General features: G+C 60.8%; 53 protein-coding genes and 1 pseudogene (2 of these 54 running past the window's edge). 33 read left to right on the top strand and 21 right to left on the bottom strand.

The features are described 5' to 3' along the window. Positions 1–660, bottom strand: partial view of a UDP-2,3-diacylglucosamine diphosphatase gene (lpxH, locus tag BW43_RS06380; RefSeq protein WP_032889799.1) — the 5' portion only. 90 nt of this gene lie to the left of the window's left edge; 660 of the gene's 750 nt are visible here — the first part of the coding sequence; its start codon is at positions 658–660; its stop codon lies beyond the left edge, outside the window. After that, on the bottom strand, positions 657–1160 hold the full coding sequence (locus BW43_RS06385) for a peptidylprolyl isomerase (protein WP_032889796.1): 504 nt from the start codon (positions 1158–1160) through the stop codon (positions 657–659). The genes lpxH and BW43_RS06385 overlap by 4 nt, the downstream gene beginning before the upstream one ends. Before the next feature lie 259 nt (positions 1161–1419). On the opposite strand from BW43_RS06385, the gene BW43_RS06390 reads away from it, so the two are divergent. Beyond that, positions 1420–3120, top strand: coding sequence for a glutamine--tRNA ligase/YqeY domain fusion protein (locus BW43_RS06390; protein WP_032889794.1), 1701 nt, complete (start codon positions 1420–1422; stop codon positions 3118–3120). A 20-nt stretch (positions 3121–3140) separates the two neighbouring features. Then, positions 3141–4529 carry a cysteine--tRNA ligase gene (gene cysS, locus BW43_RS06395; RefSeq protein ID WP_032889792.1) on the top strand — a complete coding sequence of 463 codons (1389 nt, stop codon included), beginning with the start codon at positions 3141–3143 and terminating at the stop codon, positions 4527–4529. A 271-nt stretch (positions 4530–4800) separates the two neighbouring features. Here the strand turns inward: cysS and BW43_RS06400 are convergent, their stop codons facing one another. After that, positions 4801–5499, bottom strand: coding sequence for a peptidase E (locus BW43_RS06400; RefSeq protein ID WP_032889789.1), 699 nt, complete (start codon positions 5497–5499; stop codon positions 4801–4803). Between the two features lie 18 nt (positions 5500–5517). Then, complete coding sequence (locus BW43_RS06405) at positions 5518–6078, bottom strand: dihydrofolate reductase family protein (RefSeq protein WP_032889787.1); 561 nt, start codon at positions 6076–6078, stop codon at positions 5518–5520. 313 nt (positions 6079–6391) lie between these two features. Here BW43_RS06405 and BW43_RS06410 point away from each other — a divergent pair, with 313 nt between their 5' ends. Further along, positions 6392–7174 (top strand): SDR family oxidoreductase, encoded by a 783-nt coding sequence (locus BW43_RS06410; protein ID WP_032889786.1) that lies wholly within the window; start codon positions 6392–6394, stop codon positions 7172–7174. Here BW43_RS06410 and BW43_RS06415 read toward each other — a convergent pair. Further along, complete coding sequence (locus BW43_RS06415) at positions 7171–7500, bottom strand: helix-turn-helix domain-containing protein (RefSeq protein WP_032889784.1); 330 nt, start codon at positions 7498–7500, stop codon at positions 7171–7173. The genes BW43_RS06410 and BW43_RS06415 overlap by 4 nt on opposite strands. Before the next feature lie 180 nt (positions 7501–7680). Then, positions 7681–7858, bottom strand: a pseudogene (locus BW43_RS28550) (monovalent cation/H(+) antiporter subunit G). Positions 7859–8087: 229 nt separating this feature from the next. Here BW43_RS28550 and BW43_RS06420 point away from each other — a divergent pair. Further along, positions 8088–11021, top strand: coding sequence for a M64 family metallopeptidase (locus BW43_RS06420; protein ID WP_032889782.1), 2934 nt, complete (start codon positions 8088–8090; stop codon positions 11019–11021). A 129-nt stretch (positions 11022–11150) separates the two neighbouring features. Here the strand turns inward: BW43_RS06420 and BW43_RS06425 are convergent, their stop codons facing one another. From BW43_RS06425 to BW43_RS06455, 7 genes are all read right to left on the bottom strand, one after another. Beyond that, entirely contained in the window at positions 11151–11504 is a 354-nt protein-coding gene (locus tag BW43_RS06425; RefSeq protein WP_032889780.1) for a Na+/H+ antiporter subunit G, read from the bottom strand. Beyond that, positions 11501–11779 carry a K+/H+ antiporter subunit F gene (locus tag BW43_RS06430; RefSeq protein WP_005789171.1) on the bottom strand — a complete coding sequence of 93 codons (279 nt, stop codon included), beginning with the start codon at positions 11777–11779 and terminating at the stop codon, positions 11501–11503. Before BW43_RS06430 ends, BW43_RS06425 begins: the two co-directional genes overlap by 4 nt. Further along, entirely contained in the window at positions 11776–12264 is a 489-nt protein-coding gene (locus BW43_RS06435; RefSeq protein ID WP_032889779.1) for a Na+/H+ antiporter subunit E, read from the bottom strand. The genes BW43_RS06430 and BW43_RS06435 overlap by 4 nt, the downstream gene beginning before the upstream one ends. Beyond that, complete coding sequence (locus BW43_RS06440) at positions 12261–13943, bottom strand: monovalent cation/H+ antiporter subunit D (protein ID WP_032889777.1); 1683 nt, start codon at positions 13941–13943, stop codon at positions 12261–12263. The genes BW43_RS06435 and BW43_RS06440 overlap by 4 nt, the downstream gene beginning before the upstream one ends. Next, complete coding sequence (locus tag BW43_RS06445; RefSeq protein WP_003192163.1) at positions 13940–14284, bottom strand: Na+/H+ antiporter subunit C; 345 nt, start codon at positions 14282–14284, stop codon at positions 13940–13942. The genes BW43_RS06440 and BW43_RS06445 overlap by 4 nt, the downstream gene beginning before the upstream one ends. Then, a complete protein-coding gene (locus BW43_RS06450; protein ID WP_032889775.1) occupies positions 14284–17205 on the bottom strand; it encodes a monovalent cation/H+ antiporter subunit A in 2922 nt (973 codons plus the stop codon). The genes BW43_RS06445 and BW43_RS06450 overlap by 1 nt, the downstream gene beginning before the upstream one ends. Positions 17206–17398: 193 nt before the next feature. Beyond that, positions 17399–18328, bottom strand: coding sequence for a DMT family transporter (locus BW43_RS06455; protein WP_032889773.1), 930 nt, complete (start codon positions 18326–18328; stop codon positions 17399–17401). 93 nt (positions 18329–18421) lie between these two features. Here BW43_RS06455 and BW43_RS06460 point away from each other — a divergent pair, with 93 nt between their 5' ends. From BW43_RS06460 to BW43_RS06515, 12 genes are all read left to right on the top strand, one after another. Then, entirely contained in the window at positions 18422–18985 is a 564-nt protein-coding gene (locus tag BW43_RS06460; protein ID WP_032889772.1) for a helix-turn-helix domain-containing protein, read from the top strand. Between the two features lie 141 nt (positions 18986–19126). Further along, entirely contained in the window at positions 19127–19483 is a 357-nt protein-coding gene (locus tag BW43_RS06465) for a hypothetical protein (RefSeq protein ID WP_032889770.1), read from the top strand. A 174-nt stretch (positions 19484–19657) separates the two neighbouring features. Further along, entirely contained in the window at positions 19658–20854 is a 1197-nt protein-coding gene (locus BW43_RS06470; RefSeq protein ID WP_032889769.1) for an SfnB family sulfur acquisition oxidoreductase, read from the top strand. 12 nt (positions 20855–20866) lie between these two features. Then, positions 20867–21193, top strand: coding sequence for an acyl-CoA dehydrogenase (locus BW43_RS06475; RefSeq protein ID WP_032889767.1), 327 nt, complete (start codon positions 20867–20869; stop codon positions 21191–21193). Then, positions 21193–22626, top strand: coding sequence for an LLM class flavin-dependent oxidoreductase (locus BW43_RS06480; RefSeq protein WP_032889765.1), 1434 nt, complete (start codon positions 21193–21195; stop codon positions 22624–22626). The genes BW43_RS06475 and BW43_RS06480 overlap by 1 nt, the downstream gene beginning before the upstream one ends. 126 nt (positions 22627–22752) lie before the next feature. Continuing rightward, positions 22753–23601 (top strand): AMP-binding protein, encoded by an 849-nt coding sequence (locus BW43_RS06485; RefSeq protein WP_032889764.1) that lies wholly within the window; start codon positions 22753–22755, stop codon positions 23599–23601. Continuing rightward, a complete protein-coding gene (locus BW43_RS06490; RefSeq protein WP_032889762.1) occupies positions 23598–24368 on the top strand; it encodes an ABC transporter ATP-binding protein in 771 nt (256 codons plus the stop codon). The genes BW43_RS06485 and BW43_RS06490 overlap by 4 nt, the downstream gene beginning before the upstream one ends. Then, a complete protein-coding gene (locus BW43_RS06495; RefSeq protein ID WP_032889760.1) occupies positions 24368–25249 on the top strand; it encodes a branched-chain amino acid ABC transporter permease in 882 nt (293 codons plus the stop codon). Before BW43_RS06490 ends, BW43_RS06495 begins: the two co-directional genes overlap by 1 nt. Before the next feature lie 4 nt (positions 25250–25253). Then, positions 25254–26303 carry a branched-chain amino acid ABC transporter permease gene (locus tag BW43_RS06500; RefSeq protein ID WP_032889758.1) on the top strand — a complete coding sequence of 350 codons (1050 nt, stop codon included), beginning with the start codon at positions 25254–25256 and terminating at the stop codon, positions 26301–26303. A 19-nt stretch (positions 26304–26322) separates the two neighbouring features. Next, the gene (locus BW43_RS06505) at positions 26323–27663 is read left to right on the top strand and encodes an ABC transporter substrate-binding protein (protein ID WP_032889756.1); all 1341 of its coding nucleotides are present in this window, start codon (positions 26323–26325) and stop codon (positions 27661–27663) included. A gap of 3 nt (positions 27664–27666) precedes the next feature. Further along, positions 27667–28434: an ABC transporter ATP-binding protein gene (locus tag BW43_RS06510; protein WP_032889754.1), complete on the top strand. Its 768-nt coding sequence runs from the start codon at positions 27667–27669 to the stop codon at positions 28432–28434. Positions 28435–28446: 12 nt separating this feature from the next. Then, on the top strand, positions 28447–29841 hold the full coding sequence (locus BW43_RS06515) for an FAD/NAD(P)-binding protein (protein WP_032889751.1): 1395 nt from the start codon (positions 28447–28449) through the stop codon (positions 29839–29841). Between the two features lie 323 nt (positions 29842–30164). Here the strand turns inward: BW43_RS06515 and BW43_RS06520 are convergent, their stop codons facing one another. The 4 genes from BW43_RS06520 to BW43_RS06535 are packed head-to-tail and all read right to left on the bottom strand — an operon-like array spanning position 30165 to position 34758. Further along, positions 30165–31409: an efflux RND transporter periplasmic adaptor subunit gene (locus BW43_RS06520; protein ID WP_032889750.1), complete on the bottom strand. Its 1245-nt coding sequence runs from the start codon at positions 31407–31409 to the stop codon at positions 30165–30167. Next, positions 31399–32862, bottom strand: a complete 1464-nt coding sequence (locus BW43_RS06525; RefSeq protein ID WP_032889747.1) for a TolC family protein — start codon at positions 32860–32862, stop codon at positions 31399–31401. The genes BW43_RS06520 and BW43_RS06525 overlap by 11 nt, the downstream gene beginning before the upstream one ends. After that, complete coding sequence (locus tag BW43_RS06530) at positions 32855–34054, bottom strand: ABC transporter permease (protein WP_032889744.1); 1200 nt, start codon at positions 34052–34054, stop codon at positions 32855–32857. The genes BW43_RS06525 and BW43_RS06530 overlap by 8 nt, the downstream gene beginning before the upstream one ends. Continuing rightward, positions 34051–34758, bottom strand: coding sequence for an ABC transporter ATP-binding protein (locus BW43_RS06535; RefSeq protein WP_032889741.1), 708 nt, complete (start codon positions 34756–34758; stop codon positions 34051–34053). Before BW43_RS06535 ends, BW43_RS06530 begins: the two co-directional genes overlap by 4 nt. 359 nt (positions 34759–35117) lie before the next feature. On the opposite strand from BW43_RS06535, the gene BW43_RS06540 reads away from it, so the two are divergent. Further along, complete coding sequence (locus BW43_RS06540) at positions 35118–35876, top strand: TetR/AcrR family transcriptional regulator (protein ID WP_032889739.1); 759 nt, start codon at positions 35118–35120, stop codon at positions 35874–35876. A gap of 167 nt (positions 35877–36043) precedes the next feature. On the opposite strand, the gene BW43_RS06545 is transcribed toward BW43_RS06540, so the two are convergent. Beyond that, positions 36044–37105 (bottom strand): FUSC family protein, encoded by a 1062-nt coding sequence (locus BW43_RS06545; RefSeq protein WP_032890043.1) that lies wholly within the window; start codon positions 37103–37105, stop codon positions 36044–36046. Between the two features lie 23 nt (positions 37106–37128). Further along, the gene (locus tag BW43_RS06550) at positions 37129–38745 is read right to left on the bottom strand and encodes an NADP-dependent glyceraldehyde-3-phosphate dehydrogenase (RefSeq protein ID WP_032889737.1); all 1617 of its coding nucleotides are present in this window, start codon (positions 38743–38745) and stop codon (positions 37129–37131) included. 138 nt (positions 38746–38883) lie between these two features. Between BW43_RS06550 and BW43_RS06555 the strand changes: the two genes are divergently transcribed. From BW43_RS06555 to BW43_RS06565, 3 genes are all read left to right on the top strand, one after another. Further along, positions 38884–39768 (top strand): Dyp-type peroxidase, encoded by an 885-nt coding sequence (locus BW43_RS06555; RefSeq protein ID WP_032889734.1) that lies wholly within the window; start codon positions 38884–38886, stop codon positions 39766–39768. A 65-nt stretch (positions 39769–39833) separates the two neighbouring features. After that, entirely contained in the window at positions 39834–41198 is a 1365-nt protein-coding gene (locus BW43_RS06560) for an MFS transporter (RefSeq protein ID WP_032889731.1), read from the top strand. Positions 41199–41268: 70 nt separating this feature from the next. Next, positions 41269–42390, top strand: coding sequence for an MFS transporter (locus tag BW43_RS06565; RefSeq protein ID WP_032889729.1), 1122 nt, complete (start codon positions 41269–41271; stop codon positions 42388–42390). A gap of 1 nt (position 42391) precedes the next feature. On the opposite strand, the gene BW43_RS06570 is transcribed toward BW43_RS06565, so the two are convergent. Continuing rightward, the gene (locus BW43_RS06570; RefSeq protein ID WP_032889726.1) at positions 42392–42913 is read right to left on the bottom strand and encodes a DUF3087 family protein; all 522 of its coding nucleotides are present in this window, start codon (positions 42911–42913) and stop codon (positions 42392–42394) included. A 133-nt stretch (positions 42914–43046) separates the two neighbouring features. Here BW43_RS06570 and BW43_RS06575 point away from each other — a divergent pair, with 133 nt between their 5' ends. Together BW43_RS06575 and BW43_RS06580 are read left to right on the top strand one after the other, a co-directional pair. Next, positions 43047–43226 carry a hypothetical protein gene (locus tag BW43_RS06575; RefSeq protein ID WP_032889724.1) on the top strand — a complete coding sequence of 60 codons (180 nt, stop codon included), beginning with the start codon at positions 43047–43049 and terminating at the stop codon, positions 43224–43226. A gap of 12 nt (positions 43227–43238) precedes the next feature. Next, positions 43239–43439, top strand: coding sequence for a DUF6021 family protein (locus BW43_RS06580; RefSeq protein ID WP_032889722.1), 201 nt, complete (start codon positions 43239–43241; stop codon positions 43437–43439). Positions 43440–43484: 45 nt separating this feature from the next. Here the strand turns inward: BW43_RS06580 and BW43_RS06585 are convergent, their stop codons facing one another. Continuing rightward, entirely contained in the window at positions 43485–43721 is a 237-nt protein-coding gene (locus BW43_RS06585; protein WP_032889720.1) for a DUF6555 family protein, read from the bottom strand. Between the two features lie 120 nt (positions 43722–43841). Between BW43_RS06585 and BW43_RS06590 the strand changes: the two genes are divergently transcribed. The 11 genes from BW43_RS06590 to tssK all read left to right on the top strand — a co-directional run. After that, complete coding sequence (locus BW43_RS06590; RefSeq protein WP_032889718.1) at positions 43842–44666, top strand: arylamine N-acetyltransferase; 825 nt, start codon at positions 43842–43844, stop codon at positions 44664–44666. Between the two features lie 249 nt (positions 44667–44915). After that, a complete protein-coding gene (gene tssA / locus BW43_RS06595) occupies positions 44916–45953 on the top strand; it encodes a type VI secretion system protein TssA (protein WP_256226762.1) in 1038 nt (345 codons plus the stop codon). Between the two features lie 38 nt (positions 45954–45991). Beyond that, positions 45992–46492, top strand: a complete 501-nt coding sequence (tssB, locus tag BW43_RS06600) for a type VI secretion system contractile sheath small subunit (protein ID WP_032889715.1) — start codon at positions 45992–45994, stop codon at positions 46490–46492. Positions 46493–46571: 79 nt separating this feature from the next. Further along, on the top strand, positions 46572–48071 hold the full coding sequence (gene tssC, locus BW43_RS06605) for a type VI secretion system contractile sheath large subunit (RefSeq protein WP_032889713.1): 1500 nt from the start codon (positions 46572–46574) through the stop codon (positions 48069–48071). Positions 48072–48101: 30 nt separating this feature from the next. Continuing rightward, positions 48102–48584, top strand: a complete 483-nt coding sequence (locus tag BW43_RS06610) for a type VI secretion system tube protein Hcp (RefSeq protein WP_032889711.1) — start codon at positions 48102–48104, stop codon at positions 48582–48584. 63 nt (positions 48585–48647) lie between these two features. Next, positions 48648–49166, top strand: a complete 519-nt coding sequence (gene tssE / locus BW43_RS06615; protein ID WP_032889708.1) for a type VI secretion system baseplate subunit TssE — start codon at positions 48648–48650, stop codon at positions 49164–49166. Next, positions 49163–51040, top strand: coding sequence for a type VI secretion system baseplate subunit TssF (gene tssF / locus BW43_RS06620; RefSeq protein WP_032889706.1), 1878 nt, complete (start codon positions 49163–49165; stop codon positions 51038–51040). Before tssE ends, tssF begins: the two co-directional genes overlap by 4 nt. Continuing rightward, complete coding sequence (gene tssG, locus BW43_RS06625; protein WP_032889704.1) at positions 51025–52044, top strand: type VI secretion system baseplate subunit TssG; 1020 nt, start codon at positions 51025–51027, stop codon at positions 52042–52044. Before tssF ends, tssG begins: the two co-directional genes overlap by 16 nt. Further along, the gene (gene tssH, locus BW43_RS06630) at positions 52037–54676 is read left to right on the top strand and encodes a type VI secretion system ATPase TssH (RefSeq protein WP_032889702.1); all 2640 of its coding nucleotides are present in this window, start codon (positions 52037–52039) and stop codon (positions 54674–54676) included. Before tssG ends, tssH begins: the two co-directional genes overlap by 8 nt. Positions 54677–54681: 5 nt before the next feature. Further along, positions 54682–56643: a type VI secretion system Vgr family protein gene (locus BW43_RS06635; RefSeq protein WP_032889700.1), complete on the top strand. Its 1962-nt coding sequence runs from the start codon at positions 54682–54684 to the stop codon at positions 56641–56643. 51 nt (positions 56644–56694) lie between these two features. Then, positions 56695–57428: the 5' portion of a type VI secretion system baseplate subunit TssK gene (tssK, locus tag BW43_RS06640; protein ID WP_032889699.1), read on the top strand. Its footprint extends 613 nt past the window's final position; the window shows 734 of its 1347 coding nt (coding positions 1–734); it begins with the start codon at positions 56695–56697; its stop codon lies beyond the right edge, outside the window.

Genomic DNA, 57428 nt, shown 5'->3' with positions numbered 1-57428 from the left:
CTTGTCCCAATCCCCCAGCACAATGCGCTTGGCCGCCTGCTCGCCAATCTGCAGTTTGTGGATCGCCGGGCGGTGGGTATGGCCGTGGACCAGGGTGCGCACGCCGAACTGCTGCATCACCCGCGGCACTTCCTCGGGGGTTACATCGACAATGTCGTTGGCCTTCATGCGCGTCTGCGCCCGGCTCTCACTGCGCAGCTTGCGCGCCAGCTTGTGGCGGGTGCGCAAGGGCAAGTGACGCAGGATAAACAGCACAATCGGGTTACGCAGGATGCGCCGCAGCTTCATATAACCCACGTCGCGGGTGCAGAGGCTGTCGCCGTGCATCAACAGCACGGGTTCGCCATACAACTGCACGACACTCGGGTCCTTGAGCAAGGTCGCGCCTGCTGCTTTGCAGAACGCCTTGCCGATCAGGAAATCGCGGTTGCCATGCATGATAAAAATCGGGGTACCGCTGTCGCTCAGCTCGCGCAGGGCTGCGCAAATCGAACGTTGAAAGGGGGTCATCCCATCGTCGCCAATCCAGGCTTCGAAGAAGTCCCCCAGAATGTACAACGCCTGGGCGCCACGGGCGCGGCCGTGGAGCAGATCCAGAAACGCCCGGGTGATGTCCGGGCGCTCCTCTTCCAGATGCAAATCTGAAATCAGCAATATCACCCAACGATCTCGGCTTTCTCGACGATTACGTCTTCTGCTGGAACGTCCTGGTGACCGGCTTTGGACGTGGTGGACACGCCTTTGATCTTGTCGACAACGTCCTGGCCTTCGGTGACTTTACCGAACACGGCGTAGCCCCAACCCTGCACGTTCTTGCCGCTGTGGTTCAGGAAGGCGTTATCGGCCACGTTGATGAAGAACTGCGCGGAGGCCGAATGCGGCTCCATGGTACGGGCCATGGCAACGGTGTACTTGTCGTTGGAAAGGCCGTTGTCCGCTTCGTTCTGGATGCTTGGACGCTTGTCTTTCTTCTCTTTCATACCTGGCTCGAAACCGCCGCCCTGGATCATGAAGTTACCGATGACGCGGTGGAAAACGGTGTTTTCGTAGTGGCCAGCGTTCACGTACTCGATGAAGTTGGCGACGGTGATCGGCGCTTTCTCGGCGTTCAGCTCGATGACGATCTCGCCGTGGTTGGTGGTCAGTTTGACTTGAGTCATGTTCACTACTCTTTCAGGAAATTCGTGGGTTTGAGCGCCTTGGCGCCTTACCGGTTTGGCCAAACTGCGGCCAAGGCGCGCAGTTTAGCGTGCCTTGCAGGAATTTCGAGGTGGTTTTTTACCGCGCCCGTCATAAAAGCAGCAATAAATGCAGCAGTTTTTGACCGCGCTCTGTCAGCAGCTTGACAGCATCAGCTATGATACGGCCTTTGTTTTATCTGGCCCCAACCGGCCACGAACCTGTCTGTTCAAGGATCCTATGAGCAAGCCCACTGTCGACACTACCTCGAATTCCAAGGCCGGACCTGCCGTCCCGGTCAATTTCCTGCGCCCGATTATCCAGGCGGACCTGGATTCGGGCAAGCACACGCAGATCGTCACCCGCTTCCCGCCAGAGCCCAACGGCTACCTGCACATTGGTCACGCTAAGTCGATCTGTGTGAACTTCGGCCTGGCCCAGGAGTTCGGTGGCGTCACGCACCTGCGTTTCGACGACACCAACCCGGCCAAGGAAGACCAGGAATACATCGACGCCATTGAAAGCGACATCAAGTGGCTGGGCTTCGAATGGTCCGGTGAAGTGCGCTATGCCTCCAAATACTTCGACCAGTTGTTCGACTGGGCCGTCGAGCTGATCAAGGCCGGCAAGGCCTACGTCGACGACCTGACCCCGGAGCAGGCCAAGGAATACCGTGGCACGCTGACCGAACCGGGCAAGAACAGCCCGTTCCGCGACCGTTCCGTGGAAGAGAACCTCGACTGGTTCGCCCGCATGCGCGCCGGTGAGTTCCCGGACGGCGCCCGCGTACTGCGCGCCAAGATCGACATGGCTTCGCCGAACATGAACCTGCGCGACCCGATCATGTACCGCATCCGCCATGCCCACCACCACCAGACCGGTGACAAGTGGTGCATCTACCCGAACTACGACTTCACCCACGGTCAGTCGGACGCCATCGAAGGCATCACCCACTCCATCTGCACCCTGGAGTTCGAAAGCCATCGTCCGCTGTACGAGTGGTTCCTGGACAGCCTGCCGGTTCCGGCGCACCCGCGTCAGTACGAATTCAGCCGCCTGAACCTGAACTACACCATCACCAGCAAGCGCAAACTCAAGCAACTGGTCGATGAGAAGCACGTGTTTGGTTGGGATGACCCGCGCATGTCGACCCTGTCGGGCTTCCGCCGTCGCGGCTACACCCCGGCGTCGATCCGCAATTTCTGCGACATGGTCGGCACCAACCGTTCCGATGGCGTGGTTGACTTCGGCATGCTCGAATTCAGCATCCGTCAGGACCTCGACGCGAATGCTCCGCGCGCCATGTGCGTCTTGCGTCCGTTGAAAGTCGTGATCACCAACTATCCGGAAGACAAGGTCGATCACCTCGAACTGCCGCGTCATCCGCAGAACGAAGCACTCGGCGTGCGCAAGCTGCCATTCGCCCGTGAAATCTACATCGACCGCGATGACTTCATGGAAGAGCCGCCAAAAGGCTACAAGCGCCTGGAGCCGAACGGCGAAGTGCGCCTGCGCGGCAGCTACGTGATCCGCGCCGACGAAGCAATCAAGGACGCCGATGGCAACATCGTTGAGCTGCGTTGCTCCTACGACCCGGAAACCCTCGGCAAGAACCCTGAAGGCCGCAAGGTCAAAGGCGTGATCCACTGGGTGCCGGCTGCGGCCAGCATCGAGTGCGAAGTGCGTCTGTACGATCGCCTGTTCCGCTCGCCGAACCCTGAGAAGGCCGAAGACAGCGCCAGTTTCCTCGACAACATCAACCCTGATTCTCTGCAAGTACTCACTGGTTGTCGTGCTGAGCCATCGCTTGGCGACGCACAGCCGGAAGACCGTTTCCAGTTCGAGCGCGAAGGTTACTTCTGCGCGGATATCAAGGACTCGAAACCAGGCGCTCCGGTATTCAACCGTACCGTGACCTTGCGTGATTCGTGGGGCCAGTGATTCTGTTTTAAGGAACTGTCGTGCTAACGATCTACAACACACTCAGCAAGACCAAAGAAGTCTTCAAGCCGCTGGATGGCAACAAGGTGCGCATGTACGTGTGCGGCATGACCGTGTACGACTACTGCCACATCGGCCACGGCCGCAGCATGGTTGCCTTCGACCTGGTGACCCGCTGGTTGCGTTTCAGCGGCTATGACTTGACCTATGTTCGCAACATCACCGACATCGACGACAAGATCATCAACCGCGCCAATGAAAACGGTGAGTCGTTCGACGCGCTGACCGAGCGCATGATCGCCGCGATGCATGAGGACGAGGCTCGCCTCAACATCCTCAAGCCGGACATGGAGCCGCGCGCCACGGACCACATCCCTGGCATGCACGCCATGATCCAGACCCTGATCGACAAGGGTTATGCCTACGCCCCCGGCAATGGCGACGTGTACTACCGCGTCGCCAAGTTCATGGGCTACGGCAAGCTGTCGCGCAAGAAGATCGAAGACCTGCGCATCGGTGCGCGTATCGAAGTCGACGAAGCCAAGCAGGATCCGCTGGACTTCGTGCTGTGGAAAGGCACCAAGCCCGGCGAGCCGAGCTGGGAATCCCCATGGGGCGCCGGGCGTCCGGGCTGGCACATCGAATGCTCGGTGATGTCCACCTGCTGCCTGGGCGAGACCTTCGACATTCATGGCGGCGGCAGCGACCTTGAGTTCCCGCACCACGAAAACGAAATCGCCCAGAGCGAAGCCGCCACCGGCAAGACCTACGCTAACGCCTGGATGCACTGCGGCATGATCCGCATCAATGGCGAGAAGATGTCCAAGTCCTTGAACAACTTCTTCACCATTCGCGACGTGCTGGAAAAGTACCACCCGGAAGTAGTGCGTTACCTGTTGGTGTCCAGCCACTACCGCAGCGCCATCAACTACTCGGAAGACAACCTCAAGGACGCCAAGGGCGCTCTGGAGCGGTTCTACCACGCGTTGAAAGGCTTGCCCGCCGTTGCACCGGCTGGCGGCGAAGCGTTCGTGGCACGGTTCACCGAAGTCATGAACGACGACTTCGGCACACCCGAAGCCTGCGCGGTGCTGTTCGAAATGGTGCGTGAAATCAACCGCCTGCGCGAGAGCGATCTCGACGCAGCGGCTGGCCTGGCTGCTCGCTTGAAAGAGCTGGCCAGCGTGCTGGGCGTATTGCAGATGGAAGCCGATGACTTCCTGCAAGCCGGCGCCGAAGGGCGTGTGGATGCGGCTGAGGTTGATGCGCTGATCCAGGCGCGTCTGGCGGCTCGCGCAGGCAAGGACTGGGCGGAATCCGACCGTATCCGGGACCAACTGACCGCGATGGGCGTGGTGTTGGAAGACGGGAAGGGCGGGACGACGTGGCGGTTGGCTGATCAGGCCTGATTGGCAAACGCTGGATGAAAAACGCCCCGACTGGTTCGGGGCGTTTTTTTTTTGCACCGTTTTAGTGAGCGGCTCACCCGATAGCGCTGTCTCAGCCAACATACCTGCCAACAGTGCCGCCGCCTTCGAAGCCTCGCTAAAGCTCGACATCTCCCACATTGGGAGAGTGCCTGCGTCCTCGAAGCCGAGAAACCGGGCTTCCTGCGACTAGTGCGATGGGTGGGCTCACGGTCTGTTCCTTCAGAGGACCGTAGCTGGAAAAAGGACGGATCTAGCCGCCGGAAACCTGCGAAAGTGGTGTTATATACGCAGGTGCCGTAGTGACGTCATACGCATTCTTTGTCGCGTCGTTATGAATCGTCTCGTGGTATCTGCCGTCCTTGAAATGCAGGGCGACGCCATCATCGACCGCGTAGGCGGGTTGTGCGCCTTTGAGCCGGACGAGCTCAACAAACGAAGTCTCTCTTCCCGCCTCTGAACTGAAATGCGGACACGGCGCTCCTGGCAGAAAACCCAGGCCGGCAATCAGGGCGAACGCTCCCCCTGAATCGGAGTGCCCGTATTCAAACCAGCAAATCGCCCCAGCGCTGACACCACACAGGACCTTGCCGTTTTCCCATGCCTTTGTCAGAAGGCCCACTACGCCGAATTCACGCCAGATAGCCAGCATGGCGCGGGTATTCCCGCCTGCCACGTAGATGATGTCGGCTTGCTCAAACAACGAAGACATATGATCCGGGCTGGGAAAGGGTGGAATGAAAAATGTCAGCGTGCGTACGCTGCAACCAGCGCTCTCATATTTGGCCGTGAAGTCAAAAATCTTGACTCGGTCATCCCCACTGGCTGTGGAGATATAGAGCACGGTAGGGCGTGTTTTGCCTGATGAAGCGACGATATGTTCGTCAATGTGCGTCATGCGCTGCATGTCTTCGGCGGACTCGCCGCCAATGACAATAATATGTTTAGTCATCCTGACCTCCAGTCCGTGTTACGCGGCGCGAGTGCCGGCTGTCAGTTGATATCGACTCTGAACAAAACCATTGTCCGACACCTGGGTTCCGACATGGCGAAGCCCATGCTCACTGCCAACCTGGCTAAACAATGGAATGCCTTGCCCCAGCAAAACCGGGATACGCGTAATGATCAGCTCATCAACCAGGCCCGCTTCAAGAAACGCCTGGACCGTTTGGCCACCGTCGATATAAAGATGCTTCATACCGCGTTCTGCTAACGCTACCACGAGTGAGGTCACGTCTCCCGCCATGACCTCGACCTTGCCCTCCAAATGCTCAGGTAGCTCCAGTCGTTGGCGGGAAAGCGCAATGACCGGCGTACCCTCATAGGGCCATTCGGGGAAGGACAAGACTTTCTCCAGGGTTTTGCGGCCCATAACGAGCGCATCGACCGTTGCGATGAAGCTTTCATACGTCACGCCGTTCAACTCGGCGGTTTCGTATTCCGGTTTGTGCAACCACTCGATATCACCGTCGGGGCGAGCAATAAAACCGTCGACGCTGGCTGCGATAAAAACCGAACATTTGATATCCATGGCGAAAACTCCTTTTTGCGTGTGGACGTAACGGCAGCCTGCGGGTGATGTTGGGCTGGGCGCCAATGTTACTTTAATCATCAGGTGCAACAACCGAGCGCCAATAGAAATAGCCCTTGCGCCCCTTTTTGTAGTGCTAGGACGTATAGGAAGTTGGTCGATCCAGGACGTTGGACGATGTGCTCCATGGCCTGCGACCCCCTGAATCCGGATCCTAACTTTTTGGTTAGCCCATTACCTTTTCGTGCGTTCTTGTGGCCTCTTCGTCCCGTTCCTATCCTGTGGTCTCCGTTTATCCAGGAGTAGGTTTCCCATGAGTTTTGATCTTCAACTGAAAGGCCTTCGCGCCTTGGTCACCGGCGGCACCAAAGGTATCGGCGCCGCAGTGGTTGCCGTGTTGCAGGAACAAGGCGCCCAGGTGATTTCGGTCGCGCGTTCGGCGGTGGAATCGACACCCGAAGGCGTGCATTTCATCGCCGCCGACCTCGGCACTGCCGCCGGTTGCGCGTGCGCCACCGACGCGGTGAAAAGCCAGTTCGGTAGCGTCGACATCATCGTTAATGTACTCGGCGGCTCCAGCGCGCCAGGCGGCGGTTTCGCGGTGCTCGATGATGAGCAGTGGGCGAGTGCGTTGGGCCAGAACCTGATGGCGGCGGTGCGAGTGGATCGGGCGCTGTTGCCAGGAATGATCGAGCGTGGGGCCGGCGTGATTATTCATGTCACGTCGATCCAGCGTAAGTTGCCTTTGCCGGAGTCCACCACGGCGTATGCCGCTGCGAAGGCGGCTTTGGCGACCTACAGCAAGAGTCTGTCAAAGGAAGTCACGCCCAAGGGCATTCGGGTGGTGCGTGTTTCGCCGGGTTGGGTGGAGACGGATGCGGCGGTGGCGCTGGCAGAGCGTCTGGCGCAAGAGGCGGGCACAGATTACGAAGGTGGCAAGCAGATCATCATGCAAGCACTGGGTGGTATTCCGCTCGGGCGTCCTGCCAAGCCTGAAGAAGTCGCTGACTTGATTGCCTTCCTGGTATCGCCGCGTGCAGCGTCTATCAGCGGTACTGAGTATGTGATCGACGGCGGCACCGTTCCCACGGTTTAGGCCTCGGGTTTGGCCGCTTGCCACTTGAGCAGGCCATCCAGCACCGGGCACAGGCTCTGACCCCATTCGGTCATTCTGTATTCCACTTTGGGCGGCACCACCGGGTAGACCGTGCGCTGCACCAGGCCATCCGCTTCGAGTTGGCGCAATTGCTGAGCGAGCATCTTCTGCGAGATATCCGGGATCAGTCGCTCAAGGTCTGAATAGCGCTGCACCTGACCGCCGAACAGGTGGAACAGGATGATCAGCTTCCAGCGCCCGCCGAGCCAGTGGAGGGTGCTTTCGACATCGGCCGCGGCGGTGGCGGGGGTGTAGGTTTTGCTCATCGCGTACGTCCTGGAACAGTTCGGAAAATTGCTATTTGTTCTGATACCCGCGCCATCATGGCCTTAGAAGGGCGCCACGACCAAGCCGATGTTCAAGCTGGCGGTTATTTGAATGAGCACAGATCCAAATGTGGAAGGGGCAAGCCCCCTCCCACATTTTTACCGTGTTCGCCTCAGAGCTCAGCGGCGCCTGCTGACTTCAGCGGGCACGTCATCACCGGCCATGCGCTTACGAAACAGGGCCGTACGGGCCAGCAGCACACCAGGCCCCCAACGTCGAGGCGAGGGCAGGCGGCTGCATGTGCTGGAAGACGTCCTTCATGCGCAACAACCCGGTCGCACCGATCAGCGCAAACACGCTGCCGTGGAGTGGCTAGCAGGTGTTCACTATGTCCCGAGTGGTGTACCGGACGATGGTTAATTACAGTTGCCGGGTTTGACTCGCGGCAATGTGCCTGAGTCACCTTTCTTGACAAACATCAATTTATGATCCTGACTCAAATCAGAGAACGTTAGCGTAGTGTGCGGCGAAACAGTTTTATCTCTTAAAGAATTTTGATCTCCTCACCGGTACGAAGGATATTGGAATGAATAAGATATTAACTGTATTGGCGCTACTGGTGTGGATGCCGATCTCCCAAGCTCAAAGTGTGTGGATGCAACTGCAAAGTCAGCACGATTCGCTAGATGTTGCTGAAGTTTCCCTCGGTAATTACAAGGTGCCTCCGGCGATTTTGGCGGAACATGCCGATGTTGAGCGGGGATGGAAAGTTATTACTGTGGACGCCAACGGCAATACGCTTTATAGCAGCACCATTAATGACAGTCGTTATCGTCGCGGCGAAGTTTTTAATGAGATAACAGGTGCAATATCAAGTGTCAGTGCGGAATCTGCTGTAGAAGGCACTGAAGAAGTATTACTTCCTTACGACAGCCAAGTGTCCAGGATCAAGATCTTTCGTATTGACCTCAAGGCGGTTGACTCACTCAATGGCGCGGCGATGCGCAAGCCGTTACTGGAACTCGATCGCCAGGCCATCGAACGCTTGGCGAAGCGAGCACCTTTGCGCGGTGTCCTCGGCGATATCGACAGCGACAAGGTGGTCATGCTTAATCCGGACGGTAGCAACCAGAGAAAGCCGCTGGTGTTTGCCATTGTCGGCGATGGTTATGCCCAAGACGATATGCAGGCCTTTCGTGACGATACCCAGGCCGCCATCGATATTATTATGGGCGATACTGTGTTCGATGCGATTAAAGATAAAGTGGGTTTTTTACGCTTTGACCATGTTTCGCCGGTGTCGGGTGAGCCGGATACTAAGAATATTGAAACGATCATGCGGCACAGTAATCAACTGGGGCATGGCATCTATGACGTTTCGATTAAACTTTCAAAGTTTACATACCATCAGGTCGGCGTCGGCGGTCTCGCCAGTACCAATAAGATTTATATCTTTAAACCGTCTGCCAATACGCCGCTGGCCATCACCTCGATTCCCCATGAAATCGGTCATGCGTTATTCAGGTTGGCGGATGAATATGCGTCCTATGACTCCGGCGAGACGTGCTTCGATGTCGAGCCTGCGGCGCCGAATATCACCCGTCAGACTGACAGGGAAAAAATCAAGTGGGGCGATCTGATCAGTCCGCAAACGCCTTTGCCAACCGAAGAAAATGCGGTTGAAGCTGGCACGTTAGGCCTTTACACCATCCACAAAGACTGTACGTACGGCCCCGCACCCCAAGGGATCATGGGCGGTGGACGTTATGGTGTGAAGGGGCACGAGGCTGGTTGGGGGGCGGTCAACGAGCGGCAGATTCGCGGATTGCTGCATGCGTACCTGGGTAACGACGTGCCGCTTGTTTTTGCCCCGTCAGTTGTCATGAAGATAAAAACCGGGGAGAAACGTGAGCCCATAGCGTCTTCTTACCGCAACAGTCGTGCTCCCCTGATGGTGGAGGCGGGATCGACGAGTGTGCCCAATGCAGGCGGAGCGCCGTTTACGTATCGTTGGAAGATCCCTGTTGAACTCAATCCGCAGGTCAACGGGCGTTACGCGATGATTGAGGCCCCATCGGCGCCGCAATTCATGGAGTACCCGGTCGAGGTGCAGATTACTGACGGCAAGATGGCGAACACCCGGAGTGAGACGCTGAAAGTCCTTCCCTCCGTGCGGATCAAAGGGGAAATCATTGGCGCCTCTTCCGCTAACGGAGGGACCTGGGTGGAGTTGACGGCCGACATCTCCCACGAAGGCGCAGAGGACCCCGAATTTCAATATCGCTGGGCCGTGCCGGACGGATGGACCCAGCCCATCGGCGTGACGCAGAAGAGTTTGCGCATCGTTGCCCCCACGCCCTCTGTCAGTACGCCCTTTACGTTCAGTGTCAGTGTCACGCCGCTGATGAAGTTACCGGGCACCGAGAACGATCCTTATCCTGAAAAAATCAGCCTTCCGGCCGATACCGTGACACTGGAGACCTCCGTTGTCGTCAGGCGCAGGCAACCCGTAGACACTGACCCCTATGCCAAAATCCAGGGCCCTTCGTCGATAAAAAGCGCTCAAACCTTTCAGTTGGATGGGTCCAGTTCAGAGATCCCCCATTCGTCGGCCAAGATGACATATCGGTGGAATGCCGCTGATTTTGAGCCATCCAGTTCATCCGCAGTGGCACCTGATTTCAAAGCGCCTGAGAAAGCGGGCAGTTTCCCGGTATCGATGACGGTGACCAACAGCGAGAACCGCAGTAATACCGTCACGCGCAGCATTCAGGTCGAGTCCGATGAGCCCACGCCCGAACCCGACAGGGTAGAGGGGCCGCAGACGCTGATGTCCGGTGAGGTGGCTGTCTTTACCGCCGTCGTCAGTGATCTGCGGGATGTTCGCGGCTATAGCTGGGCGTTTTCGCCGGCGTTTGCTTACCAGAATGTGAGCGCCCCGAATATCGTGGCGAAGGCGCCCGAGGTCACGCAAAGTACGACCGGCAGGGTTACGGTGCTGGTTTACCGCACCGGTTCCCCCAATCCGACTTCGCTGTCCAAGGACGTCGTGATAGAGCCCAAGCCAGTGGACAGCCCTGCACCGCAGGCGATAATCAGCGGTCCGATTTCCGTGGAGGCAGGCAAGACGCTGACTCTGTCGGGCGCGGGGTCGAGCGGCGGCAACCTGCGTTATGCATGGACGGCAAATGAGTTTTCGCCGGCGTCTTCCTCCGGGATCGGTCCGATCCTTACCGCGCCTGCCACGGCTGGCCCACGCACCATCAACCTTATGGTGACCGATGCCGACAATCGCAGCGCCAGTGCAAGTCATACGGTTAACGTCACAGCCCAACAAGCCGGTAACTGCGCGCCGGTCTGGGTGGCGACCAAGGCCTACGCGACGCCCAACGAGAAGGTGTCCTATGACGGTTACAACTACGAGGTCGCCCACTGGACGCAGAATAATCGGCCTGACCTGAACTTTGTATTGAGCGGTTCAGCCAAGCCGTGGCGGCGCTTGAGTCCTTGCACGCCCTGAGGCGGGCGGACCTTCAATCACTGTTGGAGCGAAGTTTGCTCGCGAAAACCTGAGTGCGCCACGATTCAGCATGAAGTGCTGCGTTATCGTTGACGAGCTTCGCGAGCTAGCGCTGATAAAGTGCCGGAGCTACGGTGTTTTATCAGCGCGGCGGCTGCTGACTTCGGCCGGCACGTCATCACCGGCCATGCGCTTGCGAAACAGTGCCGTACGGGCCAGCAGCAACGTGGTCACCGGCACGGTGATCGACAGCAAAATCGGAATCAACCACCCGTGCAGCACCGGCCCGGACTTGAGTACCGAAAAATACACGATCGACGCCAACGCTACACACCAGGCTCCCAACGTCGAGGCCAGGGCAGGCGGGTGCATGCGCTGGAAGAAGTCCTTCATGCGCAGCAAACCGATCGCGCCGATCAGCGCAAACACACTGCTCAACACCAGCAGCACCGCGACCACGATTTCCATCCAGAACGGCATCATTCAATCACCTCCCCGCGCAGCAGGAATTTCGCCAGGGCAAACGAGCCCACAAAGCCAAACAACGCAATCAACAGCGCCGCTTCAAAGTAGGTGTCACTGGCATAACGAATACCGAGCACCAGCATCATCAGCATCGCCAGGATGTACAGATAGTCCAGCGCCAGTACCCGGTCTTGAGCTGAAGGGCCTTTGAACAGGCGGATCAGCGTCAGCACCATGGCCAGGGAGAACAGGAACAGGCTGAACAGGATTGCATTGGAGAGCAGGGCGCTCATTCGAAGATCTCCATCAATGGCCGCTCGTACGCGCTTTTGAAATGTTCGATGAAGGCCACTTCATCCTCCAGATCGAAGACGTGCAGCAGCAGGATGCTGCGATCCAGCGCCAGTTCCGACCAGATGGTGCCGGGCACTACGGTGGTGATCATCGACAGGGCGGCAAGGCCGTTGGCGTCACGCAAGTCCAGGGGGATCTTGATGAAGCGCGAACGCGGTGGGCGCGAGCCGCATGTCAGCACAGCCCAGGCCACTTGCAGGTTGGAGACGATCACATCGCGGCCCACCAGGAAGAACAGGCGGATGATTACGCCAGGTCGGCGGATACGGATCGGCAGCGGGCGCAACGGCGCCATCAGCAGTGGGGCGAGCACCCCCAGCGCAGCACCCAGCAGCAGATGGCCAGGGCTGACGGAGAGGTTCAGCACCAGCCACAGCACCCACAATGCCAGGGACAACCACGGGGCAGGGAGCAGACGCTTCATGGTTGCACCTCCAGAGCGGCCGTCTTGGCTTCAGGGCTGAGCACTGGTCGCGTGGCCATGACCGCCATCACGTAGCTTTCCGGGTTGTTCAGGCTTTGGGCGGTGGCCTGGGTGTAGCGCATCAGCGGCTCGGCCTTGAAGGTCAGCAGGATGCTCAGGCCCAGCAGGAAGAAAATCGGCACGCATTCGTAGCGGCGCAGCAAGGGCGATGGACGCTCCTCCGGGGTCCAGAAACGCTGGACACCCAGACGGGCGAAGGCGATCAGCGAGGCCAGTCCGGACAGGATCAGCAATGCCATCAGGCCCCAGGCCGCAGGGCGAATCGGGCCTTCCTGGCCGCTGCCCAGGCCCAGTGGATTGACCAGCGCACTCAGCAAGCTGAGCTTGCCGATAAACCCGGACAGCGGCGGCATGCCGATGATCAGCAGTGCGCAGGCGACAAAACTCAAGCCCAGGAACGCCATGGTCCAGGGGATCACCTGGCCGACTACGGCTTTCTGCTCGTCATCCAGGTTGACCCCTGGGCGCGGGTGCAACGACTCCATGGCCTTGGGCAATGCATCGATTTCTTCATCCAACGGCAGGTCATTGGCCGAGCGCGAACGCTCGATCAATTCGGCCAGCAGGAACAGCGCACTCAACGCCAGGGTCGAGCTGACCAGATAGAACAGCGCCCCAGCGGTCAGGCTCGGCTGGGCGAAACCCACCGACGACAGCAGGATGCCGGCCGACACCAGGATGCTCAGGCTCGCCATGCGTTCCAGACGTTGCGCCGCCACCATTGCTAGCCCAGCGAAGACGATGGTTGCCATGCCGCCGTACACCAGCCAGTCGCCACCAAACAACGCCGAAGCGCCGGCCTGGCCGGAGAACAGCAGCGTCCACAGGCGCAGCACGGTGTACACGCCGACTTTGGTCATGATCGCGAACATCGCCGCCACCGGCGCGCTGGCCGAGGAGTAAGCGGGCGCGAGCCAGAAGTTCAGCGGCCACATGCCGGCCTTGGCCAAAAACGCGGTGGCGAGGATCGCCGCACCGGCATGCAACAGGCCACGATCGGCCTCCGGTACCAGCGGGATTTTCAGTGCCAGATCAGCAAAATTCAGCGTACCGGTAACGCCGTAGATCATCGCCGCGCCAATCAGGAACAGCGACGACGCCAGCAGGTTGATCGCAATGTAATGCAGGCCCGACGACACCCGCGCGCGGCCCGAGCCGTGCAGCATCAAGCCGTAGGACGCGGCCAGCAGCACCTCGAAGAACACGAACAGGTTGAACAGGTCCGCCGTGAGGAACGCGCCGTAAAGGCCCATCATCTGGATCTGGAACAGCGCATGGAAGCTGGTACCGGCACGGTCCCAGCGGGCCATGGCGAACAACAGCGCGCTCACGCCGATAATCCCAGTGAGCACCAGCATCAATGCCGAGAGTTGATCCACCACCAGCACGATGCCGAATGGCACCTGCCAGTTGCCCGGCAGGTAGACGCCAATCGAGCCGGGCCCACCTTTTTGCGTCCAGTACAACAGCAGGATTGCGATGCCGAGGCCGATGACGCTGGAGAACAGATTGATCTTGGCTTTGAGCGGGCGGCGTTTTTCGCCGAGCATCAGCATCAGCGCTGCGGTGAGCAACGGCAGCAGGATGGGGGCGACGATCAGTTGGTTGACCCAGTTCATTCCTTGGGCTCCCGGCCGTCCACATGGTCCGTGCCGGTCAGGCCCCGTGACGCCAGCAGCACCACCAGGAACAGTGCGGTCATGGCGAAGCTGATCACGATGGCCGTCAGCACCAGTGCCTGGGGCAGGGGATCGGTGTAGTTGAGCAAGTCTTGCGGCACGCCGTCCTTGATGATCGGCTCTTTACCGATAAACAGGCTGCCCATGCTGAAAATGAACAGGTTGACCCCGTACGACAACAAGCACAGGCCCATTACCACCTGAAACGTCCGTGGCCGCAGGATCAACCAGACGCCGGAGGCCGCCAGGACCCCAATGGCAATTGCGATGACTTCTTCCATCAGGCGGCTCCTTCTGTTGCGGCGACTACTTTGGCCTGGTTACTCGGTTTATGCGCGCGCACCGACTGGTGACCGAGGGCAGTGAGCATCAGCAAGGTCGAGCCGACGACCATGGCGTAAACGCCGACGTCGAAGAACAGCGCGCTGGCGACATGAATATCGCCCAGCAGCGGCAGGCTGAAATGCCAGGTGTGGGTGGTGAGGAACGGGTAGCCGACAAACAACGCGCCGATCCCGGTCAGCGTTGCCGAGAACAGGCCGAAGCCCATCCAGCGCATTGGCCGCAGGCTCATTTGTGCCTCGACCCACTGCGTACCGGCCACCATGTATTGCAGGATAAACGCCACCGACATCACCAAGCCGGCGACAAAACCGCCGCCCGGTTGATTGTGGCCGCGCATAAACAGGTAGAACGACACTACGAGGGCAATCGGCAGCAGCAGGCGTACCAGCACTGCCGGCACCATCATAAAACCCAGGGCGGTATCGCTGGCCTGGCGCGGGTTGACCAGGTCGGTCGCCACGTCCGGCGCCAGTTGGCGCTGTTGTGCAGGCAGCTGCATGCTTTCCTTGGACGGGCGGAAGCGCCGCAGCAGGGCGTACACCGTCAGCGCCACGGCGCCTAGCACGGTGATTTCGCCGAGGGTGTCGAAGCCACGGAAGTCCACCAACATCACGTTTACCACGTTGCTGCCGCCGCCTTCGGGAAGGGCGCGGCTCAGGTAGAACGAGGAAATATCGTTGGGCGTCTGGCGCGTCAGCATCGCGTAGGACAGCAGCGCCATGCCGCCACCGACCACGGTAGACAGCAGGAAGTCACGCAGGCGGCGAATGCGCGCCTTGCGTAGCGAGCTGGGCAGTGGCGAGACTTCTTCGATCCGCCGTGGCAGCCAGCGCAGGCCGAGCAGGATCAGCACGGTGGTGACCACTTCGACCACCAGTTGAGTCAATGCCAGGTCGGGCGCGGAGAACCATACGAAGGTGATGCACGTCATCAGGCCGCACACGCTGACCATGGTCAGTGCCGCCAGCCGGTGGTATTTGGCTTGCCAGGCGGCGCCCAGGGCGCAGGCAATTGCCAGCAGCCACAGGGTCACGAACACGATGGAGCCGGGGATCTTCGGCCGGTCGCCCCAACTGAGGCCGCTGTTGAACATTGGGATCATGGCGCCGATCACCGCAACGATCACCAGCAGGAACAACTGGGTCTGCAGCCGCTTGGTGCTGATGCGTTTTTCGATTTTGCGCACGCCGCGCATCATCACCACCAGGCTGCGCTCAAAGCCGCGCTTGCCGTTGAAGTAGCTGATGACCGGCGGGTACTTGAAACGGCCGAGCTTGAGCTGCTTGCGCAGCATCAGGTAGAGCACCACGCCACCGGTCATGGCCACCAGGCTCATGATCATCGGCGCGTTCCAGCCATGCCAAATGGCCAGGCTGTACTCCGGCAGTACACCGCCGACCACCGGCAGTGCCGCAGCGGCAAGGATCGAGCCGACCACCTGGGCCGGGAAAATGCCCACCAGCAGGCAGGTGAATACCAGCAACTCGACGGGGGCACGCATCCAGCGTGGTGGCTCGTGGGGTGTGTGGGGCAGGTCTTTGGCAGGCGGACCGAAGAACACATCGACCGTAAAACGCAGCGCATAGGCCACGCTGAAGGTGCCAGCGATGGTTGCGATCATCGGCAGGGCGATTTCCACCCACTGAGTGGCCGAGATAAACACGGTTTCGGCGAAGAACATCTCTTTGGACAGGAATCCATTGAGCAATGGCACGCCGGCCATGGATGCGCTCGCCACCATCGCCAGGGTCGCGGTGAACGGGATCAGGCGCACCAGGCCGCTGAGCTTGCGGATGTCGCGGGTGCCGCTTTCGTGGTCGATGATGCCCGCCGCCATGAACAGCGAGGCTTTGAAGGTGGCGTGGTTGAGGATGTGGAACACCGCCGCGACGGCCGCCAGCGGGCTGTTGAGGCCCAGCAATAAGGTGATCAGCCCGAGGTGGCTGATGGTGGAGTAGGCCAGCAGGCCCTTGAGATCATTCTGGAACATGGCGCAGTAAGCGCCGAGGAGGAGGGTGAGGGCGCCGGCACCGCCGACGATCCAGAACCATTCTTCGCTGCCCGACAGCGAGGGCCACAGACGGGCCAGCAGGAACACGCCGGCCTTCACCATCGTCGCCGAGTGCAGATAGGCAGACACCGGGGTCGGTGCCGCCATGGCATGGGGCAGCCAGAAGTGGAACGGGAACTGCGCGCTTTTGCTCAAGGCGCCGATCAGCACCAGGGCCAGCATGACCGGGTACAGCGCGTGCGCGCGAATCTGATCGCCCGCCGCCAGCACCAGGTCCAGGTCATAGCTGCCGACGATATGCCCCAGCAACATCACGCCTGCCAACAGGCACAAACCGCCTGCACCGGTGACCATCAACGCCATGTAGGCGCCGCGTCGCGCATCGGCGCGATGGTGCCAATAACCGATCAACAGGAACGAGAACAGGCTGGTCAGTTCCCAGAAAAATACGATTTGAATCAAGTTGCCGGAGATCACCAGCCCGAGCATCGCGCCCATAAAAGCCAGGAAAAATGCGAAGAAACGTGGCACCGGATCGTCCGGCGACATGTAGTAGCGCGCATAAAGCGCCACCAGCGCGCCGATGCCGAGCACCAGCATCGAGAACAGCCAGGCAAACCCATCCATGCGCAACACGAAGTTCAGCCCAAGGCTGGGTAACCACATGAATTCTTCGCGGATCACGCCACCGTGGGCGATCTGGGGGTAGAGCAGGGCGACTTGAATGGTGCCGACCAGAGCCACAAGGCCGGCCAACAGGGATTCGGTGTTACGTGCATTGTGCGGCAGCAAGGCCGCTAGACAGCTGCCAATGAATGGCAGAAGCAGTAGAACTATCAGGGACATAGGCTTCTAATCTGCGGGAGTTTGGGATGCATCATACGTGCCGCTTTGATGATCACCAAACGGCAAGATGTGGCAGGATCCTACAAGGTAGGCTGAAACTTCCCATTTGGCATTGTTTCATTAGGCTGGAATTACCCCTGTGGCGAGGGCGTATGCTCTTGCCGGGCTGCGAGGCAACTCCAAAACACGAACCTCAACTCTGACGCTCTTGCTCCAGCTCTTCAGCCAACGCGAGCGCTTTCTGCCCCTTCGTCTTTAATTCGCTGACAATCACGGCCACCACGATCAACACCGCCCCCAGCATCGCAATCGGCGGGAACCGCTCGCCGGCAATCCGCCCCACCACACCTGCCCACACCGGCTCGCCGGCGTAGATCAACGTGGCTCGCGTCGGTGAAACGCTCTGTTGCGCCCAGTTCATCGCGACCTGGATTACCGCGCTGGTCAAGCCCAAGCCCACGGCGCTGAACAGCAGCAACCACGAAAACCCCGGCAGCGCCTCGCCCATCGGCACCACCATCAAAAACGATAGGAGTGAGGCTGTGGCCAATTGCACCACCGTCACCCGGCGCACATCCACCTGACCGGCAAATGCGCTGATCAAGATGATTTCCGCCGCAATCGCAATGGCACCGATCAAGGTCGCGATTTCACCTGGGCTGAAATTCAGCGAAGCCCCCGCAGGCCCGGTCAGCAGCATCAACCCGGCAAACGCGAGCATGATGCCGATGCTCGGCATTAACCCAGGGCGACGGCCGAGTACCAGCCATTGCAACAACGGCACGAACGGCACGTAGAGCGCGGTGATAAACGCCGACTGGCTGCTCAGGATCGTCTGCAGGCCGATGGTCTGCAAGCCGTAGCCAAACATGATCGCCACACCGATAAACACCCCCGCCTTCAATTCAAACAAGGTCAGGTCGCGCAGCGTGCGCAACGAGAAGAAACCCACCACGATGGCCGCAGCCGCAAAGCGCAGACCCACGAAAAACATCGGACCGCTCACCGTCATAGCGTGCTGCACCAATAAAAAGGTGCCGCCCCAGATCATGGTGATAAACACCAGAATGCATTCGGCTTTGCTGAAGCGGTTGAAACGCGAAGGGGTTTTGGTGGTGGTCATGGCGGCTCGGTCTTGCACAGGGAAAGGTACGGACCGCACAATGCGCCGCACGCTGGGCAGTATACTGCGCACACCCACCTATTGAGCAATATAGTGCACAAAGAAAATCCACAACGGGCCTCGGTCCTGCAGCACGTCAGCCAAAACGTTCGTCGCCTGCGCCACGCCGCCGACCTGAGCCAGACCGCGCTCTCGGAAAAATCCGGGGTCAGCCGGCGCATGCTGGTGGCCATCGAAGCAGGCGAGAAAAACGTCAGCCTGTCCACCTTGGACCGCGTGGCCGAAGCATTGGACGTAGCCTTCAGCGACCTGATCCAGGCTCCGGACGTACGCGATCACAGCCGCATCAACGAATTGGCCTGGGCCGGTGAAATTGCCGGGAGCAAGGCGGTGCTACTGGCCAAGGCCACCGCTCGGCGCGAAGTCGAATTATGGGAGTGGCGCCTCGAACCCGGTGATCGCTATTGCCCGGACCCCGACCTGGAAGGCTGGAGCGAGCAGCTGTTTGTGTTTGAGGGTATCTTGACGCTGGTCGTGGGCGAACAGGAAAACACCATCGGCGCCGGCGAATTCTTCATGTTCGCCAGTCACCAGCCCCACGCCTATCGCAACGATGGCGAGGTCGCCGTGCGCTTTGTGCGCAACGTGGTGATTTAGCGGCCTTGTCTACAAAGATGCTGCTGAGCACCTGTCAAGTTTCACAGCTTGTTTGTCTCATGTGCCGGGCATAGGTTTATGGCATCACTGCCCGGAAGTGGTTGGTTGGCGGCGATTTAATCAATCACTGGAGGATGCACCATGAAAGACGAACAACCCCCCGTGCTGGTGAACCCCGCACCATCCCTGGAGCCATCACAGGGCGGTGTCGTCCAATATGCTGATGTGGAGGCTGAAGAGCTCAAATTGGTTATCCAACCGTTCGTTGGCATGAGCATAGGTCAAACAATCATTGGGAAGATTGAGGGGAATGGCTCCAGTCACTTCAGGGTTGAAGTTAAATCGGTAGAAACCTTGGAAATTCCCGTGTGGACTGCAAAACCGGTTTTTTTCACGCCCCTCGTTTATGTGAGTTTTAACGTGGAAGGGCTTTCGCCGCCTTATAAATCGGACCTTGATAAGTACATTGTCGAAGGGGCTCCTCGCACCCCTGCATAGAGCGTGTTCCATACGTTACTGTTTGCAGGTGAACAGTGACTAGAGAGTTTGCTGTATGACAGCGCTCCCGTTCTTTGCGAGCTTTTAATTTAACTCATTGTTTTTAAAGTTATTTTTCATGTGGCACGACTCCTGCTGTAGCTCCTGCATATCCCTGGAGCCTGGAGTCGGCCCATGTCAGCCCATCCTCAACACCCTGCCCATATCATCCGCTCGGACGCGGAGGCCATCGAGGTCGCCACGCGCCTGGCCGAACGCTTCGCCGTCGATGCCAGCGTGCGTGACCGCGACCGTCGCTTACCGGTAGACGAACTCGACGAGTTCTCCGCCAGCGGCCTGTGGGGCATCACTGTTCCCAAGGCCTACGGTGGCGCCGGTGTGTCTTATGTCACCGTGGCCGAAGTGATCAAATTGATCTCCGCGGCAGACCCGTCCTTGGGGCAAATCCCGCAGAACCATCTGGGTGTCGTCGACATCCTCCTGCAAACCGCCACCGAGGAGCAGAAGCGCTATTACTTCGGCAAGGTGTTGGCGGGCTACCGCTTCGGCAATGCTTTCTCCGAGGCCAAGAGCAAAAACGCCGGCACCTTTGACACCCAAATCCGGTTTCACGGTGATACCGCGCAAATCAACGGTGAAAAGTTCTACTGCACTGGCGCACTGTTCGCCCATATCGTGCCCACGGTGGGCAATAACGAAAAGGGCCAGGCGTTCATTGGTTTTGTCGAGCGCAACGCGCCAGGCCTGACCGTGATCGACAACTGGGACGGCTTCGGCCAGCGCACCACCGCCAGCGGCGGCGTGACCCTCGACGGCGTGACTGTGCCCTTGAGTGCGGTGATCCCCGCCCACCTGGCGTTTGACCAACCCACGGCCGATGGGCCGATTTCGCAAATCATCCAGGCCGCAGTTGATACCGGCATTGCCCTCGGCGCCCTTGAACAGGCAAAAATTTTCGCGCGCCAGGCCCGTCCCTGGATCGACAGCCAGCAGGATCACGGCTGGCAGGACCCGTTCACCATCGCCGCCATCGGCGATCTGGAATGGCGCGTGCACGGCACCGAAGCGATCCTCGCCAAGGCCGGCATCGCGGTTGACCAAGCCTTGGCGCAACCGAACGAAGACACCGTGGCCAACGCCTCGCTGATCGTCGCCCAAGCCAAGGTGCTGTCCGCCGAAACCGCCTTGCTCGCCAGCAGCAAACTCTTCGAACTGGCCGGCACCCGTTCGGTCACGGCCAAGCACAACCTCGACCGCTTCTGGCGCAACGCGCGCACCCACACCTTGCACGACCCGGCCCGCTGGAAATACCACCTGATCGGCAACTTCGTGCTCAACGGCGTGAAACCTGCGCGCCACGCCTGGAACTGAGGAACCTGACCCATGACTGCCTTGAATCTCGCGCGCCAACTGCTGGACAGCACCCGCCGCCATGTCGAAAAAAGCGCTGACCCCTATGTGATCAGCCGCTTCGGCGACTTGCAGATCCGTGTGGATGTGGCCGCTGCCTTGCTCGAACGCGCCGAAACCCACCCGAGCCCGGTGGCCGCCACCGAGGCGCAGATCGCCGCCGCCGAAGCCCTCATCGCCGCCAGTAACGCGGAATTTGAACTGACCGGGCAACGCACCGCGCTGCCGTCGACCCTGGATGATCCGTTGCGCAACAAATACCAGATTGTCGGCAACTACCACCTCAACGGAGTGCTGTGATGTCCCGTGAAATCCGCTTGAACGCTTTCGACATGAACTGCGTCGGCCATCAATCTCCCGGCCTGTGGGCGCACCCCCGTGACCGTTCGTGGCAGTACAAGGACCTGGAATACTGGACCGATCTCGCGAAAATTCTGGAGCGTGGCAAGTTCGACGGTCTGTTTATCGCCGACGTGCTGGGCATCTACGATGTTTACAACGGCAACGGTGATGCGGCGATTCGCCAGGCCACCCAAGTGCCGGTCAACGACCCGTTGTCGCTGATCGCGCCAATGGCGTTGGTCACCGAGCACCTGGGCTTTGGTCTCACCGCTTCGTTGTCGTTTGAGCATCCGTATCCATTCGCGCGTCGGCTGTCGACCCTGGACCATCTGACCAAGGGCCGTATCGGCTGGAATATCGTCACTTCCTACCTGGAAAGCGGCGCCAAGAACCTCGGCCAGAAAGCCCAGACCGAACACGACGCACGCTACGACTACGCCGAGGAATACCTGGAGGTTTGCTACAAGCTTTGGGAAGGCAGTTGGGAGGAGGGCGCGGTACTGCGCGACCGCGAGCGGCGGATTTTCAGTGATCCGAGCAAAATCCACGAGATCCGACACGTCGGCAAACACTTCCAGGTGCCCGGCATTCACCTGTGCGAGCCGTCACCGCAGCGCACGCCTGTGCTGTACCAGGCCGGCGCGTCCAGCCGTGGCAAGCAGTTTGCCGCCGAGCAGGCCGAATGCGTGTTCGTCGCCGCGCCGTCCAAGGTGCTGCTGAAAAAAACCGTTGCCGACATCCGCCGTCGTGCGGCCGAGGCCGGGCGTGATCCGAAGAAAATCCTGATCTTCAATTTGCAGACGGTGATCGTCGACGAAACGGACGCCAAGGCTAAAGCCAAGTTTGACGACTACAAATCCTATGTGAGCTACGAAGGCGCGATGGCGCTGATCTCCGGCTGGACCGGCATCGACTTCAGCCAGTTCAAACCGGATGAGCCGCTCAAGCATGTGCACACCAACGCCATTCAATCGGCGGTGGAAGCCTTCTCCACGGCCGATCCGAATAAAGTCTGGACGCCGAATGAACTGGCGGACTGGGTCGGCATCGGTGGCTTCGGTCCGCTGTTTGTCGGCGGTCCGGAGACGGTGGCAGACCTGTTGCAGGAATGGGTCGAAGAGACCGACGTCGACGGCTTCAACCTGGCCTATGCGCTGACCCACGAAACCTTTATCGACGCCGTGGAATGGCTGGTGCCGGAGTTGCAGAAGCGTGGGGTGTACAAGACCGAATACGCCGAAGGCACGTTGCGCGAGAAGTTGTTTGGCGACGGTGCGCGACTGGGAGCCAACCACCCGGGCGCCAGCTATCGCGATCTTTCCAATGCACATAAATCCAATGTGGGAGGGGGCTTGCCGCGGATAGCGGTGGCTCAGTCAAAGGTGGTCTAACTGACCCACCGCCATCGGGAGCAAGTCGAATCGTCGCACCGCCCCTCCCACAGTTGTCCCGTGTCGATCCAAATAATCAAGCCAGCGGACCACCGCACGCACACCCTCCAATAGGAGCAAACACCTATGAGCGTGCTCGAACCCAAGGCCCTCCTGGAACACCTGCAACACTGGGCACAACTCACGCCGTTGCACATCGCTCTGCGCCACAAGCGCCAGGGCCAATGGTATGCCTGGCGCTGGATTGACACCCTGCGCGACGTCGAGCGCCTGGCCGATGGTTTGCGCCAGCAAGGTTTAAGTGAACAGTCTCGCTTGGTGCTCAGCGGCGCCTTTGAGCCGAACCTGCTGTTGCTGGCGTTGGCGGCCCATTCCGTCGGCGCGCAAGTGCTGACGCTGGCCGATGACCTTGAGCCGCAGGCCCTGGAGCAACACCTGTGGCGTATGCATCCCAGCCACGCCTACGCTCAAGGTCGTCAGCGCGATTGGACGTTCACCCAGCGGTTGGATTTCGCCCAATTGCTCGGCCCGGTCGAGCCTGCGCAGCATTTGCAGCGCTGGTGGCAACCCTCCGGCGAAACAGCACTGTGGAGCGAGGAGGGCACCCATTGGCAAGGCGGTCTGGCGGTGCTGCTGGAGCAATGGCTGAGCAGCGGCCACGGCCTGGCCTTCCCGGAAAGCCTGGCCTCGGCGCAGCGCGATCGCAGTGAAGTGGCGCCCACCGGCTTGCTGCTGTCGCCGGAGCGTTTGCGGTACCTGGCCGATGAGATCGAAAGCCGCCTTGCACCCCGCGGCACCTGGCGCCGACGCCTGTGCGACTGGGCCATCGCCCATCCTCAAAGCGGACTGCGCCGTTTACTGAAGAACCGTGTACGCAAACTGCTGGGTTTCCAGCGCCTGGCCTCTATCTGGCAGCCTCTCAAATCCACTGCCGAGCCCGTGTGGCTGGCTGAACTCAAACGGGATATCGCATGAGCGACGCTATTCTTCAGGTGCGCGATATCTCGCTGTCATTCAAAGGGGTCAAGGCCATCAACGCCTTGTCTTTTGACGTGCAGCGCGGCGAGATCTGCGCGTTGATCGGCCCTAACGGCGCCGGTAAAAGTTCGTTGCTCAATGTGCTCAATGGCGTGTATCGCTTTGACGCCGGCGAGATCGTCTTCGAACAGCAACATTTCCACCGCATCGACCCCTTGGGCGCCGCGCGCCGAGGCATTGGCCGCACCTTCCAGAACAACGCGCTGTTCAAAAAAATGAGCGTGCTCGACAACCTTCTCACCGGCCTGTCGCGGCACATGCGCAGCAGCTTTATCGAGCAGGCCCTCGGCTTGCCACGCGCGCGCCGCGAGGCCGCGGCCTTTCGCCAGCGGGGCCAAGGCATTCTTGAGTTCCTTGAGCTGCAAGCACACCGCGATGTGCTGGTGGGCAACCTGTCCTACGGCCTGCAAAAGCGTGTGGAGTTGGGCCGTGCACTGATCGCCGGACCTAGCCTGTTGCTGCTCGACGAACCCATGGCCGGGATGAACGCAGAAGAGAAACAGGACATGGCGCGCTTCGTCGCTGACGTGAACCGCGACCTCGGCACCACCGTGGTGTTGATCGAACACGACATGGGCGTGGTGATGGGACTGTCCGACCACGTGGTGGTGCTCGACTACGGGCGCAAGGTCGGCGACGGCACGCCGGCGCAAGTACAGGCCAATCCCGAGGTGATCGCCGCCTACTTGGGAGCCGTACACTGATGACCTTCTTCTTCGAAACCCTGCTTGGCGGCCTGCTCGCCGGCACGATGTATTCACTCGTCGCCATCGGCTTCGTGCTGATCTACAAAGCCAGCGGTGTGTTCAATTTTGCTCAGGGCGCGATGCTGCTGTTTGCGGCGTTGACCTTTGTCAGCCTGCATGACCAGGGCGTGCCGTTTGCTCTCGCGTTGCTGCTGACGGTGATCGTGATGATCGTCGGCGCGTTGCTCATCGAGCGCCTGGTGCTGCGCCCGCTGGTGAACCGCTCTCAGATCACCCTGTTCATGGCCACCCTCGGCTTGTCATTCATTATCGAAGGCCTGGCCCAGGGCTTGATGGGCGCGCAAGTGCGCGCCCTGGACTTGGGCATCGACGACGTGCCGCTGTTTGTCGGCCCGCTGATGCTCAGCCAGTTCGACCTGATCGCCGCAGCGGCTGCCGTGGTGCTGGTGACGGTGCTCGCGCTGCTGTTCAACAAGACCCGCATCGGTGTGTCGTTGCGCGCAGTGGCGGATGACACCACAGCAGCGCTGTCCATCGGCATCAACCTCAACCGCATCTGGCAGATCGTCTGGGCGGTGGCCGGCATTGTCGGGCTGGTGGCCGGGCTGTTATGGGGCGCGCGCCAGGGGGTGCAGTTTTCGCTGTCGCTGGTGGTGCTCAAGGCGTTGCCGGTGTTGATCATCGGCGGCTTTACCTCGATTGGCGGCGCGATTGTCGGCGGGTTGATTGTCGGCGCGGCGGAAAACCTGGCTGAGGTGTATATCGGCCCGCTGATCGGCGGCGGCATCACGCCGTGGTTCGCCTATGTCTTGGCCTTGGCCTTCCTGTATATCCGTCCCGCCGGCCTGTTCGGCGAGCGCGCTATTGAGCGAGTCTGAAACCATGTCGATCCCTGTTGCTCAAGAAACCGCGCCGTTGTTGCTGGTCCCGCGACGTGTGCCCTGGGGCCTGCTCGGCCTGCTGGCGTTGGCGTTTATCGTGGTGCCGCTGTGGGGCAATGACTATTGGCTCAATGCGATCCTGATCCCGTTTCTAGTGCTGTCGCTGGCCGGGTTGGGTTTGAACCTGCTGACCGGCTACACCGGGCAAACCTCGGTGGGCGCGGCCGGCTTCATGGCGGTCGGCGCCTTCGCGACCTACGGATTTCTGCTGCGCTTGCCGGAGCTGGGATTGCCGCTGGCATTGCTGGGCGGCGGGATTATCAGCGCCTTGGTCGGCCTGTTGTTCGGGTTGCCCAGCTCGCGGATCAAAGGCTTCTACCTGATGGTCACCACATTGGCCGCGCAGTTTTTCCTGGAATGGCTGTTCGTCAAATTCCCGTGGTTCTACAACTACGGATCGTCCGGGACCATCTCGGCGCCGAAACTGGCGCTGTTCGGCCATGACCTCAATACGCCGCTGGGCCGCTACTGGCTGACGCTGGTCACGGTGCTGCTATTGACCTGGACCGCCGTCAACCTGGTGCGCAGCCAAGTGGGGCGCAACTGGATGGCGATCCGCGACATGGACACCGCTGCCGCCGTGGTCGGCATCCCGGTGGTGCGCTACAAGCGCCTGGCGTTTGCGGTCAGCTCGTTTTACCTCGGCATCGCCGGCGCGCTGTGGGCGTTTGCCTACCTGGGCACGGCCAGCGCCAGCAGCTTCGATATCAATCGCTCCTTCCAGATCCTGTTCATCATCATTATCGGTGGCATGGGCAGCATCGCCGGCAACTTCGTGGGCGCGGCGTTTATCAGCTTGCTGCCGATCTTTCTCAGCCACGCGGGGCAAGCGCTGTTCGGCGGCTCGGTGGACGCGGGGCAGTTGCAGAATCTGCAAAAAATCATTTTTGGCGTGTTGATCATCGTGTTCCTGATCAAGGAACCCGAGGGCTTGATTCGCCTGTTGCACAACCTTCGCGATCGGCTGCGTCAGTGGCCCCTACGTTTCTGACCTATAGAAGAGAATTTCCATGCGTGCATCCTTAAAACGATCCCTGGTCAGTGCGGCCTTTGCGTTGGCGGCGTTGTCCGCTGCCGTGCCCCAGGCGATGGCCTCGGCCGACCAGCAGTTCTTCCCCCTGGCGACGTACCGGGTGGGCGCCTACGCGTCCAGCGGCGTGCAGGTGTGGGCCGGGATGATCGACTACCTGCGCTATATCAACGAGGTCGAAGGCGGCATTAATGGCGTGAAACTGGTGTGGCAGGAATGCGAGACCGAGTGGACGGCAGAGAAGGGCATCGAGTGCTACGAGCGCTTCAAGAATGGCCTGGATGGCGCGCCGGTCGCGGTGTATCAGCCCAACGGCGCGCCGGCGGCGTATGCCTTGAGCGAGCGGGCCGAGGTGGACAAGATCCCGCTGATCACCCTCGGGTACGGTCGCACCGAAGCCACCGACGGCACGGTGTTCCCTTACAACTTCCCGGTGATGCTGACCTTCTACAGCGAAGCCTCGACCCTGGTGAACTATATTGCCCAGCGCGAAGGCGGCTTCGACAAACTCAAGGGCAAGAAGATCGCCACGGTCTACCACGACTCGGCCTATGGGCGCGAAACCCTCGGCCCGCTGAAATTGCTGGCCGAGAAATACGGCTTTGAAAATATCCAGATTCCGGTGGCGGACCCCGGCAATGAACAGTCCGCACAGTGGCGTCAGGTACGCCAGGCCAACCCGGACTGGGTGTTCCTGCGCACCTGGGGCGTGTCGACGCCGGTGGCGGTGAAGACCGCCGCGCGCTTCGGCTTCCCGGTTGACCATATCATCGGCGACATCTGGGCCAGTTCCAGCGAAGACGTATTGCCCGCTGGCGCTGCCGCCAAGGGCTACTTGGCGCTGACGCCATACCCGGCCGGCGCCGATTTTGAGATCCACAAACGCCTCAAGCAATACATCCTCGACAAGGGCCACAGCGACCTCAAGGACCTGAAAAACTTCGGCAGCGTGTACTACAACTCCGGCTTGGTGAACGCGGCCGTGGCCGTAGAGGCGATCCGCACCGGTCAGGCCAAGTTCGGCAAGCGTCCACTCAATGGTGAAGAAGGCCGCTGGGGCCTGGAACACCTGAATATCGACGACGCACGCCTCAAGGCCATGGGTTACCTGGGCCTGATGCAGAACCTCAAGCTGTCATGCCGCGACCATGAAGGCGGCGGTTCTGCGCGCGTGCAGCAATGGGACGGCGCCAACTGGACGCTGGTCAGCGAATGGATCGCTGCCGACCGTGGGCTGCTACGCCCGTTGATCGATGAAAAATCCGCCGCGTTCGCCAAGGAAAAAGGCCTCACGCCACGCACCTGCACGGGGGATGAATAAGCCATGAGCCAGCCTGCCACTGAAGCCGAAAGCGCGTCACTGCTGACGGTCAATGACATTGAAGTGATCTACGACGGCGCAATCCTGGCGGTGGCCGGGGTCTCGCTGAGCGTGCCCAAGGGCGCCATTGTCGCTTTGCTCGGTGCCAATGGTGCCGGCAAGAGCACCACCCTCAAGGCCATCTCTGGTCTGGTGCGGGCCGAGCGCGCCGAGGTCAGCCGAGGTGTTATCGAGTACGCAGGCAAGGACCTGGCGGATGTCGACCCCAGCCAGCGCGTGCGCCAGGGCATGGTGCATGTGCTGGAGGGGCGCCATGTGTTCGGCCAGCTGACGGTGGAAGACAACCTGCGCAGCGGCGGCTTTGTGCGACGCCTGAGCCGCAAGGAAATGGAGCACGACCTGGAGCGCATCTACGCCTGGTTCCCCCGGCTCAAGACCAAGCGCCACACCCGCGCCGGGCTCACCTCGGGCGGCGAGCAGCAGATGGTCGCCATCGGCCGTGCGTTGATGACTCGTCCTACTTTGGTACTGCTCGACGAGCCATCCATGGGTTTGGCGCCTATGATCGTGCAGGAGATTTTCGAGATCATCGCGCAGCTCAACCGCGAGCAGCAGGTGAGCTTCCTGATCGCCGAGCAGAACATCAACGTCGCGCTGACCTATGCGTCCCAGGGTTACGTGCTGGATACTGGGCGCGTGGCCTTGAGCGGCAGCGCCGCTGAATTGCTGGCGCGGGGTGACTTGCATGATATTTACCTGGGTAAACAGTAAGGGCGAACCTGCATGAGTGAATCCATCCGCAACGCTGATGTACTGATCGTCGGCGGCGGCCTGAGTGGGACGATGCTGGCCGTGCAACTGCTGCGTCTAGGTGGTCAGCGTCGGATCCTGGTGATTGAGCCGCGCGCCGAGCTCGGGCGTGGCGAGGCCTATAGCGCTGTGGAGTTGGGCCACACCCTGAACGGCAACGCGGCACGCATGAGTGTCGACCCGGACAATGCCGATGACCTGACTCAATGGCTCACTGACTACATCGGCGCTGGCGGCTGGCCGGAGTCGGACCAGCAGCACGTGTCCATCAGCGAACTGTTCCCGCCGCGCGGGATTTTTGGCCTGTATGCGCAGCAACGGTTGGCTGAGGCCAAGGTGTTGTCGGCTTCCACGGTGGAGCATGTCAGGGCGCAAGTGGTCGACCTGCAAGTGGACGCGGATTCAACCCTGCTGACCCTCGACAACGGCCAGCAACTGCGCGGTGCGTTTGCCGTACTGGCCACCGGCATGTTCCCGGCGGCGCGCACGCCACAAACCGAATCCAGCGGCTTGAACGCCGCGGCGGTGGACCCGTGGGATGTGCAGGCCATGACCCAACTCGACCCGCAGTCTAGGGTGCTGATCATCGGTTCCGGGCTGACCATGGTCGACGCGGTGGTGTCCCTGGAACAGGCCGGGCATCGCGGACCTATCGAGGTTTTCTCACGCCACGGTTTGTTGCCCCATGTGCGCCGGCAACCGCCGGCTTGGGAGGATTTTCTTGCCGCTGACCACGGCCTTCGCAGCCCTCGGCAGTTGCTGCGCGAAGTGCGTCGGCAATGCCGGATCGCGCTGGAGCAGGGCATCGATTGGCAGTCGCCGCTGGACACCGTGCGTGCCCATATCGGCCGGTTGTGGAGCCAGGCCAGCGAGCGGGAGAAACGTCAGTTCGTGCGGCATGTGCGGCCCTGGTGGGAAAGCCATCACCACCGCTCGCCGCCATTGAGCGCAGAGTTGGTAGCGCGGCTGCATGAGGAAGGGCGCTTGCGGATTCAAGCGGCGTCTTTCAAAGGGCTGGAGCCTTCGGGCGAGGGCGTAACCATTCGCTTGCGTTATCGAGGCGAACAGGCGATCACCCAAGTGTCGGGGGCAGCGCTGATCAACTCCAGCGGCATCGAATACGACTGGCGCCGCGTGGCCCGGCCGTTGCCGCAGCAGTTGCTCAAACGCGGGTTGATCAGGCCTGGGCCGTTGGCGTTGGGGATTGCGGCGGATATGTCCGGCGCAGTGCTGGATGCCCAGGGGCAGGTCAGTGAACGCCTGTTTGCCATGGGCCCGCCATTGCGCGGGATGTGGTGGGAAAGCACGGCGGTGACGGATGTGGCGCTTCAGGCCAAGGCGCTGGCTTCGAGATTGGTGAAGGCCTGAATGGGGTAGGGCTTGCTTCGGATCTGCGGTTTTTTGGGGTACATATCCGTTATTTGGGTAACGGCGGCTAGTGGTTCCGCTCTTACAGTGGGTCACTTTTGTAAAGGCCGGAATGCCGGCCATCGTGGTTGACGGGGCGATTTCAGATCAAAAGCAAGAGCGTGTCGGCCCTAGAGCCGACCGGGTTCTAAGTTGAACTCATTTCAAATGTGGGAGGGGGCTTGCTCCCGATGGCGGTGTGTCAGTTTATGCAGCTTTGACTGACCCTCTGCCATCGGGAGCAAGTCGAACCGTCGCACCGCCATCCCACAGGGGATCTCCATTTATCTTGAGGTGTTCACAAAGCCAGGCTTGAGGCCAAACACCTCAACCCCCTGCGCCGTCGATTGCCCGGTGGTCACTTTCACTCGCTCCACCGGCTTATCCATCGCTTCTCGATACTCCACCGTCATATCTGCCTGGATCGCCTCGCTCGGAATCACAATCGCCTGCGCATTGTTGTAGGTGATGATGGTCAACCGCGCACTCATCCCCAACCGCACCCGCTGCAACTGCTGGGGCGTCAGCTTGGGGATCGATAGCGTCACCGGAAACTGCGCACTGCCCTGGCTGTCACTGGCCATTGCCAACCCGCTGACCACACTGACTGAGCCAGTCAGCCGCTCGCCATCAAACCCATCGCCCATGACCTCCACCGCCTGGCCCTGATGCAATTGGTTGATGTCCAACTCCGAGACCTTGGCGACGATTTTCAGCCGTTCTATGTTCGCCAACCCGAACAACACCTGGCCTTGGCTGATCTTGCTCCCAACTTGGATGGGGGCGTTGGTAATGCCGCCGCCTTGAGGTGTGTTATTGCCAGGCGCGGGCACCACGATGCCGGAAAACGGCGCCTTGACCTCCTGGCCTTCGAGTAACGTGCGCAGGGCCTCGTATTTCACCGTAGCGTTGGTCAGTTCCATGTCGGCAATCTGGCGGTACTCGCCTTTGCCCTGATCGAGCGCCTGTTGCAGTTCGCTGCGGGCGGAGGCGAGGTCCAGCTGTTGTTGCTGGGCTTGCTGCTTGAGTTCGTCCAGTTCGTTGCGCGGGATGATGCCGCGCTTGAACAGGTTGTCGCTTTCGGTGAGTTTGCGCTGGGTGTTGCCGGCATTCATCTCGGTGGTGCGCAGGCTGCGGCGGGCACGGCTGACTGCCGGGCTGCTCTCCCAGTCTTGCATCTCCTGCACGGTACGCCGGGCCTTGAGCTGGGCGGAAAGTGCGTCGCGCAGTTGCACTTGGAGGGTGGCCGGGTCCATGCGCAGCAGCACCTGACCGGCCTCGACCCGTTGGCCTTGTTCCACCAGGTTGGCCTGCACGTTGCCGTCGAACGGGGCGGTGAGGATGAGGGTGGTGTCGGGCTCGATCTTGCCCACCAGACCTATCTGGTGCACCAGCGGGTCGGGTTTTATGGCCAGCCATTGCTCGGCGGTGCTGGCGGGACTGGAAGCAGGACTGCGCAACGCCAGCCCCGCTCCGACCAGCAGCAGGATCACTACAGCGCCCAGCAGGCGTTTTCGATTAGTAGTCATTGAGGGTGATTTCCCAACTTTCCAGCGTCATGCCCAGGGTCAAGTCGAGCTGGGTCTGGGCGTTCAAATAAGCGATCAGTGCATTGAGCTGCGCGTTTTCGGCGTTGCGCAGGTCGGTCTCGAAACTCAGCACCTGGAAGTTGGTGGAACGTCCGGCACTGAGCTTTTCCCGCTCGATCTCGATCTTGCGCCGTGACAGCTCCACCGCACGCTGGGAGATTTCATATTGGCGCCAACGGGTGCCGAGGTCGCGCACCACATCGTTGACGCTGCGCTCCAGTTCCTGACGGGCGTCGGTGATGCGGATTTCCTGATCCTCCACATTCACCCGCGCACGCACTTCGGCCTGGCGTGTGCTGATGTCACCGATGGGGATCTGCACCTGCACCCCGGCGTAGCTGTCCCAGGTGCGGTTATTGCTGCTGCCGGCGTCGTTATTGTAGTTGTCGCGAATCTGGTTCGCGCCGGCCACCAAATCCACCTGCCAGCGCCCGGAGTCTTTGGCGATCACCAGGTCGAGGTCGGCCTGCTGGCTGCCGAGCAGGGCGGCGAGGTACTCCGGTTGCTGGGTTTGCGCCAGGGTGAAGGCCTGGCGCTTGTCGATCTGCATGGGCTTGGCCTCCAGGGCTTCGGTGGCGCGAATCGGCGTGGACAGGTCCAGGGCCAGCAGACGCAGGAGCGCCATGCGATTGGTATCGAGTTGGTTTTGCGCTTCTTCCACGCCCAACTGCTGGGTGGCGATATCGGCTTCGGTCTGCACGATTTCGAACTCGGCCATGCGCCCGGCGCTGATCAGCGCCTTGTTCACGTTCAGCAAGGTGTCGGAGCGTTTGAGGGCTTCCTGCACGATCAGCAGTTGTTCCTGGGCGCGCAGCAGTTCGCGGTAGGTGGCGATGATCTGGCTGATGGTCTGCGCCACGGTGGCCTTGAGGTTCAGGCGATTGGCCTGTTCCGACAGGCGCGACAGGCGCAGCGGCGCGGTGGTGGCGTCCCAGCCGGCACCGCGCAGCAGCGGTTGGATGATCGCCAGGTCCAGGCCGTCGCTGCGGTAACGGCCGGCGCGGTCGGCGTTGTTCAGTTGCTGGGTCCAGCCCATGCTCAGTCGGGTGCCGTACTCACTGAGCAAACTGGTGGCCGGCGCCACGTTGGTGTTGCGTGCGCTGTCCTGGGAACCGCGGGTGGCGCGGTAATAGCTGTTGAGGGTGAGCTTGGGGTTGAACACGTCTTCAGCGACCCGCAGGTCGAACTTCTGCGCCACCCGTTGCAGGTAGGCGCTGCGGATTGCCGGGTTGTTGCGCAGGCCCAGGTACACCGCGTCGCCAAGGGTCAGCGCGGTGACCTGGGCGTTCAACGACACGCTGCGGGGGCTGCTGGGGGCCGAGGGACGGATGACCACATCGGCCGCCACGCCGGGCAGGCTGATCAGCGCGAGCAACCAGAGCCATTTACTCATCACGCAGGGCCTCCACCGGTTGCAATCGCGAGGCCGAAACTGCCGGGTAGAGGCCGAAGAACAAACCCACCAGCAATGTACTGCCCACGCCGAGAGGCAGGGCGGCAGCTGCCAGCGCGAACTCCCAGCCCGACAGCCAGGCGTAGAGCCAGGCAGCGCTCATGCCCAGCACCGCGCCGCACAGCGCGCCGACGGCGGTGAGGGTCACGGCTTCGAGCAGGAACAGGTTGCGGATATCTCGCTGGCGAGCGCCCAAGGCCATGCGAATGCCGATCTCGCGGCGGCGCTCCGAGACGTTCATCAGCATCACGTTCATCACCCCCACGCCACCGCCCACCAGGGAAATCGCGCCGAGGGCCAGTAGCAGGTAGGCGAAGGTGCGGCTTTGCCGGGTCATGCCGTCGATCATTTGCTGGGGCACCTGAATGTCGACAGTGTGTTCGGTGAGCTGGGTCTGCAAGGCGTCGGCGGCTGCCCGGGCGATGTGCTCCATGTCCTGGCCGGGCGCGGCGCGGATGATCACATTGCTGATCTGCGGCGTGGCGTAGATACGGCGCATGCCTTCGGCGGGGATGAACAATGACTCGTTGGCCTGCACCGGCATCAGCATCGCCCGCGGTTGGTTGTGCAGAATGCCGACGATCAGGAACAGGTAGTCGTTGATGCGCACCCGGTCGCCCAGTTGCACGGGATCGCCCGGCGCCCCGAGTGCCTGGGCGACCTGGTCGCCAATCACGCCATAAGTTTCGTTGGCGTCGTAGCTCGACAGAAAACGCCCTTGTCGCAGTTCCAGGCGCATCGTTTGGGGAATCTCCGCTGTGCCGCCGACGAAGTTGGCGTTGGCTGTGCGGCCATGGAACACGATGGGCCCGCTGAACAGGCTGAGTGCGCCGATATGCGCGATGCCTGGCACGGCCTCGCGCACCGCTTGCAGGTTGAGTGGGGTACGCATCGGCACATTGTTGTTGCCTTTGGGCGGGAACTGCACCACCAGGGTGTCGGTGCCCATGTCCTTGAAAATCATCGCGGCATCCACTGCCGCGTTATGGCCGATATTGATCAGTGCTACCACCGACGAACTGCCAATCACGATGCCCAAGAGGGCCAGAACCGAGCGCTTGCCAAGGGTGCGCAGGCTGATGAAGGCTTCATGCAGCAATTGGCTGAGGCTCTGTTCGACCCGCAGGCTCATAGGCGACCGACCTCGTGCACCACGCCGTTGCGCACCAGAATCTTGCGTTCCAGTCGCTCGGCGATAGTCGCGTCGTGGGTGACGATGATCAGCGTGACCTGTTGCTCGCGGTTCAGCGCCAGCAGCAGGTCCATGATGTCCTGAGCGGTGCTGCTGTCGAGGTTACCGGTGGGTTCGTCGGCCAGGATCACCGAAGGTTTGCCCACCAGCGCGCGGGCGATAGCAACGCGTTGGCGCTGACCGCCGGAAAGGTCGGCGGGGCGATGGTGAGCGCGATCGGCCAAACCCACTTGTTCGAGCATGCGCAGGGCCTGTTCCACCGATTCATGGCGCGACACTCCGCGATAGCTCAGCGGCAAGGCGACGTTGTCCAAGGCGCTGAGGCGCGGCAGCAGGTTGAAGCTCTGGAACACAAAACCGATCTGCTGGTTGCGGATCGCCGCCAGTTCATCCGGGGTGGCGCTGAAAATATCGTGGCCCGCAAAGTGGTACTGGCCGCAGTTGGGCAAGTCCAACAGGCCAAGAATATTGAGTAGGGTGCTTTTACCGGAGCCGGACGCGCCGAGAATGCCGCAGCTGTCACCGCGGGTGATGGACAGGCACACGTCATTGAGAATGGACAGCTCTTGCCCGGCCAACTGATAGCGTTTGCCGATGCCTTGCAGGGAGATCAAGCCTGGGTGCGCGGGGGTATCTGTCATCATGACTACGCCTGCAGTCTCGACGCTGCCGTCATGTCCCCCGGTAAATCCTTGTAACAAGTTCGGGAGTTGTCAGGTACGCGTCACGGACTGGTTTTATTTCTTGTTTTTAAAATATTGTTTGAATACTAACCGTGTTCCCAGCGCTTCGCCAGCCATGGATGTAGAGCGGTTTTACCCTTTGAAACGATTACATAACGCGGTGTGAGGGGCCGTCAAAATTGCCCGGATCACCCTCAAAATGCCCGCTGGCCAAGGCTTTGAATCGTATGGCGGTGTATCCCCACTTGCTTTCGAACGGCCGCCCCGGTATAAAAAATCAAATTATTTTTTAAAACAATATTTCCGCCGTGGAACCCTTTATGGTCGCGAAGAAACTCAGCGCTCCAAACATTACCAAGACTCGATTGCTGGATGCGACAGAGGCACTCTTTATTAAGTACGGTTATGACGCAGTGTTGTTACGGCAGATTACCGAGCGAGCCCAAGTGAACCTGGCCGCTGTGAACTACCACTTCGGGGACAAGGATTCCCTGATGAAAACCCTACTGATGCAGCGCCTTGAGCCGCTCAACGAGCAGCGCCTGGAACTGCTGGCGCGCTGTGAAGCCGAGTCTGATGGCCCACTCGATTGCGATACCCTCCTAGGCGTGCTGTTCGCCCCGGCCATGGGCCTGGAGCGCAGCGATCCGGCCAGTGCGAGTGGGGAAGGGCGTTCGTTCATCCGTTTCCTGGGTCGTGTGTACAGCGACACCTCACCGTTCATCCAGGAATACCTCAAGGTGCATTACCAGCCGGTGTTCCAGCGCTTCTTCGAAGCGTTCGCCCTGGCCTTGCCAGATCTGCCGCGCAATGAGCTGGGCGTGCGCCTGCAATTTGCCCTCAAGGCGATTTCCGGGGTGATGGCCGGCACCGAACTGCGCCTGCTGATGAATTCCATGAGCCTGGGCCGCCCGGCGACGGATGCCGAAGTGATGGCCAAGTTGATCACCTTGGTCTCGGCGGCGATTCGTGTGCCGCAGCAAAGCCCGGAAGCGGAAACCGCGTTGGCGAAGGTGCTGGATACCCAGCGTGCCATTCGTGAACAAGCGGCCGCGCCCGCTGCCAAGGCCTCGCGCTAAGTCAAATCCCAGGCAAAAAAAAGCCCGCTGGGGCGGCGGGCTTGATGTGCAACGTTTGTAACGGATGAGGCTTCACCCTACGTCCCGGGATGTGAATAAAACGTGAAAAATATGTAGGAGAAAGTGTGAATGTGTAGATGCTGGGTACACGTCAACGGACCAGCTTTCTAGATCTTCCAGCGCCCGGCGCTCTTAGCCAGCCGCTGGCGCATCCCATCCACATTCGCCGCCAATTGCACCGTCAGCAACCGATAACCGTCCAACGCGCTGTAGACCGGCGTATCCAGCGCCGGCTCGCTCACGCCGGCATGGCTTGGCCGCTCCAACCGCTCTGTCACCCCCGACTTCAGCGCCCTCGCCATCCCCACCAACTGCACACGAATCTGCCGGTGCTCAGCCTTCAACATCATCTGCATGCGCGCAGTGGCCTGTTCATCACGAGGGTCCGGCCGCGTGTTGCCGAGAATTTCCAGGGTGCTGATGCACATGCGCAGGTGCCGCTGGATCGCGTCCAGTTCGGTCATGGAGATGCGCACTTCCTTGGACACCGACGGCATCAGCGAGCGCAGTTGCACCATCGCGGCATTCAAGCGGTTCAACAATTTGAGGTGTTCATCATCGGTGACCGATTGGCCGTTGATGATCCTGCTGTAAATCGCCGCACAGTCGCGCAAAGCACTGGCCAGGTTGTAGCGCCACGAGTACACGGCATACAGCGGTAGGGCGAAGGAAAACGCCAGGGCCAGCACGATGCCAATCAGGATATCGACCGTGCGCCACAAACCATCCGAGATCGGATTGTCGCCGTGGCCGGCGACGATAAACACCGTGATCGCTGACAGCAGGGCGATGTATCCGCCCTTGCCGATGGCGTGATAGGAAAAGAACCCGCACACCACCGACATCAGCAAATAGGTCAACAGCGGCAGACCGAAGTACGCCTGTTGCACCACCAGCAGCAAGCCGACGCTGGCGCCGATCAAAGTACCGTAGGCGCGCTCCACGGCTTTCTTGCCGATATTGCCGTGGTGCTGCAAACCGCCGATCACGATCAGCATGGTCACCGACGCCCACTCACCGTGGGGCAGGTTGATGCCGGTGGTCAGCAGGATCGTCGCCAGCAAGCCAATGGACACGCGCACGGCGTGGATCAGCTTGGCATGGCGATAGCGACGGTACGGGTCGAGCAACGGGCGCAGCAGGCGCCGGGCAAACATAGGCAAATGCAGGTTAATCAACTGCTCGCGTTCCTCTAGAAAATGTAATCGGTGGTCAGGAAGCTCGAATCGCGGTTGCGCAGGATGTCGCTGACCAGCGCCTTGTTGCTCTCCTGGAACTTGGTGGCCACCAGGGTGCGGATCGAGAACACCCGCAAGGCGTCATGTACCGACAACGTGCCTTCGGCCGAGTTCTTGCGCCCGTTGAATGGGAACGTGTCCGGCCCGCGCTGGCACTGGGCGTTGATATTGATCCGGCCAACCTGATTGGCAAAGGTGTCCACCAGACGCCCGACTGCTACGGCGTTGGTGCCGAAGATGCTCAATTGCTGCCCGAAGTCCGAGTCGAGTACGTACTCGATCACCGTCTCCAGATCGCGGTAAGGCACGATCGGCACCACCGGGCCGAACTGTTCTTCGTGGTACACGCGCATCTGCGGGTTCACCGGGTACAGCACGGCCGGGTAGAAAAACGAACCACGGCTGGTGCCACCGTTGGCATTCACCACCTGGGCACCGTGTTGTTGAGCATCGGCCACCAGATCGTTGAGGTAATCCACCTTGCCCACTTCCGGCAGCGGCGTCAGCGACACGCCATCTTCCCATGGCATGCCGGGCTTGAGTGTCGCCAGCTTGGCGTTGAATTTCTCGATAAAGCTGTCGACCACATCCTCATGCACAAACAGGATTTTCAACGCGGTGCAGCGCTGGCCGTTGAACGACAACGAACCGGTGACGGCCTCGCTGACGGCATTGTCCAGGTCCACCTCGGGCAACACGATGCCGGGGTTTTTCGCGTCCAGGCCCAGTGCAGCACGCAAGCGGTGCGGCTTGGGGTGCAGTTTTTTAAGGTCGCTGGCGGCCTTGTTGGTGCCGATAAACGCAAAGATATCGATCTTGCCGCTGGCCATCAGCGCGCTGACGGTTTCACGGCCACTGCCGTAGATCACGTTGATCACTCCGGCCGGGAAGCTGTCGCGGAACGCCTCCAGCAGCGGGCGGATCAGCAGCACGCCGAGCTTGGCCGGTTTGAACACCACGGTGTTGCCCATGATCAACGCCGGGATCAGCGTGGTGAAGGTCTCATTGAGCGGGTAGTTGTAGGGGCCCATGCACAGCGCTACACCCAGCGGTACGCGGCGGATTTGCCCGAGGGTGTCCTGTTCCAGTTCGAAGCGGCTGCTGCGACGGTCCAGTTCCTTGAGGGCATTGATGGTGTCGGTGATGTAGTCGCAGGTGCGGTCGAACTCTTTTTGCGAGTCCTTGAGGTTCTTGCCGATTTCCCACATCAGCAGCGTGACCACCGCATCGCGCTGTTCGCGCATACGGCGCAAAAACGCTTCGACATGCTGGATACGGTCCGCCACACGCATGGTTGGCCATTCGCCCTGGCCCCGGTCGTAGGCGCGCACGGCGGCATCGAGGGCGGTGAGGGCGGTGTCGGCGTCCAGCAGCGGCGTGCTGCCGATCACCACACGGCTGTCGCCCAACTGCACCGGGCTCTGCACCTGGGCCAGCGGGCCGTTCCACACCTGCAATTGGCCATCGACCAGGTAATCACGCTGTTCAATGGGCGCTTCAAGCCGGAATTGCTCGGGAATATCGGCCACGGACGTTGGAAACAGCTGGGCGAGCAGGTTGCTGGTGGTCATGTCGCTACCCCTGGAATAGTTTCAAAACATGACTAGAGAGTCACCCAACAAAGGGCTCTATGGCAAGGCTTGCGCGCTTTCTCCTACGCACGATGACGTACGGCGGGTAAACTGCGCGCCTTTCTTGAAGGAGTTCACATGAGTCACTACCAGCCGGGCATTCTTGCCGCACCGGTGCCTTTGCAGGCACGCCATCTGTTTTTTGCCGTGCAAACCCTTGAAGCCGTACCGGCCGCGTTGGACGCGCTGGTGCAACTGGTGGATTCGGCGGCAGTGGTCGGTTTAGGTGAACCGCTGGTAAATGCACTGGGCACGCACATCGATGGTCTGCGCCCATTCCCGGCGGTCAGCGGCCCGGGTGCGAATAATCCGTCCACCCAGCAGGCACTGTGGGTGTGGCTGCACGGTGTGGATCGCGGTGAACTGCTGTTGCGCAGCCGTGCCTATGAAAAGGCCCTGGCCCCGGCGTTTGGCCTGGTGCAGTCAACCGAAGGCTTTCGCTACAAGACCGGTTTTGACCTCACCGACTATGAAGACGGCACCGAAAACCCCCACGACGACGCCGCCGTTGACGCCGCGCTGACCGACAGCGGCGCCAGCTTCGCTGCGATCCAGCAATGGCAGCACGATCTCGACGGCTTCGCCGCCTTGCCCGCCCAGGAGCGCGACCACATCATCGGCCGCCGCCATGGCGACAACGAAGAGCTGGACGACGCCCCCGAATCCGCCCACACCAAACGCACCGCTCAGGAAAGCTTTACCCCGGAAGCCTTCGTGGTACGCCGCTCGATGCCATGGGCCGAGAACGGTCAGGCGGGGTTGATGTTCCTCGCGTTCGGCCACTCGTTCGATGCTTTCGAAGCACAACTGCGCCGGATGAGCGGGTTGGAAGACGGGATTGTCGACGGGTTGTACCGCATCAGCACGCCGTTGACCGGTGGTTACTACTGGTGCCCGCCGGTTATGGGCGGGCATTTGGACCTGAGCGCGCTGGCGAACATGAAATTGTCGACAGGCAACTGATCCGCGGCTGAAAAAAATCAGCGCTGCCCTTAATCTGGCAGCCTTATCACCCGCGTGGATCGTTCATGTCTTCTGCCGCCGATGGCCTGCCTCTCAACAAACGCCTGCCTGCCGTGATCGCGATCTCCCTGGGGATCGGCATGGCGACGTTGGACACGGCCATCGTCAACACCGCACTGCCGACACTGGCCGAAGGGATTGGTACCGATTCCGCCTCGGTGATCTGGGTGGTCAACGCCTACCAGTTGGCGATTATTGCCACGGTGCTGCCGTTTGCGTCGCTGAGTGACGTGCTGGGGCATCGCCGTGTGTACCTTGGCGGGTTGCTGCTGTTTATCGTCTCGTCGCTGTTTTGCGGGTTGGCCGGTTCGCTGGAGACCCTGACGGCTGCGCGGGTGGTGCAGGGGCTGGGGGCGGCGGCGATCATGAGTGTGAACACGGCGTTGCTGCGGCATATCTACCCGTCGAAAATGCTTGGGCGCGGCCTTGGTTATAACTCGTTGGTGGTGGGGTTGGCCTTCACCTTGGGGCCGACCGCCGCGTCGGCGATCCTGTCAGTGGCGACCTGGCACTGGCTGTACCTGATCAATGTGCCGCTGGGGCTGTTGGCCCTGGCACTCGGCGTGCGTTCACTGCCCATCCTCCCCATCACCGGGCATGCGTTTGACCGGCTGGCGGCATTGTTATGTGCCGGTTTGTTCGCCTTGTTGGTCTTGGGCCTTGGCACAGCGGTGCACGGCGCTCAAGGCGCACTGACCCTGGGCTTGATTGCCGTGGCGCTGCTGTGCGGCACCTTGTTGCTTCGTCGCCAGGCCGGTCATCCGGCGCCGATGCTCGCCTTGGACCTGTTCAAGCGGCCGGTGTTTGCCTTGTCTTCTCTCACTGCGATCTGCGCCTTCAGTGCCCAGGGCCTGGCCTTCGTGTCGCTGCCATTTCTGCTGCAAGCAGTGCTCGGCCATAGCCAGGTGGAAACCGGCTTCCTGATGACGCCGTGGCCGGCCGTGGTGGCGGTGATGGCACTGGTCGCCGGGCGCCTGGCCGACCGTGTGTCCCTGGGCCTGCTGTGCGGCATCGGCCTGCTGATGTTGAGCCTGGGCATGGCCGCATTGGCGACCTTGGACACCGGCGCGTCGGCCTTCGATATCGGTTGGCGCATGGCCTTGTGCGGCGCCGGTTTTGGTTTTTTCCAGTCGCCCAATCTCAAGGCGTTGATGACCAGTGCACCGCTGGCGCGCAGCGGCGGGGCCAGTGGCATCGTGGCGATTTCGCGCTTGTTGGGGCAGACGCTGGGCGCCTCGCTGGTGGCGTTGTGTTTCCACCTGTTCATGGCCAGCGGCCCGCACTCTGCGTTGTGGCTGGGCTGTGCATTTGCGCTGGTGGGCAGCGTGGCCAGCGGTTTGCGTTTGCTGCCCTATGGGAAAAAGACGTGACGGGGCGTTGTAAAGCGCGGTTCGCTAAGGCTACCGTGGCGACCTGAATATTTCGGGATGTTTCAGATTTATGTCCAGTCAGGCCCAACGCACTGCCGACACCACCTCCCGCCGCGCCGCGCTGACCCTGGCGTTGTGCCTGCCCAGCGACGTGCTGCTCTACCTGCTGCTGCCCATGGAATCCCAGGCCTTTGGCATTACCCTGGCCCAGGCCGGGGTGTTGCTGGCGGCCAACCGCCTGGTGCGGATTTTCGGTTACCGGCATGTGTTGAATTTCTACGCGCGCAACGGCGATCGCCTGACCTGCATGATCGCCGCCGGTGCCGCTGCGCTGTGTGCCCTGGGCAATTCGGTGCTGTCCGGCTTCGCCGCGTTGCTCGGGTTGCGGCTGGTGTGGGGCCTGTGTTTTGCCGCGTTGAACCTGTCGACCCAGGTATTGGCCACCGCTGAGCCAGAGGGCGCCGCGCGCCGGGCCGGGCGTTCGCGGGCCTTGATCGCCTGGGGACCGATGCTGGCGTTGCCGTTCGGTGGTTGGCTGACGCTGTGGGCCGGGCCGCGTCCGATCTTTGTGATTCTCGCCGGTTGCTGCCTGATAGGCCTTTGGATGGCGCGCGGCTTGCCCAGCGCCGGACATGATTTGCACAGCACACCAGGGCGTCGCTTCAAGTGGCCGGACAGCGTTGCACTGTGGTCGTTTATCGAAGGCGTGGCGCTGGACGGGCTGTTTATCTTTGGGCTGTCGATCCAGGCCCAGAAAATTCTCGGCGGCGATGCGGTGCTGATTGCTGGTGGCTTAATGGCCCTGCGCTACGTCTCGGAAATGCTTCTGAGCCCCTTGGGCGGTCGCGCGGCGCAGCGATTTGGCGCCACCGCCATGTTGCTGCTGTTTTCGTTCTTGAGTGCCCTGGCCTTGAGCGCATTCGGCAGCTATTGGGTGATCGTCGGCGCGGCGGCGGTGCTGGTGCTGCGCGCATTGCAACTGCCGCTGGTGACTACCTTGGTCGCCGAGCGCAACCCCGGTTCGATGCGAGTGTCGGCGCTGGCGTCCAATGCCGTCTGGCGCGACATCGGCGCTGGCCTGGGGCCGCTGCTGGCGGGCCTGCTGCTGCCGGTGGCGTCGGCGCCGCTGGTGTTTGGCGTGGCGGGTGCGGCGATTGCGGTGAGTGCGTTGTTCTGCTGGCGAGGCAGATGATTTAAACGCTTTTCAAACCGTCCAGCCACGCGGGGTCGAAACGGGTCTGTTCGGTGTCGATTCTCAGCGTCTGCATCCTGGCTTTATGCGCGTCCATTTCGCCGACCAGTTGCGCCTGGGCGCTGGAGTTGGCGTCCAGTGCATGCATCTGCGTCAGCCCCAGGTGATAGAAACGCAGCACTTTCATGGCCGTCGGATCATTGGCCTGCACACGTTCGGTGACGGTGTGCATCACATTGGTCACGCGCATCAGCGTGCGCTTGAGCTGCCAGCCGTACACCGCAGCGGCCAGCCACGACTTGGACCAGAACGGGCCGCGCACCAGGGCGACGGTAATCAGCACCCCCGCGAACACACCGCCGACATTGAAGCGAAAGTTATCACCGCCGGGTTCGCCGAACAGCATCACCGCCAGGGTCGACAGCAGCATGGCCAAGGCCATGAACAGCACGGCCACGATCAACGTGCTGCGGCGGGTCTGTTGGCGGTAGGTGACGGGGTCGCAGGGTTTGAGCTCGAACATCCGGTCCAGGTCTCCAGGGCGGGTAGGGGGTGGCATCTTCTCATGGTCAGCGGTCAGCGGTGGGGCAATCAAGTTGAACCATGATCTGTGGCAGTTTCTCTAAACGAATGTAGTCCCTTTGAGGTGAACCACCATGCCCGAATACAAGCAACCACCGCCCGGTACACCCGACCCTGATCGCACACCCGGTGAAGAAGAGCGCGACAACGATGCCTTGCGCCCCAATGACCCGAAAGAGCGTGACGACCATGATGATGTGGAGCGCGTCGAAGAAGACTTGGAAAACCTCCACGACAAAGCTCGCCCGCTCTAACAGGAGACCATGATGAACAAGCGCTCGGATGGGCCCCCCTCTAACGAACACGCCAGCGGCAAGGATGAGCTGGGATTTGACCCCGACTCGCCGGATGTGGCTGATCCGCAGGTTGATCCGGTAGGTCCGGCGATTGCCCCGCTGGATAAAAAGGACAAGGACGAGGCGAAAAAAAAGCCGCCCTACGATCCGTTGGGCGACTTAAAGAAATAACAGCGTAATAGGTAATCAGGCCCCGCCATTGAGCGGGGCCTTCGTTTATTTAGGTGGCGTCCAGGAAACGTCGGTAATCCCGAACTTCTCCGCCCAGGGCCGGGTGGTTTTTTTCACTTGCTCGTGGCCGACGCGGCCGATACGGCTGACATGAGCAATGTCGGCATCGACCGCTGCCCAGTGCCAGGCCTCGGCGTTATTCATCACTTCGGCACGCACCACAAAGGACTTCGGTTGACCGTGCAGTTGGTAGTGGATGGTGTAGATTTTTGCGGTACTCATGTTGCCTCCCTGTCTTGTTATAGATGGAGGCTGAAGCGTTCAAAAAGGTTCATTCAAAATGACAGTTTGCATGTGAACGCGGCATAGTGACGCACTCTTCCTGCGCCCAAGGACCGTGCCATGACCCGCCTCAACCATAGCCATCTGTACCTGCAGCGCCTGGGATACGATTCGCCGCCACCGCCCACCCTGGCAACCCTGCGGGATCTGCAACTGCGCCATGTGTGCACCTTCGCCTTTGAAAGCCTGTCGACCCTGTTGCGCCTGCCGGTGCCGATCGACTTGCCCAGCGTCGAGCAAAAGGTGTTGTTCGATGGCCGCGGCGGCTACTGCTATGAGTTGAACCAGATGTTCCTCGCGCTGCTGCAGGAACTGGGTTTCGAGGCCCGTGGCATTACCGGTCGGGTGGTGATGGGCGGACCGCCGGACGCGCGCACGGCACGCACCCATCGTTTGAGCCTGGTGACCCTGGACGGGGTTCGTTACATCACCGATGTAGGCTTTGGCGGCATGGTGCCCAGCAGTCCGTTGCAGTTGGACACTGAGGCCGTGCAGGCCACTGCCCATGAGCCCTATCGCCTGACGTTCAATGCGGGAGAGAACAGTTACACCTTGTGGGCCGAAGTGGCGGGGGAGTGGCGTGGTTTGTATGTGTTCGACTTGCAGGTGCAGGGAGCCATCGATTACGAAATCGGTAATTGGTATGTCTCGACCCACCCGAACTCGCCGTTCTTGGGCCAATTGAAAGTCGCACTGCTGGCGCCCGGCAAACGCCATACCTTGAACAACGCGCATTACGCGATCCATTCCCTGGATCAGCCCAGCGAAAAACGGCTGCTGAACAACGCGCAAGAGCTAACGGTCTTGCTGAGGGACACCTTCGGTATTCGCGTGCCGGTGCAGCCGTCACTGGCTCAAGCAATGGCCGGCGGGTGGCCGACCTAAAGCCAGGCGACGCCATTTATGAGTGCGCGTTCTCTGCTCACAAGCGCTGCATTCGCAGCTTAATCCTACGCCCCGCAATGACACTGCCTGCATTCTCGTGTGGTCCCATCGCTATATAAATCCGCCCACGCTGAATATTTTCGGCAGTAGGCGTAGCGCGGGGGCTCCAACAGGCTCAGTTTTCTGAACCGTTGGATTCGACGTCCCGACTCGCGGCTCTACTGCCAGAGCCATTTGCCCGAGGGACACATGATGGGGTCGCCCACCGAAGCTCAACCACTGGATTTCACCCTGTTGTGCTTGCCCCTGAGCGAGGCCGATGGCGGTGGCCAGAACTTTGAATATTCGGCGCAATTCTTAGAACTTGAAGAAGAGGCACTGGGTAAACCCGAGGTTCAGTACGGCGACACCGTCACCGAGGCCATCGAGCCGAACTGGAAGCGCGTCATGGCCCTCGCATTGCCGATGTTGGAGCGCAGCCGCGATTTACGCCTGGCCATCTGGGCCACCCGCGCCGAACTCAACGTGCACGGCATCGCCGGACTGTCGGCTGGCCTGGGGCTGGTGCAGGGGTTGTTGGAAAATTGCTGGGACGGGCTGTACCCCAGGCTCGACCCGGAGGATGGCCATGACCCGCTGTTGCGCATCAATATCCTGGCGTTCCTATGTGCCCCCAACGGCCTGGTACGCGACGTGTTGGATGCGCCGTTGATCAACGCGCGAGGCATCGGCGCGGTCAGCTTGAGAATGATCGATTTGGCGATTGTCGAGCACGGCGGCGAGGGCAATCACCCGAGCCTGGCAATGATCGAAGGGGCGCTTGTCGATGCCAATGCGCAACAGCTACAGGCCATTCACCTTGCGCTGACCCAGGCGTTAGCGCACAGCCTGCAGATTGAGCAGTGGCTGACGGAAAAAGTCGGCGTAGGTCGCGCCATCGACCTCAATGGACTGGTCGCTCCACTGCGTCGCGCCGCTGAAATAGTCCGCCGGTTCTTGCTTGAACCTGCGCCAGTCGAGGCGGCTGCAGCCACTGTTGCTACCTCAGAGGTGGCCGCACCGCAGGCACTGTTCGGCGAGATCCGCAGCCGCGAAGAGGCGCGCCAGGTCATTGATCGGCTGTGCAGCTATTTTCATACCCATGAGCCCGCGAGCCCGGTGCCGTTCCTGCTGCAACGGGCAAAAACACTGATCGACAAGAATTTCATGGAGTTGCTGCAAGACCTGGCGCCCGATGGACTTGCGCAACTGGCGCAGGTCAGCGGCATCCGCACCAACGACAACTGAACGTTCATCTATCCACTCCACTCACCGGAGCCAGTTCCGTGGCCAAAGAAAGTAGCCAGAAGTTTATCGCCCGCAATCGTGCGCCGCGCGTCCAGATCGAATACGACGTGGAGATCTACGGCGCGGAAAAAACCGTGCAGTTACCCTTCGTGATGGGCGTGTTTTCAGACCTTTCCGGCAAACCGGCCGAGCCTTTGCCGCCGGTAGCCGAGCGCAAGTTTCTGGAAGTCGATGTGGACAACTTTGACGAACGCCTCAAGTCCATGAAGCCCCGTGTGGCATTCCAGGTGCCCAATACCCTGACGGGCGAGGGCAACCTGCCGGTGGAGATCACCTTTGAGAGCATGGACGACTTTTCCCCAGGTGCAATCGCCAACAAGGTGCCCAGCCTTAATCAGTTGTTGGCCGCGCGCCGCCAGCTGTCGAATCTGCTGACCTATATGGACGGCAAGGTAGGGGCCGAAGAATTGCTAGCCAAAGTGCTCAGCGATCCGAGTGTGATGCAGGCCCTGTGCGCGGCCCCCCAACAACCCGACTAACTGAATGACCGTGGTCTCTGCCGGCGCCTCGTTTGCCCCGGTATGGGGACGCTGTTGCCCATAATTCAAGGATACCGTCATGTCCACTACGCAATCGGAACAACCCGAACAGGGAGCTCCGGCCACGGCATTCGACGCCGGTGACTTCGCCAGCCTGCTGCAAAAAGAATTCAAGCCCAAGACCGACAAAGCCAGGGACGCCGTGGAATCCGCCGTGCGCACCCTGGCGGAACAAGCGCTGCAAGGCACGCAGGTGATGTCCCATGACGTGCTCGGCACGATTGAAGGCCTGATCGCCAGCCTCGACCAAAAGCTCACCGAACAGGTCAACCATATCCTCCACCATGAGGAGTTCCAGGCCGTGGAAAGCGCCTGGCGCGGCTTGCATTACCTGGTCAGTAACACCGAGACCGACGAGTCCCTGAAGATTCGGGTGATGAACATTTCCAAGCACGAAGTGCATAAGACTCTGCGCAAGTTCAAAGGAGTGGCCTGGGACCAGAGCCCGATTTTCAAGAAGCTGTATGAAGAGGAATACGGCCAGTTCGGTGGCGAGCCCTATGGCGCCTTTGTCGCTGACTACTACTTCAACAACAGTGCGCCGGACGTCGAGCTGTTGACCCAGATCGCCCGTGTCAGTGCCGCCGCGCACTGCCCGCTGATCACCGCCGCTGACCCCAGCGTGATGCTTATGGAGTCCTGGCAGGAACTGGCCAACCCACGTGACCTGACCAAAATTTTCCAGACCCCGGAGCACGCGGCGTGGCGCAGTTTGCGCGCCAGTGAAGACTCACGCTACGTGGGCCTGGCCATGCCGCGTTTCCTGGCCCGTGCCCCTTACGGTGCCAAGTCCAATCCGGTGGAAGACTTCGATTTTGAAGAAACCACTGACGCCGCCGACGCCAAGGATTTCACTTGGGCCAACGCGGCTTACGCCATGGCCGTGAATATCAACCGTTCGTTCAAACACTATGGCTGGTGTTCGCAAATTCGCGGCATCGAATCCGGCGGCGTCGTGGAGGGCTTGCCGGTGCATACCTTCCCGACTGACGACGGCGGTGTGGACATGACCTGCCCGACCGAGATCGCCATCAGCGACCGGCGCGAAGCCGAGCTGGCCAAGAACGGCTTCATGCCCCTGGTGCACAAAAAAAACAGCGATCTGGCGGCCTTCATCGGCGCTCAGTCCCTGCACAAACCGGCGGAGTACGACGACCCGGATGCCAGCGCCAACGCCAACTTGGCAGCGCGTCTGCCGTACCTGTTTGCCACGTGCCGTTTTGCTCACTACTTGAAGTGCATCGTGCGCGACAAGATCGGTTCATTCAAAGAGCGCGACGATATGCAGACCTGGCTCAACAACTGGGTTGGCCGCTACGTGGAGCACAACCCGGCCACCGCGACCGATGCCGATAAAGCGCGTAAGCCGCTGGCGGGGGCCGAGGTCGTGGTGGAAGAAATCGAAGGCAACCCCGGTTACTACAGCGCCAAGTTTTTCCTGCGTCCGCACTACCAGCTTGAAGGCTTGACCGTGTCCTTGCGGTTGGTCTCCAGGCTGCCTTCAACCCAAGCGTCATAACCCCGTTGTTCAACCTGAAAGGTACTCACCATGATCCTGCTGAACTTTAAAGGCACCCCAATCAAAGGCACTTCCACCGTCGACGGTCACAAAGACTGGATCACCCTCGACGCTATCCAAATGGGGGTTTTCCGAGCGATTTCCTCCAGTGGCGGCGGTGCTGACCGTGACACCAGCAACCCTTCGTTCTCGGAAATTTCCGTGACCAAACTGGCCGACGTGGCCTCGGCCGATCTGTTTATGCAGGCTGTGTGCGGCAAGAGCCTGGGCGATGCCGAGATCCACTTTGTCCATACGGGCGGCGCGGACAAAAAACAGCAAGTGTTTCTTAAGATCATCCTGGGCGGCGCGATTATCAGTGCTTACTCCGCCAGCAGCACTGGCGATCGGCCGGCCGAAACCCTTTCGATCAACTTCACCACCATCAGCTACGCCTATGACGCCTTCAACGGTGACACGGTAATCACCGGTACGCCGAAGAAGTGGGACTTGGAAAAGAATCAGAAGATCTGATTCGGATGCCCGACGGTGGGTGGGTTCGCCCGCCCGCCGTCCTGTCGATGGAGGCCTCAGCGCATGGCTGAACTAACCAGTCTCGAACGTTTGCAACCGTCCTTGCTCGATCGCTTGAGTGATGACGACACCGCGCAGGTTTTCGAGCCTCGCGACAAGCGCGTGTTGTCCATGCGCCGCTTGCGCAAGGCGGTATTACGCGATTTGGGGTGGCTGCTCAACAGCACCAGTCTGGGCAGCTTTCGCGACCTGAGGAAGTGTCCGTTGGCGGGACAATCAGTGCTCAATTTCGGGCTGCCCGATCTCGCGGGAAAGACGGCTGCCGGCCTGGACCGCGAAGCGTTGGGACGCCGCATTCGCCAGGCGATCTGGGATTTCGAACCGCGGATTTTGCGCGAAAGCCTGCGTGTCGTGCCGGTTGCCTCCTCGGGTGCAACCCTCAGTCCCAACCAGATGACCTTTGAAATTCATGGCGAACTCTGGGGCCAACCGTTGCCCGAGCGCCTGTACCTGAAGACCGAACTCGACCTGGAAGCAGGCGAGGCGCGGATCTTCGATATTGAGACAAGGGACGTGCGTTGAACGCAAAACTGCTGCGCTATTACGAGCGTGAGCTGGCGCATCTGCGGGAAGTTGGCGGTGAATTCGCCCGCGACTACCCCAAGGTTGCCGGCCGCCTGGGGCTGGAAACCTACGCCTGTGCCGACCCCTATGTTGAACGGCTGTTGGAAGGTTTCAGCTTTCTCGCCGCACGGGTGCAACTGAAGATTGATGCTCAATTCCCACAATTTACCCATCACCTGCTGGAACTGATCTACCCACACTACTTGGCGCCAACGCCATCGATGGCGGTGGTGCAACTGCACCCGGACATGGGCGAGGGCAGCTTGGCCGCCGGCTTCAAGGTGCCACGCCACACGGCATTGCACAGCCAGTTGGGCAAGGGGGACCAGACCGCCTGCGAATTTCGCACTGCCCATGAGGTAACCCTGTGGCCGGTGGAGTTGGTCGAGGCGCGCTATTTCGCCTGCAGCACGCAGGTGGCCGGGGTTGACCTGTCACGTCTCGGCGCAGTCAAGGCCGCGTTGCGCCTGCGCTTGAGCGTCGGGGCTGGCCTGGCTTTCAGCGACCTGGCCCTCGACACCCTGCGGCTGCATATCCGTGGCGGGGACGGCACGCCCGCGCGGGTTCTTGAACAGCTGTTGGCCCAAGTGGCGGGTGTGCTAGTCATGCCCATGCAAGCGTCTGGGGACTGGCATCAGCTGCTGCCCAGCAGTGCGATTCGCAGTGTGGGCTATAGCGACAGCGAAGCCTTGCTGCCCATCGGGCCGCGTTCGTTCCAGGGTTATCGCTTGTTGCAGGAATACTTCGCCTTGCCGCAACGCTTCATGTTCGTCGACGTGGTGGGGTTGGCGAGCAGTGTCAGCCGCTGCACCGCCGAGCAACTGGAGCTGATCGTGTTGTTCAAGACGGCAGACCCGTTACTTGAGCAAAGCCTCAGTGCCGCCAATTTCGCGCTGTATTGCACGCCGGCGATCAACCTGTTCCCGATGCGCACCGAGCGTGTGCACCTGGATGAACAGCGCTCTGAATACCATGTGAGCCCCGACCGCACACGGTCAATGGACTACGAGATCTACGAAATTGAAGGGGTGACCGGTTACGGCAGTGGCGCCGAGGCCAGTCAGACATTCGAACCCTTCTACCGCGCCAACGACCTGCAGGGACGCACGCCGCCGCGTGCGTACTACCAGGTACGGCGCGACACGCGGGTTTTGTCCGAACAGCAGCGCAGCCGAGGCCCGCGCTCCAGTTATGGGGGCAGCGAGGTATTCGTGTCGCTGGTGGACGGCGAGCAGGCTCCTCACCGCAGCGACCTGCGCCAATTGGGCATCGACGCCCTGTGCAGCAACCGCGACCTGGTGCTGAGCATGCCGGTGGGCAGTGGCAGCACCGACTTCAGCGTCCAATCCGCTGCGCCGGTGCAGTCGGTACGTTGCGTGGCAGGGCCCACGGTGCCCGCGCCGTCGTATGCCGAAGGCGATACCGCATGGCGTCTGGTCAGCCATTTGTCCCTTAACTACCTGTCACTGCTGGACCAGGACACGGAGCAGGGCGCTGTAGCCTTGCGTGACATGTTGCGCCTGTATTGCCGCGTCGACGATGCCGTTGCACATAAACAGATCGAAGGCGTGCGTTCGGTGACTGCGCAGAGCATCGTGCGGCGCCTGCCATTGTCTGGACCCGTCACCTATGGGCGAGGTTTGCAGATCAGTGTGAGCGTGGATGAGTCTGCGTTCGAGGGTGCAGGCGTCTGTGTATTGGGCTCGGTGCTGGAACAGTTTTTCGCCAAGTACGTGTCGCTCAACTCATTCACCGAGACGCGGATCGTGAGCGCGTCACGCGGCGTGATCATGCAGTGGCCTGCGCGGGTGGGCAGATGCGAGATCCTCTGAGCCTGCTCAGCGAGCTTGAAGCGCATCCGGGTCGGTTTGATTTCTACGCGGCATTGCGCCAGTTGGAATGCGCTTTTGCGCACCTGCCGCGCATCGGCGAGGCCACGCGCCCGGCGGACGAGGCGGTGCGTTTCGGCCAGCATTCCTCGCTGGCGTTTGAGCCGGCAATGATTGCGGGCCTCATACCCGGCGACACGCCTAAACTGCTGCTCAATTTCTTCGGCCTGATGGGCGCCAATGGCCCGTTGCCGATTCACCTCACCGAATACATTCGCGACCGTCAACGCAACCTCAACGACCCTACGCTGGCGGCATTTTGCGACGTGTTTCATCACCGCATGATCAGCCTGTTCTATCGCGCCTGGGCCAGTGCCCAGCCAACGGTGAGTCTGGACCGTCCGGGGGCGGACCGCTTTGCCAACTACCTGGGATCATTGCTCGGTATTGGCCTACCGTCGCTGCAGGCGCGCGACGGCGTGGTTGACCTCGCCAAGCTGCATTTCGCCGGTCGCCTGGGACCGCAAACACGCAATGCCGAAGGCCTGGCCGCCTTGCTTGGCGACTACCTTGGCGTTCCCGTAGAGGTCGAGCAATTTGTCGGCCACTGGATGACCCTGCCCCGTGACGGGCTGTGCACCTTGCGCAGCGGTCCGGACGCGGTGGTACTCGGCCAGGCCACGGTTATGGGCCGTAAAGTCTGGAATGCCCAACACAAGTTTCGCCTGCTGATTGGCCCTCTGGACCTGACACAAACCCGCCGTTTGCTGCCCGGTGGCGACAGCCTGCAACGGGTGCAGGATTGGGTGCGTCAGTACGTCGGCATGGCGATGGACTGGGACGTCAACCTGATCGTCAAGAAAGAACACCGGCCTCGCTTGCGCCTGGGGTCCACGTCATTGGGCTGGACCAGTTGGCTGAGCAGCAGAGCGCCCCAGCGGGATGATCGGCAATTGCTGATCAAGCCTCGACCCTCATTTTCTTCTCAAGGAACTGCCCATGGCTGATATCAGTCGCGTCGCGCTTTTCGGCAAGCTCAACAGCCTGTGCTACCGGGCGATTGAAAGCAGCACTGTGTTCTGCAAACTGCGCGGCAATCCCTATGTCGAGCTGGTGCACTGGTTGCAGCAGTTGTTGCAATTGACCGATTCGGACCTGTTGCGCCTGGTCCGCCATTACGGCATTGATCCGGTGGTGTTGGACCGGGACCTCACTGCCGCCCTGGATCGTTTGCCTAGGGGCTCGACCTCGGTGACGGACCTGTCCTCGCAGGTCGAGGAAACCGTGGAGCGTGCCTGGGTCTACGCGACCCTGATGCTGGGTGAGTCCCAGGTGCGTTCTGGCCATTTGCTGCTGGCGATGCTGAAAACTCCGGCATTGCGTAATGGTTTGTATGGTGTGTCCCGGGAGTTCAACAACGTCAGGACCGACGACCTCAGTGAGCAGTTTGGCGCGTTGCTCAAGGATTCGCCCGAGGCCCGTATGACGGCCAGCGATGGGTACCAGGTGCCGGGTGAGGCTGTCGGTGCACTGGCGCCCGACCGTCAGGAAGGCCTGAAGCGCTTCACTGTCGACCTGACCGAGCAGGCGCGGCGAAACACGATGGACCCTATCGTCGGACGCGATGAAGAGATCCGGCAGGTCATCGATATCCTGATGCGCCGTCGCCAGAACAACCCGCTGCTGGTGGGCGAGGCGGGCGTGGGCAAAACTGCTGTGGCGGAAGGATTCGCCCAGCGCATCGCCCGTGGCGACGTGCCGCCTAGCCTGCGGGACGTACAATTGCTGGCCCTTGATGTCGGCCTGTTGCAGGCCGGTGCGAGCATGAAAGGTGAGTTTGAACAGCGCCTGCGCTCGGTCATCGATGAGGTTCAAGCCAGCGTCAAACCGGTGGTGCTGTTTATCGATGAAACCCACACCCTGGTCGGCGCAGGTGGCGCCGCGGGTACCGGCGATGCGGCTAATCTGCTCAAGCCAGCCCTGGCCCGTGGCACCTTGCGTACCTTGGGCGCAACCACGTTTGCCGAGTACAAAAAACACATCGAAAAAGATCCGGCCCTTAGCCGGCGCTTTCAGACGGTGCAGGTCGATGAGCCTGATGAAAGTCGTGCGCTGCTGATGCTGCGCGGTCTTGCCTTCAGCCTGCAGGAGCACCATCAGGTGCAGATCCTCGATTCGGCGCTGGAAGCGGCCGTGCGTTTGTCCAATCGCTATATCCCGGCGCGCCAGTTACCGGACAAGGCGGTGAGCCTGATCGACACCGCGTGCGCCCGCGTCGCCATCAGCCTGCACGCCACCCCGGCGGAAGTCGATGACAGCCGCCGGCGTATCGAATGCCTGGAAACCGAGCAGGCGATCATCCAGCGTGAACGCGCCATGGGGGCGCAAACCTCAAGTCGTTGTGCATCGGTCGATGCGTTGCTGGCGACCGAGCGCGAGCGCCTGAAGGTCCTTGGCAGCCGCTGGCACAGCGAGCTGGCGCTGGTCATGCAGATCTTGCGTCTGCGTAGCCGGTTGGTCGATGTGGATGCCGATGAACCTGAAGCGGGCCGGTTGGAACTGCGTCAATTACAGGAACAATTGGCGCTGCTGCAAGGCGAGACTCCGTTGGTCCTGGTCAACGTCGACGAACAGGCCGTCGCGGCGGTAGTACAGGACTGGACCGGCATCCCCGTAGGTCGCATGGTCAAGAATGAAATCGAGAACGTGTTGCACCTGGCAGACCGTTTGGGCCAGCGCATTATCGGTCAGGATCATGGGCTGGAGATGATCTCGCGACGTATCCAAACCTCCCGCGCGGGCCTCGACAATCCGGGCAAACCGGTGGGGGTGTTCATGCTCGCCGGTACCTCCGGGGTGGGTAAGACCGAGACGGCCCTGGCCCTGGCCGAGGCGTTGTATGGCGGCGAGCAGAACGTCATTACCCTCAATATGAGCGAATACCAGGAAGCCCACAGCGTCTCCACCCTCAAGGGCGCGCCGCCTGGTTACGTGGGCTACGGCGAAGGCGGCGTGCTCACCGAAGCAGTACGGCGCAAGCCTTACAGCGTGGTGCTGCTGGACGAAGTGGAGAAGGCGCACTCGGATGTGCACGAACTGTTTTTTCAGGTGTTCGACAAGGGCTGGATGGAAGATGGTGAGGGGCGAGTCATCGACTTCAAGCACACCCTGATCCTGCTGACCACCAACGTCGGCACTGACCTGATCGCCCGCCAGTGCCGTGACCCGCTGGCAATGCCAGAACCGCAAGCCCTCGCAAAAGCCTTGCGTGAGCCGTTGCTGGAGGTCTTCCCGCCGGCTTTGCTCGGACGCCTCGTGGTGATCCCGTATTACCCCCTCAGCGACGCCATGCTCGACCGCATCATCCGCCTGCAACTGGAGCGGATCAGACAGCGCATCGCTGACAGCCACAAGATTCCCTTCACGTACAGCGATGAAGTGGTGCAGTTGATTGCCAGCCGCTGCACCGAGCTGGAAAGTGGTGGGCGGATGATTGACTCAATCCTGACCAACTGCTTGCTGCCAGCAATCAGCCGCGAGTTCCTCGATCGTCTGTTACAGGGCATCCCGGCCAGCCAGGTTGGGGTCAGCGTGGAATACGGCGAGTTTGCCTATGTCTTTTCCGAGTCCGCGAGGTAGTCCCTATGGCAACCAGTCAAATGCATCGTGACATTCAGGTCAGCAGTGTGCTCGGCGACGATGTGCTGCTGTTTCGCAGCATGCAGGCATTCGAGGGGCTGTCTCGTCTCAGTGAATACGAGGTGGAGCTGTACAGCGAACGCGCCGACCTGGACATCAACGACTTGCTCGCTACGCCGATGAGCATTGCGGTGGACGTGCCCAAGGGCGGTAGTCGTTACTTCAGCGGGCATGTGAGCCACTTCTCCATAACCGGTCGTCAAGGGCGCTATACCACGTGCAAAGCGGTGTTGAGGCCGTGGTTGTGGTTCCTGACACTGGCCAGCGACTGCCGTATTTTCCAGGGCCTGAGCGTGCCGCAGATCCTCAACCAGGTGTTCGCGCCTTACAGCATTGCCGATGTCGACACCTCGGGCTTGAGTGCGGACTACGCGGCACTTAACTATTGCGTGCAATACCGCGAGAGCGATTTCAACTTTGTCAGCCGGCTGATGGAGCAGGAAGGTATTTACTACTTCTTCAAAAGCGCTGCTGGCCGTCATACCTTGGTACTTGCCGATTCCTGCGGCGCGCATTCGCCGGCGCCGGGCTATGCCCAACTGCGCTACATGCCGTCCCAGGATCACGCCCTGCGCGAAAGCGAGGTGATCTACGCCTGGCACATGAGCGGCGAGGTGGCGCCGGGCGGCTATACCCTGAAGGACTTCGACTTCGAAAAACCCAGCGTCAATCTGATGGTCAAGTCGGCCATGCCTGGTGACTACCCGCAGTCTCGTCACGAACGTTACGACTATCCGGGTCGATACACCGAGCGCAAACAGGGCGAAACCTATGCCCGCACCTTGATTGAATCGCTGCAGACCGGCGCCGGTCGGATCAGCGGTGCCACTCGTGCCCGGGGGCTGTTCCCGGGAGCGTTGATGACCTTGGCCGAGCACCCGCGCAGTGAACAGAACGCGCAGTGTTTGCTGCTGGAAGCGCGTTACACGTTGTCGTTAGACACCTATGAGCCGACGCCACCGACCGAGCCCGCGCCCGTGCTGACTTGCGAGTTCGTGGCCATGCCGCACCAGCAGCCATTTCGAGCACCTTGCGTATCGCCCAAGCCACGGATGCACGGTCCGCAGACCGCCAAGGTGGTGGGCAAACAGGGCGAAGACATCTGGACCGACAAATACGGACGGATCAAGGTGCAGTTCCACTGGGACCGCGAGGGCAAGGGCGACGAAAACAGCTCATGTTGGGTCCGAGTAGCCCAGGGCTGGGCCGGCAAGCGTTGGGGCAGCCTGCATATCCCGCGTATCGGCCAGGAAGTGGTGGTCAGCTTTCTCGACGGCGACCCCGACCAGCCGCTGGTCACCGGCAGCGTCTATAACGCGGAATCGCTGCCGCCCTATGCACTGCCAGAAAATGCCACCCGCTCGACCCTCAAGACCCATTCTTCAAAGGGCGGTGGTGGCTACAACGAACTGCGCTTCGAGGACAAGAAGGGTTCGGAGCAGGTGTTCCTGCACGCCCAGAAAAACTTCGACCAGCGAGTGCTCAAGGACGCCCTGGACTGGGTAGGCGGCGACCGTCACTCCAGAATCGACCAGGACCTGCGCGAGAAGGTCGGCGGTGATCGTCATTCCTCTGTGGACGGCAACCGCAATGAAAAAACCAGCGGTGCGGTGTCGATGAGCGCCGGCAGCGAGATGATTATCGAGGGCGCCATGAAGACGGGTGTTACCGCCGGTACCGATGTGCATATCAAGGGCGGGGCGAACGTGGTGATCGAAGCCGGCGCGAGCATCACCTTGAAGGTCGGCGGGGCCTTTATGACCTTTTCTCCAGGTTCGATTCTCGCTTCGGCCATGCCTGTGCCCTTGCCTCAGGCCGCAACCGCTGCCACCGCCGCGGCATTGGCAGCGGCCACCGGGCCTGCGGGTGTGCCGCTGCCGCCCAAGGAGGCCGACGATGGCAAGTAAGCCGTTGTCGGCTCTGTCTGCTTCTACCGTTGCCCATATTGGAAGAACTTAATGTCCTGGAAACACAAAGTGGTTTGGTCCGAAGGCATGTTGTTGCAGCCTCAGCATCTGCAACAACATGACCGTTTCCTGCAAACCCAGCTGGAGGCACGGGTCACGGCGTTGCGTGCGTATGGCTGGGGCTTTTCGGCGTTGGACATTGACCCGCAGCAACTGGCTCTGGGCAAGGTATCGTTGCTTTCATACAGCGGTATATTCCCGGATGGAACGCCTGTCGGCCTGCCATTCGATGATGAAATGCCGCCGCCCCTGACCATCCCCGATGATGCGCGCGACCTGACCGTGGTGTTGGCATTACCGAGCTTACGTCCCGGGATCCCGGAGGTTGACGACAACCCCAGTATCGAAAATTTCGCCCGACTTCGCAGCGCTGAATACGAAGTCTGGGACAGTAATGGACTGGACAGCAGTGCGCTGATGAGTGTCGGCAAGTTGCGCGTGCGTCTGGCCTTTGAGGGCGACGTGGCCGATGCCTACACCTCACTGGGTATCGCCCACGTGGTGGAAAAGCGCGCCGACAACTGTGTGGTGCTTGATCGCGGCTACTGCCCGCCCTGTCTGGATATCCGGGCGGCCGAATGCCTCAAGGCGATGGTCGATGAGGTCGCAGGGCTGGTGCAGCAGCGGGGCGAAGCCACGGCCTCACGCGTGGCCCGGCTCGATGGCAGTGGTGCAGCGGACATTGCCGATATCCTGCAGCTGCAGGTGCTCAATCGCAGCCTGCC

The sequence above is a fragment of the Pseudomonas sp. RIT357 genome (assembly GCF_000632245.1).
Taxonomy (GTDB): Bacteria; Pseudomonadota; Gammaproteobacteria; order Pseudomonadales; family Pseudomonadaceae; genus Aquipseudomonas; species Aquipseudomonas sivasensis.
This window is presented reverse-complemented; position numbering and strand designations above follow the sequence as displayed.

Bases quoted from the DNA above. Each gene is read 5' to 3' on its own strand.
- BW43_RS06385 (WP_032889796.1), bottom strand. From the start codon at position 1,160: ATGACTCAAGTCAAACTGACCACCAACCACGGCGAGATCGTCATCGAG.
- BW43_RS06390 (WP_032889794.1), top strand. From the start codon at position 1,420: ATGAGCAAGCCCACTGTCGACACTACCTCGAATTCCAAGGCCGGACCT.
- BW43_RS06400 (WP_032889789.1), bottom strand. From the start codon at position 5,499: ATGACTAAACATATTATTGTCATTGGCGGCGAGTCCGCCGAAGACATG.
- BW43_RS06405 (WP_032889787.1), bottom strand. From the start codon at position 6,078: ATGGATATCAAATGTTCGGTTTTTATCGCAGCCAGCGTCGACGGTTTT.
- BW43_RS06410 (WP_032889786.1), top strand. From the start codon at position 6,392: ATGAGTTTTGATCTTCAACTGAAAGGCCTTCGCGCCTTGGTCACCGGC.
- BW43_RS06415 (WP_032889784.1), bottom strand. From the start codon at position 7,500: ATGAGCAAAACCTACACCCCCGCCACCGCCGCGGCCGATGTCGAAAGC.
- BW43_RS06420 (WP_032889782.1), top strand. From the start codon at position 8,088: ATGAATAAGATATTAACTGTATTGGCGCTACTGGTGTGGATGCCGATC.
- BW43_RS06425 (WP_032889780.1), bottom strand. From the start codon at position 11,504: ATGATGCCGTTCTGGATGGAAATCGTGGTCGCGGTGCTGCTGGTGTTG.
- BW43_RS06430 (WP_005789171.1), bottom strand. From the start codon at position 11,779: ATGAGCGCCCTGCTCTCCAATGCAATCCTGTTCAGCCTGTTCCTGTTC.
- BW43_RS06435 (WP_032889779.1), bottom strand. From the start codon at position 12,264: ATGAAGCGTCTGCTCCCTGCCCCGTGGTTGTCCCTGGCATTGTGGGTG.
- BW43_RS06440 (WP_032889777.1), bottom strand. From the start codon at position 13,943: ATGAACTGGGTCAACCAACTGATCGTCGCCCCCATCCTGCTGCCGTTG.
- BW43_RS06445 (WP_003192163.1), bottom strand. From the start codon at position 14,284: ATGGAAGAAGTCATCGCAATTGCCATTGGGGTCCTGGCGGCCTCCGGC.
- BW43_RS06450 (WP_032889775.1), bottom strand. From the start codon at position 17,205: ATGTCCCTGATAGTTCTACTGCTTCTGCCATTCATTGGCAGCTGTCTA.
- BW43_RS06455 (WP_032889773.1), bottom strand. From the start codon at position 18,328: ATGACCACCACCAAAACCCCTTCGCGTTTCAACCGCTTCAGCAAAGCC.
- BW43_RS06465 (WP_032889770.1), top strand. From the start codon at position 19,127: ATGAAAGACGAACAACCCCCCGTGCTGGTGAACCCCGCACCATCCCTG.
- BW43_RS06470 (WP_032889769.1), top strand. From the start codon at position 19,658: ATGTCAGCCCATCCTCAACACCCTGCCCATATCATCCGCTCGGACGCG.
- BW43_RS06475 (WP_032889767.1), top strand. From the start codon at position 20,867: ATGACTGCCTTGAATCTCGCGCGCCAACTGCTGGACAGCACCCGCCGC.
- BW43_RS06480 (WP_032889765.1), top strand. From the start codon at position 21,193: ATGTCCCGTGAAATCCGCTTGAACGCTTTCGACATGAACTGCGTCGGC.
- BW43_RS06485 (WP_032889764.1), top strand. From the start codon at position 22,753: ATGAGCGTGCTCGAACCCAAGGCCCTCCTGGAACACCTGCAACACTGG.
- BW43_RS06490 (WP_032889762.1), top strand. From the start codon at position 23,598: ATGAGCGACGCTATTCTTCAGGTGCGCGATATCTCGCTGTCATTCAAA.
- BW43_RS06495 (WP_032889760.1), top strand. From the start codon at position 24,368: ATGACCTTCTTCTTCGAAACCCTGCTTGGCGGCCTGCTCGCCGGCACG.
- BW43_RS06500 (WP_032889758.1), top strand. From the start codon at position 25,254: ATGTCGATCCCTGTTGCTCAAGAAACCGCGCCGTTGTTGCTGGTCCCG.
- BW43_RS06505 (WP_032889756.1), top strand. From the start codon at position 26,323: ATGCGTGCATCCTTAAAACGATCCCTGGTCAGTGCGGCCTTTGCGTTG.
- BW43_RS06510 (WP_032889754.1), top strand. From the start codon at position 27,667: ATGAGCCAGCCTGCCACTGAAGCCGAAAGCGCGTCACTGCTGACGGTC.
- BW43_RS06515 (WP_032889751.1), top strand. From the start codon at position 28,447: ATGAGTGAATCCATCCGCAACGCTGATGTACTGATCGTCGGCGGCGGC.
- BW43_RS06520 (WP_032889750.1), bottom strand. From the start codon at position 31,409: ATGACTACTAATCGAAAACGCCTGCTGGGCGCTGTAGTGATCCTGCTG.
- BW43_RS06525 (WP_032889747.1), bottom strand. From the start codon at position 32,862: ATGAGTAAATGGCTCTGGTTGCTCGCGCTGATCAGCCTGCCCGGCGTG.
- BW43_RS06530 (WP_032889744.1), bottom strand. From the start codon at position 34,054: ATGAGCCTGCGGGTCGAACAGAGCCTCAGCCAATTGCTGCATGAAGCC.
- BW43_RS06535 (WP_032889741.1), bottom strand. From the start codon at position 34,758: ATGATGACAGATACCCCCGCGCACCCAGGCTTGATCTCCCTGCAAGGC.
- BW43_RS06540 (WP_032889739.1), top strand. From the start codon at position 35,118: ATGGTCGCGAAGAAACTCAGCGCTCCAAACATTACCAAGACTCGATTG.
- BW43_RS06550 (WP_032889737.1), bottom strand. From the start codon at position 38,745: ATGACCACCAGCAACCTGCTCGCCCAGCTGTTTCCAACGTCCGTGGCC.
- BW43_RS06555 (WP_032889734.1), top strand. From the start codon at position 38,884: ATGAGTCACTACCAGCCGGGCATTCTTGCCGCACCGGTGCCTTTGCAG.
- BW43_RS06560 (WP_032889731.1), top strand. From the start codon at position 39,834: ATGTCTTCTGCCGCCGATGGCCTGCCTCTCAACAAACGCCTGCCTGCC.
- BW43_RS06565 (WP_032889729.1), top strand. From the start codon at position 41,269: ATGTCCAGTCAGGCCCAACGCACTGCCGACACCACCTCCCGCCGCGCC.
- BW43_RS06570 (WP_032889726.1), bottom strand. From the start codon at position 42,913: ATGTTCGAGCTCAAACCCTGCGACCCCGTCACCTACCGCCAACAGACC.
- BW43_RS06575 (WP_032889724.1), top strand. From the start codon at position 43,047: ATGCCCGAATACAAGCAACCACCGCCCGGTACACCCGACCCTGATCGC.
- BW43_RS06580 (WP_032889722.1), top strand. From the start codon at position 43,239: ATGAACAAGCGCTCGGATGGGCCCCCCTCTAACGAACACGCCAGCGGC.
- BW43_RS06585 (WP_032889720.1), bottom strand. From the start codon at position 43,721: ATGAGTACCGCAAAAATCTACACCATCCACTACCAACTGCACGGTCAA.
- BW43_RS06590 (WP_032889718.1), top strand. From the start codon at position 43,842: ATGACCCGCCTCAACCATAGCCATCTGTACCTGCAGCGCCTGGGATAC.
- tssA (WP_256226762.1), top strand. From the start codon at position 44,916: ATGATGGGGTCGCCCACCGAAGCTCAACCACTGGATTTCACCCTGTTG.
- tssC (WP_032889713.1), top strand. From the start codon at position 46,572: ATGTCCACTACGCAATCGGAACAACCCGAACAGGGAGCTCCGGCCACG.
- BW43_RS06610 (WP_032889711.1), top strand. From the start codon at position 48,102: ATGATCCTGCTGAACTTTAAAGGCACCCCAATCAAAGGCACTTCCACC.
- tssE (WP_032889708.1), top strand. From the start codon at position 48,648: ATGGCTGAACTAACCAGTCTCGAACGTTTGCAACCGTCCTTGCTCGAT.
- tssG (WP_032889704.1), top strand. From the start codon at position 51,025: ATGCGAGATCCTCTGAGCCTGCTCAGCGAGCTTGAAGCGCATCCGGGT.
- tssH (WP_032889702.1), top strand. From the start codon at position 52,037: ATGGCTGATATCAGTCGCGTCGCGCTTTTCGGCAAGCTCAACAGCCTG.
- BW43_RS06635 (WP_032889700.1), top strand. From the start codon at position 54,682: ATGGCAACCAGTCAAATGCATCGTGACATTCAGGTCAGCAGTGTGCTC.